Origin of the sequence: Blautia sp. AM23-13AC, from assembly GCF_003435675.1 — a bacterium.
Lineage (GTDB): Bacteria > Bacillota > Clostridia > Lachnospirales > Lachnospiraceae > Fusicatenibacter > Fusicatenibacter saccharivorans.
Genome location: NZ_QTUL01000004.1, coordinates 1 through 57,671 on the forward strand (window position 1 = coordinate 1; position 57,671 = coordinate 57,671).

The 57,671-nt window shown below is 50.4% G+C and carries 51 protein-coding genes, 1 pseudogene and 1 riboswitch (1 of these 53 running past the window's edge); of the genes and pseudogenes, 10 read left to right on the forward strand and 42 right to left on the reverse strand.

Features of this window, described 5'->3' with window-relative positions:
• From DW642_RS06095 to DW642_RS06205, 20 genes are all read right to left on the reverse strand, one after another.
• The coding region (locus DW642_RS06095) for a type IV secretory system conjugative DNA transfer family protein (protein WP_158554985.1) at positions 1 to 1,067 on the reverse strand (1,067 nt) is incomplete at its 3' end.
• Entirely contained in the window at positions 1,064 to 1,564 is a 501-nt protein-coding gene (locus tag DW642_RS06100) for a PcfB family protein (protein WP_117509618.1), read from the reverse strand. The genes DW642_RS06095 and DW642_RS06100, both read right to left, overlap by 4 nt.
• Positions 1,565 to 1,665: 101 nt before the next feature.
• The gene (locus DW642_RS06105; protein WP_117509619.1) at positions 1,666 to 1,977 is read right to left on the reverse strand and encodes a DUF5720 family protein; all 312 of its coding nucleotides are present in this window, start codon (positions 1,975 to 1,977) and stop codon (positions 1,666 to 1,668) included.
• On the reverse strand, positions 1,970 to 2,332 hold the full coding sequence (locus DW642_RS06110; protein WP_027644087.1) for a DUF7768 domain-containing protein: 363 nt from the start codon (positions 2,330 to 2,332) through the stop codon (positions 1,970 to 1,972). Before DW642_RS06110 ends, DW642_RS06105 begins: the two co-directional genes overlap by 8 nt.
• Before the next feature lie 48 nt (positions 2,333 to 2,380).
• Positions 2,381 to 3,259 carry a DUF6017 domain-containing protein gene (locus tag DW642_RS06115; protein WP_117509620.1) on the reverse strand — a complete coding sequence of 293 codons (879 nt, stop codon included), beginning with the start codon at positions 3,257 to 3,259 and terminating at the stop codon, positions 2,381 to 2,383.
• 287 nt (positions 3,260 to 3,546) lie between these two features.
• Positions 3,547 to 3,825: a DUF5720 family protein gene (locus tag DW642_RS06125; protein ID WP_097770160.1), complete on the reverse strand. Its 279-nt coding sequence runs from the start codon at positions 3,823 to 3,825 to the stop codon at positions 3,547 to 3,549.
• 12 nt (positions 3,826 to 3,837) lie between these two features.
• Entirely contained in the window at positions 3,838 to 4,767 is a 930-nt protein-coding gene (locus DW642_RS06130) for a ParB/RepB/Spo0J family partition protein (protein ID WP_117509621.1), read from the reverse strand.
• Positions 4,724 to 5,545 carry a ParA family protein gene (locus DW642_RS06135; RefSeq protein ID WP_003525135.1) on the reverse strand — a complete coding sequence of 274 codons (822 nt, stop codon included), beginning with the start codon at positions 5,543 to 5,545 and terminating at the stop codon, positions 4,724 to 4,726. Before DW642_RS06135 ends, DW642_RS06130 begins: the two co-directional genes overlap by 44 nt.
• A gap of 465 nt (positions 5,546 to 6,010) precedes the next feature.
• Positions 6,011 to 6,403, reverse strand: a complete 393-nt coding sequence (gene rpsI, locus DW642_RS06150; protein ID WP_117509622.1) for a 30S ribosomal protein S9 — start codon at positions 6,401 to 6,403, stop codon at positions 6,011 to 6,013.
• A gap of 17 nt (positions 6,404 to 6,420) precedes the next feature.
• Positions 6,421 to 6,849: a 50S ribosomal protein L13 gene (gene rplM, locus DW642_RS06155; RefSeq protein WP_055219851.1), complete on the reverse strand. Its 429-nt coding sequence runs from the start codon at positions 6,847 to 6,849 to the stop codon at positions 6,421 to 6,423.
• Positions 6,850 to 7,063: 214 nt separating this feature from the next.
• Positions 7,064 to 7,816 carry a tRNA pseudouridine(38-40) synthase TruA gene (truA, locus tag DW642_RS06160; protein WP_055265739.1) on the reverse strand — a complete coding sequence of 251 codons (753 nt, stop codon included), beginning with the start codon at positions 7,814 to 7,816 and terminating at the stop codon, positions 7,064 to 7,066.
• A gap of 24 nt (positions 7,817 to 7,840) precedes the next feature.
• On the reverse strand, positions 7,841 to 8,641 hold the full coding sequence (locus tag DW642_RS06165; protein WP_117509623.1) for an energy-coupling factor transporter transmembrane component T family protein: 801 nt from the start codon (positions 8,639 to 8,641) through the stop codon (positions 7,841 to 7,843).
• Entirely contained in the window at positions 8,635 to 9,519 is an 885-nt protein-coding gene (locus tag DW642_RS06170; RefSeq protein WP_055265743.1) for an energy-coupling factor transporter ATPase, read from the reverse strand. The genes DW642_RS06165 and DW642_RS06170 overlap by 7 nt, the downstream gene beginning before the upstream one ends.
• Positions 9,510 to 10,355, reverse strand: coding sequence for an energy-coupling factor transporter ATPase (locus tag DW642_RS06175; protein WP_117509751.1), 846 nt, complete (start codon positions 10,353 to 10,355; stop codon positions 9,510 to 9,512). The genes DW642_RS06170 and DW642_RS06175 overlap by 10 nt, the downstream gene beginning before the upstream one ends.
• A gap of 4 nt (positions 10,356 to 10,359) precedes the next feature.
• Positions 10,360 to 10,965, reverse strand: a complete 606-nt coding sequence (yihA, locus tag DW642_RS06180) for a ribosome biogenesis GTP-binding protein YihA/YsxC (RefSeq protein WP_055219842.1) — start codon at positions 10,963 to 10,965, stop codon at positions 10,360 to 10,362.
• A gap of 34 nt (positions 10,966 to 10,999) precedes the next feature.
• Positions 11,000 to 13,327 (reverse strand): endopeptidase La, encoded by a 2,328-nt coding sequence (lon, locus tag DW642_RS06185; RefSeq protein ID WP_055265745.1) that lies wholly within the window; start codon positions 13,325 to 13,327, stop codon positions 11,000 to 11,002.
• 21 nt (positions 13,328 to 13,348) lie between these two features.
• Complete coding sequence (clpX, locus tag DW642_RS06190; protein ID WP_117509624.1) at positions 13,349 to 14,644, reverse strand: ATP-dependent Clp protease ATP-binding subunit ClpX; 1,296 nt, start codon at positions 14,642 to 14,644, stop codon at positions 13,349 to 13,351.
• A 108-nt stretch (positions 14,645 to 14,752) separates the two neighbouring features.
• Positions 14,753 to 15,334: an ATP-dependent Clp endopeptidase proteolytic subunit ClpP gene (gene clpP / locus DW642_RS06195; RefSeq protein WP_022461349.1), complete on the reverse strand. Its 582-nt coding sequence runs from the start codon at positions 15,332 to 15,334 to the stop codon at positions 14,753 to 14,755.
• A gap of 24 nt (positions 15,335 to 15,358) precedes the next feature.
• Complete coding sequence (gene tig / locus DW642_RS06200; RefSeq protein WP_022461348.1) at positions 15,359 to 16,645, reverse strand: trigger factor; 1,287 nt, start codon at positions 16,643 to 16,645, stop codon at positions 15,359 to 15,361.
• A gap of 144 nt (positions 16,646 to 16,789) precedes the next feature.
• Positions 16,790 to 17,341 carry a DJ-1 family glyoxalase III gene (locus DW642_RS06205; protein WP_055219893.1) on the reverse strand — a complete coding sequence of 184 codons (552 nt, stop codon included), beginning with the start codon at positions 17,339 to 17,341 and terminating at the stop codon, positions 16,790 to 16,792.
• 235 nt (positions 17,342 to 17,576) lie between these two features.
• Between DW642_RS06205 and DW642_RS06210 the strand changes: the two genes are divergently transcribed.
• Positions 17,577 to 18,032 (forward strand): CYTH domain-containing protein, encoded by a 456-nt coding sequence (locus DW642_RS06210; protein ID WP_022461346.1) that lies wholly within the window; start codon positions 17,577 to 17,579, stop codon positions 18,030 to 18,032.
• 180 nt (positions 18,033 to 18,212) lie between these two features.
• On the opposite strand, the gene proC is transcribed toward DW642_RS06210, so the two are convergent.
• Positions 18,213 to 19,010 carry a pyrroline-5-carboxylate reductase gene (gene proC, locus DW642_RS06215; protein WP_117509625.1) on the reverse strand — a complete coding sequence of 266 codons (798 nt, stop codon included), beginning with the start codon at positions 19,008 to 19,010 and terminating at the stop codon, positions 18,213 to 18,215.
• Positions 19,011 to 19,221: 211 nt separating this feature from the next.
• Positions 19,222 to 20,229: an ABC transporter substrate-binding protein gene (locus tag DW642_RS06220; protein WP_117509626.1), complete on the reverse strand. Its 1,008-nt coding sequence runs from the start codon at positions 20,227 to 20,229 to the stop codon at positions 19,222 to 19,224.
• A gap of 322 nt (positions 20,230 to 20,551) precedes the next feature.
• On the opposite strand from DW642_RS06220, the gene DW642_RS06225 reads away from it, so the two are divergent.
• Entirely contained in the window at positions 20,552 to 21,508 is a 957-nt protein-coding gene (locus tag DW642_RS06225) for a ketopantoate reductase family protein (protein WP_117509627.1), read from the forward strand.
• Between the two features lie 21 nt (positions 21,509 to 21,529).
• Positions 21,530 to 22,507: a Gfo/Idh/MocA family protein gene (locus tag DW642_RS06230; RefSeq protein WP_055219831.1), complete on the forward strand. Its 978-nt coding sequence runs from the start codon at positions 21,530 to 21,532 to the stop codon at positions 22,505 to 22,507.
• A 61-nt stretch (positions 22,508 to 22,568) separates the two neighbouring features.
• On the opposite strand, the pseudogene DW642_RS06235 reads toward DW642_RS06230, so the two are convergent.
• Positions 22,569 to 22,724, reverse strand: a pseudogene (locus tag DW642_RS06235) (hybrid sensor histidine kinase/response regulator); the annotation flags it as partial.
• A 173-nt stretch (positions 22,725 to 22,897) separates the two neighbouring features.
• Positions 22,898 to 23,009: riboswitch (TPP riboswitch) on the forward strand.
• A 126-nt stretch (positions 23,010 to 23,135) separates the two neighbouring features.
• Here DW642_RS06235 and thiM point away from each other — a divergent pair.
• From thiM to thiC, 4 genes are all read left to right on the forward strand, one after another.
• Positions 23,136 to 23,957 (forward strand): hydroxyethylthiazole kinase, encoded by an 822-nt coding sequence (gene thiM / locus DW642_RS06240; RefSeq protein WP_022461341.1) that lies wholly within the window; start codon positions 23,136 to 23,138, stop codon positions 23,955 to 23,957.
• Positions 23,944 to 24,588 carry a thiamine phosphate synthase gene (thiE, locus tag DW642_RS06245; RefSeq protein ID WP_055226936.1) on the forward strand — a complete coding sequence of 215 codons (645 nt, stop codon included), beginning with the start codon at positions 23,944 to 23,946 and terminating at the stop codon, positions 24,586 to 24,588. Before thiM ends, thiE begins: the two co-directional genes overlap by 14 nt.
• A 115-nt stretch (positions 24,589 to 24,703) precedes the next feature.
• A complete protein-coding gene (thiD, locus tag DW642_RS06250) occupies positions 24,704 to 25,483 on the forward strand; it encodes a bifunctional hydroxymethylpyrimidine kinase/phosphomethylpyrimidine kinase (RefSeq protein ID WP_117509752.1) in 780 nt (259 codons plus the stop codon).
• A gap of 25 nt (positions 25,484 to 25,508) precedes the next feature.
• Positions 25,509 to 26,816 carry a phosphomethylpyrimidine synthase ThiC gene (gene thiC / locus DW642_RS06255; protein WP_022461338.1) on the forward strand — a complete coding sequence of 436 codons (1,308 nt, stop codon included), beginning with the start codon at positions 25,509 to 25,511 and terminating at the stop codon, positions 26,814 to 26,816.
• An 86-nt stretch (positions 26,817 to 26,902) separates the two neighbouring features.
• On the opposite strand, the gene glpK is transcribed toward thiC, so the two are convergent.
• The 4 genes from glpK to DW642_RS06275 all read right to left on the reverse strand — a co-directional run bounded on the left by glpK (position 26,903) and on the right by DW642_RS06275 (position 33,860).
• Entirely contained in the window at positions 26,903 to 28,393 is a 1,491-nt protein-coding gene (glpK, locus tag DW642_RS06260) for a glycerol kinase GlpK (RefSeq protein ID WP_117509629.1), read from the reverse strand.
• Between the two features lie 137 nt (positions 28,394 to 28,530).
• Positions 28,531 to 30,918, reverse strand: coding sequence for a glycoside hydrolase family 31 protein (locus DW642_RS06265; RefSeq protein WP_117509630.1), 2,388 nt, complete (start codon positions 30,916 to 30,918; stop codon positions 28,531 to 28,533).
• A gap of 100 nt (positions 30,919 to 31,018) precedes the next feature.
• The gene (locus DW642_RS06270; RefSeq protein ID WP_117509631.1) at positions 31,019 to 32,689 is read right to left on the reverse strand and encodes a glycoside hydrolase family 13 protein; all 1,671 of its coding nucleotides are present in this window, start codon (positions 32,687 to 32,689) and stop codon (positions 31,019 to 31,021) included.
• Between the two features lie 154 nt (positions 32,690 to 32,843).
• Positions 32,844 to 33,860, reverse strand: coding sequence for a LacI family DNA-binding transcriptional regulator (locus DW642_RS06275; protein WP_117509632.1), 1,017 nt, complete (start codon positions 33,858 to 33,860; stop codon positions 32,844 to 32,846).
• Positions 33,861 to 34,101: 241 nt separating this feature from the next.
• Here DW642_RS06275 and DW642_RS06280 point away from each other — a divergent pair, with 241 nt between their 5' ends.
• Positions 34,102 to 35,736 (forward strand): InlB B-repeat-containing protein, encoded by a 1,635-nt coding sequence (locus tag DW642_RS06280; RefSeq protein WP_117509633.1) that lies wholly within the window; start codon positions 34,102 to 34,104, stop codon positions 35,734 to 35,736.
• Between the two features lie 123 nt (positions 35,737 to 35,859).
• On the opposite strand, the gene DW642_RS06285 is transcribed toward DW642_RS06280, so the two are convergent.
• Positions 35,860 to 36,162 carry a Dabb family protein gene (locus DW642_RS06285; RefSeq protein ID WP_022462610.1) on the reverse strand — a complete coding sequence of 101 codons (303 nt, stop codon included), beginning with the start codon at positions 36,160 to 36,162 and terminating at the stop codon, positions 35,860 to 35,862.
• Positions 36,163 to 36,231: 69 nt separating this feature from the next.
• Positions 36,232 to 36,978, reverse strand: coding sequence for an RNA polymerase sigma factor region1.1 domain-containing protein (locus DW642_RS06290; RefSeq protein WP_147326102.1), 747 nt, complete (start codon positions 36,976 to 36,978; stop codon positions 36,232 to 36,234).
• A gap of 140 nt (positions 36,979 to 37,118) precedes the next feature.
• Here DW642_RS06290 and DW642_RS06295 point away from each other — a divergent pair, with 140 nt between their 5' ends.
• Complete coding sequence (locus DW642_RS06295) at positions 37,119 to 37,748, forward strand: HdeD family acid-resistance protein (RefSeq protein WP_022462612.1); 630 nt, start codon at positions 37,119 to 37,121, stop codon at positions 37,746 to 37,748.
• A 110-nt stretch (positions 37,749 to 37,858) separates the two neighbouring features.
• On the opposite strand, the gene DW642_RS06300 is transcribed toward DW642_RS06295, so the two are convergent.
• The 3 genes from DW642_RS06300 to DW642_RS06310 form a co-directional block, all read right to left on the reverse strand.
• Positions 37,859 to 40,660 carry a glycoside hydrolase family 3 protein gene (locus DW642_RS06300; RefSeq protein WP_117509635.1) on the reverse strand — a complete coding sequence of 934 codons (2,802 nt, stop codon included), beginning with the start codon at positions 40,658 to 40,660 and terminating at the stop codon, positions 37,859 to 37,861.
• Between the two features lie 175 nt (positions 40,661 to 40,835).
• A complete protein-coding gene (locus DW642_RS06305; RefSeq protein ID WP_055226948.1) occupies positions 40,836 to 42,194 on the reverse strand; it encodes a sodium-dependent transporter in 1,359 nt (452 codons plus the stop codon).
• A gap of 77 nt (positions 42,195 to 42,271) precedes the next feature.
• Entirely contained in the window at positions 42,272 to 43,129 is an 858-nt protein-coding gene (locus DW642_RS06310) for an AraC family transcriptional regulator (protein WP_117509636.1), read from the reverse strand.
• A 111-nt stretch (positions 43,130 to 43,240) separates the two neighbouring features.
• Between DW642_RS06310 and DW642_RS06315 the strand changes: the two genes are divergently transcribed.
• Positions 43,241 to 44,545: a glycoside hydrolase family 27 protein gene (locus DW642_RS06315; protein ID WP_117509637.1), complete on the forward strand. Its 1,305-nt coding sequence runs from the start codon at positions 43,241 to 43,243 to the stop codon at positions 44,543 to 44,545.
• A gap of 88 nt (positions 44,546 to 44,633) precedes the next feature.
• Here DW642_RS06315 and sigE read toward each other — a convergent pair whose 3' ends face one another.
• The 10 genes from sigE to DW642_RS06365 all read right to left on the reverse strand — a co-directional run.
• Complete coding sequence (sigE, locus tag DW642_RS06320; protein WP_330377007.1) at positions 44,634 to 45,332, reverse strand: RNA polymerase sporulation sigma factor SigE; 699 nt, start codon at positions 45,330 to 45,332, stop codon at positions 44,634 to 44,636.
• A gap of 42 nt (positions 45,333 to 45,374) precedes the next feature.
• A complete protein-coding gene (locus DW642_RS06325) occupies positions 45,375 to 46,238 on the reverse strand; it encodes a sigma-E processing peptidase SpoIIGA (RefSeq protein WP_158554986.1) in 864 nt (287 codons plus the stop codon).
• A 189-nt stretch (positions 46,239 to 46,427) separates the two neighbouring features.
• Positions 46,428 to 47,609, reverse strand: a complete 1,182-nt coding sequence (gene ftsZ, locus DW642_RS06330; RefSeq protein WP_055219889.1) for a cell division protein FtsZ — start codon at positions 47,607 to 47,609, stop codon at positions 46,428 to 46,430.
• 185 nt (positions 47,610 to 47,794) lie between these two features.
• Positions 47,795 to 48,712, reverse strand: a complete 918-nt coding sequence (locus DW642_RS06335; protein ID WP_117509639.1) for a cell division protein FtsQ/DivIB — start codon at positions 48,710 to 48,712, stop codon at positions 47,795 to 47,797.
• A complete protein-coding gene (gene murA / locus DW642_RS06340; RefSeq protein WP_117509640.1) occupies positions 48,709 to 49,974 on the reverse strand; it encodes a UDP-N-acetylglucosamine 1-carboxyvinyltransferase in 1,266 nt (421 codons plus the stop codon). Before murA ends, DW642_RS06335 begins: the two co-directional genes overlap by 4 nt.
• A gap of 84 nt (positions 49,975 to 50,058) precedes the next feature.
• Positions 50,059 to 51,141: an FtsW/RodA/SpoVE family cell cycle protein gene (locus DW642_RS06345; RefSeq protein WP_117509641.1), complete on the reverse strand. Its 1,083-nt coding sequence runs from the start codon at positions 51,139 to 51,141 to the stop codon at positions 50,059 to 50,061.
• 128 nt (positions 51,142 to 51,269) lie between these two features.
• Positions 51,270 to 52,637, reverse strand: coding sequence for a UDP-N-acetylmuramoyl-L-alanine--D-glutamate ligase (gene murD, locus DW642_RS06350; RefSeq protein ID WP_117509642.1), 1,368 nt, complete (start codon positions 52,635 to 52,637; stop codon positions 51,270 to 51,272).
• A 19-nt stretch (positions 52,638 to 52,656) separates the two neighbouring features.
• Positions 52,657 to 53,613, reverse strand: coding sequence for a phospho-N-acetylmuramoyl-pentapeptide-transferase (mraY, locus tag DW642_RS06355; RefSeq protein WP_117509643.1), 957 nt, complete (start codon positions 53,611 to 53,613; stop codon positions 52,657 to 52,659).
• 240 nt (positions 53,614 to 53,853) lie between these two features.
• Complete coding sequence (locus DW642_RS06360; RefSeq protein ID WP_117509644.1) at positions 53,854 to 55,587, reverse strand: peptidoglycan D,D-transpeptidase FtsI family protein; 1,734 nt, start codon at positions 55,585 to 55,587, stop codon at positions 53,854 to 53,856.
• Between the two features lie 82 nt (positions 55,588 to 55,669).
• Positions 55,670 to 57,671, reverse strand: partial view of a peptidoglycan D,D-transpeptidase FtsI family protein gene (locus DW642_RS06365; protein ID WP_117509645.1) — the 3' portion only. Its footprint extends 53 nt past the window's final position; only the last 2,002 of its 2,055 coding nucleotides appear in the window; the start codon falls outside the window, past its right edge; it ends in the stop codon at positions 55,670 to 55,672.

The following is a 57,671-nucleotide window of genomic DNA, read 5'->3' on the forward strand; positions in this document are numbered from 1 at the left end:
AGAGACTTCCCAACCGCTTGATTAAGAAGTCTTTTAGAGCATACAACACCGGCGGCCAGCTTATATTTCTTATACTGGCGCACCGCAAAGTGGTTTGGCTTCTCGGCTTCCAGTGCATCAAACATCAGGTCTACGGGGTTTTTGAACTCCTCGTCATCCTCACGGACTTCCATGGCGTTGATGAACTCAATGAGGGTGGAGAAGTTTTGTTCCTCCACCGGAGCCTCATAATGGATATAGCCAATAAGCGCGCAGTACAACAAGGTTTCTGCTTTTACCCAGAAATCGTCTCCGGCCTTGCCTTCGCCTTTGGTATTGGCGATCAGCGTTGTTACCAGCTTCAAGATGTCCTTTTCGCTATGGATATAGGCGAAAGGGTTATAGTGCATGGACTTCTTGAAGTTGATGGTATTTAGGACCTTGATTCGGTACGGCTCATAAATGACCTTGCCGTGCTTATCCTTCATAGGCTTTCCGTCTTTCCCCAGCTTGGGTACGCCCCTTTGGAGCATTTTTCCGCACTCCACCAAAATGGTTCCCTTCGGGTCTGTGACCACATAGGAACTGTGCATCTGCATCAGATTCGGTTTGAGCCAGAAGCGGGTCTTACCGGAACCGGAGCCGCCGATCACCAGCACATTTTTGTTTCTGGCGGTCTTTGGGTCCTTGGGGCGGCTGTTCATTGTCAGGCTCTCCGTTTTCGTCAGAATCACATTGTTCTGAAATACAGGATCAACGTAAGGTGCAATATCCTCACGGGTTCCCCATCGGGCCGAACCATATTCCAAACCATGTCGATATTTCTTGGCGTTTTTACTTTTGAGGTACACCGCCAGACGCAGACCAGCACCGCAACACAGCCCCACCAGCAGATCCAACGGGTGAAGGCTGGGCCACCAGCTGGCCAGCGCCACCGGCAGCGTGGAGAAGAACGAGAGCATTTTTGCCGAAGCGTCCGCACCCACGGCCATCCGCCACGCTTTACCGAAGTTGGTGGAGAAAAACCCCATCAGGATATACGGCAGATTCAGCAAAATGAGCTTTTTGATGTTCAGCTGCTTTTTCATCGTTCCAGCTCCTTCCGCTTGTTCCGGTCCACGACGGCGTGTTTTACCAGTTCTTTGAACTGGCTCAGCTTTGCCAGCACGGACGGGCGCTCGGATTTCTCCGCCTTTCTGACCTTTTTCCCGGTGTACTCGGTAAAAGCAGCGGTCAGGGCATCCGCGTCCCGACCCTTGAAAAAGATCAGGTACTTGGGTGGGGAGCTGCTGCGGTCCTTCTTCACCGCATAGTCCACACCGTATTTCCGGGCGATCTTCTCAAACTCCTTGATGGAGGGGTCGGTGATCTCGATGTTGGAAACGCCCTGATTCTGGCCGATCAGCTGCTTCACCGTCTGCTTGCCGTGGGGAATCACGGGGGTATCCCGGTTTTTCTGCTTTTGCAGCTTCTTTTCCTTGCGGTGGGCAAGGTACTTGGTGATGGCGGCTTTCATCAACCGCCCGGTAAACTTTGTTCCGCTGACTACCAGCGTCAAAGTCCTGTTTTCCACTTCCTCCTGCATAGGTCATCGCCTCCTTTCTACGGATTTTGCAGGGGTGGCGCTTGATACTAAGGCGGGACCACCAGCCGCCGCAGCAGGTATTTCAGCATGGCAGGCTCCTTTCAGCGCAGCTGGTCGGAGCGTTCATAGTACAGATGGCCCTGGCGCACTTTGGCATGGCTGAGAATCTTGATGTGGCCCTTTTCCTGGTTCTCCAGGCTTTTCTGGTATCCGGCCTCCGTCAGAAACAGGCGGGTTCGTTCACCTTTCCAGCCCACCGGGGAATCGTCGGTCAGCACATCGAAGATAATCATGTGCCGGGTGTCCTCGGCAAACCGCTCCAAATCCATGTACTCATGGCCGTGGTAGTTCTGCGCCCCGGCTTTGAGGCGCATTTCCTCCATCAGCTGGCCCACGGTCTTACGCTCAGGCATGGCGTGCGCCTCCTTTCCCGCGTCCCTGGCCCTTCACGGCCAGGATACCGTCCAAGGTGGTGGCGGTGATCCGCAGGCGCTCGGCGGTGGCAATGTCATTCTTCACGGTCTCGTCGATGCCGTGGCCGCAGACCACCAGCACATGGGACCGGCGCAGGTAGTCCCGCGCCATATCCAGCCCGTCCTTGTGTTCCTGGGGAATCTCGTCTTTGAGGAAGGTAGGCAGGAACAGCACCGGGCAGATGGGCGAATACCCGGCATCGTACACCTGACGGCAGTAGGCCGCAGCGTTCTCGGCGTTCTCATACTGGCTGTTGCTCCAGGGAGCCGTAATGTAGGCAAGAGGTCGTTTCATGGCAAAATCCTTTCTCCCGGTGTTTTCGGGCAGCAGAAAAGCGGCTGTTTACCAGCCGCCTGCGTACATATCGTGGTTGACTTGTGCGGTGTAGTGGTTGCTGATCGTGGTCGGCGCATTAAACAGCACCGCAAGCAGATACTGCTTCATGTTGCGGATTTCGGTGGTATTGTTCCGCAGGCATTCCATGACAAACTCGATGTGGGAGCAATCCAGCTTCAAAAAACGGGAGCGGACCACCTCATGGGGGAAGTCGCTGCCAGCGATCCGGGTGGTTTTCCGCTTGGCGCAGACGGTCTCCACCATCAGCTCCACAATCTCGTCCAGGTCCTCCCGATAGGTGGTAAACTCCCGGCACAGGTGGTCATACTCGATGTTCTCCAGAATCAAATCCCGATAACTTTCCATCTCTGAGACAGACATCGCATCCCTTCCTTTCCGTTCCGGCAGCTGTGCTGCCGCTGGCTCCCGGAAGGGAATAGAATCGGTACTTGATCCATAAGTAATTGTTTTTTCTGTATTTGATTTCTCTATATTTAATTCTGCGGGCTTTTCCGTATCCGGTTTTACCATATCCGGGTTTTCCGTATCTGGTGAAGCCGTATCCGGCTGGGGCGTATCCGGGTTCTTCGGCTGTGGTTGCTCGTAGATAACATACTCGGTATCGCTGATCCGACCCTGCCGGTCTCGCAGCTGATGGCGGACAATGTACCCGGCAGTTTCCAGCTCCCGCAGCGCGCCGCCGATAGCGTCCACGCCCTCTTTGCAGATGGCGGCAAGCCCTCTGGTGGTATAGTTCCAGTCCTCCGGTAAGGACAGCATCATGGAAAGCAGCCCCTTGGCTTTCAGGGACAGTTTCCCGTTGCGTAAATGGTGATTGCTCATCACGGTATAATCTCTGGTTCGTTCAATGCGAAATACGGCCATTGACCTCACTCCTTCCAAATTTCTCAGGGTATGAAAAAAGCCACAATCCTGTAAAAAGAATTGTGGCAGTCAGCTGTTTTGTTCACTTTTTCTGCGCCGGTAGGGGCGCTTGGGAATGGGCGGTCTGTCCAACAGGTCATTTCCCTGAGAGAATGGCAGAGTTTGCAGAACACGGTCAATCTCTATAAATTCCATACCATGCTGGGAATGGCAATCCTCCCGGATTGCTTCCCGGATTTCCTTTACAGTACACATTTCAATCCTTTCCTTTCGCAGTAATGATTTGTTTATGAGTGGCGGCGGTGTTTTCCCGGTTTGAAATCGAGGATATGTCCCTCAATCACACGAGCGTAACGCTTGATCTTGATCTCCCGACGCTGCTGGCTTTGCAGGGCGGCCTGATACCCGTCCTCGGTCAAAAACAGCCGCATTTCCTCTCCGGGACTGCCGTAAGCTGTGCTGGGACGCAGGACGGAAAACTCAATCATCCAGCGTGTGTCATCCCAAAACCTCTCTACGGCGAGAATGTTGTGTCCTTTCAGCTCACGGGCTGAAATATCCCTCATAGGCAGCTCCTTTCATCGTTCCTGATCTCTCTGGCGTTTTTTCTGCCACTGTTCCAGCAGCTTGATAATAGTTTCCTGCATCCGCTGGGGCGTATAGCTTTTAGGGAAATACCTCCGCAAGGTGTCAGAGGTAAATGTCACTCGGTCCAGATCGCTTTTCTTTTCCTCACCCATGATGACACGCATCATATCGAGGGTCAGATGCCCCTCCTGACTGTATTTCTTGAGCCGCTGGGCTTGAGAAAGAGAAGGGGTAGCTTGTTCGCTGTCCATCGCGTCCAGCAGGTCTACCTGTTCTTCCTTTTTGAGAAAGGACAGCTCATAGGCAGGGTTCAGGGCAATCTTCTTTTCATCCACCATATCCATCAATTCAGGAATCAATTCTGTCAGACGGATATAGCGCTGAATTTGATTTCGACTTTGCCCCACCTGTTCAGCAAGCAACTGGTCTGATCGCTTTTGTGTCCCAACTTGGGACACATTTTCTTTACTCGGTCTGCCAGCCTGTCTTTTCATGGCATCCAGCTTCATCTTGTAGGCAAAGGCTCTTTCACTTGGGAGCAAGCTTTCTCGCTGCAAGTTGCTGTCAACCATAATGATCGTGGCGGCATCATCATCCAAATCCCGAACAATGACCGGCATAGTCTCCTTTTCTGCCAGCTCACTGGCTCTGTGCCGCCTGTGTCCGGCTACCAGCTCATAACCGCCCTCCGGGTCCGGTCGAGCAATCGCCGGAACCAGAACGCCATACTGCTTGATACTGTCAGCGGTCTCCATCATGGCTTCGTCATCCTTGACTTTGAATGGGTGGTTCTTAAAGGGATGCAGTTCAGACAGCGGAATCTCCTGAATCTTTTCCAGCTTTGCATCCTGACGGCCTTCTTCGGTGGAGAACAGATCATCTACCGAGGCCAGCTCTATTTTTTTCGCGCTGCTTTTCAAGTTTCAACACCTCCTTCGTCAGATTTCGATACCCCTCTGCCACCTTGCCGCCAGGGTCATGGGCAAAAATACTTTTTCCCTCGGCGCTGATTTCTTTTGCCCGGACAGAATGGGGAATCTCTGTGCCGAATACTTTGATCTTGCTGCCATAGGTCTCACGCAGGAGCGCGGAGATCTCTTTGGCAAAGTTGGTTCGGCTGTCCACCATCGTCAGCAGGATACCGTCTATCTGGAGCTTGGGGTTGATCTGCCGCTTTACCTTGTTTACCGTGGAGAGCAGCTGTTCCAACCCTTTGGCGGGCAGATACTCCGCCTGAACGGGAATGATGATCCTGTTCGCAGCGGCCAGCGCATTGACCGTGAGCATCCCCAGGGAGGGCTGACAGTCGATGAGAATATGGGAGTATTGCCCCTTCAGCGTGTCCAGATATTGCCGCAAGATAGTCTCACGGCTCATGGCATTTACCAGGGATACCTCCATACCGGATAACTGGATGTCCGCAGGCATCAGGTCAATGCCTTCCGCATGATGCAAAATACCTTCTCCAGTGCGTATAGGCTGATCCATCAGAATTTTGCCCATTGCATCGGACAATGTAAATGGCAACTTGTCCGGTTGCGGATTTCCCAGGCTGATTGTCAGGCTCCCTTGTGGGTCCCCGTCGATCAGAAGGACTTTCTTTCCGGCCTGCGCCAGCCCGATTCCCAAGTTGGCACAGGTCGTTGTCTTGCCAACGCCGCCTTTCTGGTTGGCAATGGCGATGATTTGCGTGTTCATTGACTTCACCTCATTTCTAATTATTGCTGTTGCTTCTGGAAATAGAAAAAGCCGCCACTTCAAAATTAACAGTGAAGTGACGGCTCTTTCTATCGCCGGAATACGAGTTCCTGAAATGAAAAAAGCACCCAGCATTTATACTGTGTGCTACATCAAATTCATATTCAATTATTCAAATTAGCTCAAACTATGCCAAACTGCCACAGCCAAAAAACGAGAGAAAGGAGGGCTGAAAAGCACCCCAAAAATCGGCTCTCGGTTAACCACTTTGGGAACCACTTCCCCCTCTTTTCGCCCTCTTTTTGGCCAGTTAACCACTTGCGGACCACTAAAAATTGGATGAAATCGGCTCTCGTTTTGCCAAATTTGGTCAAACCATATCAGCCCGTTTAGATATAGCAAAAGCCCGGAAAACCTTGATTTTCCGGGCTTTTTGAACCATTTTGATATAGTCTGAGCAGTCGATTATCGCTTGCTGAACTGCGGTGCGCGACGAGCTGCTTTGAGACCGTACTTCTTACGCTCTTTCATTCTAGGATCACGAGTCAGGAATCCTGCTTTTTTCAGAACTGGTCTGTAGTCGTTATCTACAGTCAGAAGGGCACGTGCAACACCGTGACGGATTGCTCCTGCCTGTCCTGTGTATCCGCCGCCGTGAACGTTTACGATCACGTCGAATTTATCGGATGTCTCTGTAGCTGCCAGAGGCTGACGAACGATAACTTTCAGGGTCTCCAGACCAAAATACTCATCGATGTCTCTTTTATTGATGGTAACTTTACCAGTTCCCGGTACAAGATATACTCTTGCGATAGATTTTTTTCTTCTTCCGGTTCCGTAATATTTTGCGCTAGCCAATGTTCTTTACCTCCCTATTAAAATGTTAATACTTCTGGTTTCTGAGCTGCATGAGCGTGCTCTGCACCAGCGTATACGTGAAGTTTTGTGAACATCTGTCTTCCAAGAGGTCCTTTTGGAAGCATGCCTTTCACTGCAAGTTCAACAACCTTCTCCGGTTTCTTAGCCATCATCTCACGAAGAGTAGCTTCTTTCATTCCGCCTACATAATCGGAGTGGCTGTAATAGATCTTCTGATCCAGTTTTTTACCGGTTACTGCTACTTTATCAGCGTTGATTACGATTACGTAATCACCAGTATCTACGTGCGGAGTGTACTCCGGTTTGTTTTTTCCACGTAATACTTTTGCTACTTCAGATGCCAGACGTCCTAATGTACATCCTTCTGCATCAACAACATACCATTTTCTTTCAATCTTATCTGGATTTGCCATAAAGGTGTTCATGGATATAACCTCCTGTGAAAAATTCAATTTACTGTTTCATGTATATAGGAAACCGCCTTACCGGGGCTTATGGCATCGGCGTTTTCAAACTACGTCACACATTTAGTAATTATATTATACGGATTTTGGAATGTCAACTGTTTTTTACCCATATTTTGCATTTTTTCGTAAACTGCGAGTCCCATTTTGCGGGAAATACAGACCACTTATGTCTTTACTCGAAATCCCATTCGGGATACCGAATCTGTACCAGTGTCAGACCCTCCGGCCTTGCCGTTGCTCCCGCCATTTTTCGATCCTTCGCCGCAAGGATTTCTTTTACTTTTTCCGGCGGATAATCGCCCTTTCCCACCTCAAGCAGTGTTCCGGTGATAATCCGTACCATATTGTAGAGAAAACCGTTTCCGGTGATCCGGAAGCGGATCAGATCGTCTTCTTTTTCCAAACTCGTTTCATAGATGGTACGGACCGTGTCGGTCACCTCCGGTTTTGCTGTTGCAAAGCTTTTAAAATCATGCATGCCAACCAGATACGATGCTGCCTGCCGCATCGCATCCACATCCAGCGGGCCGTACCAGAAATAGGAATTCAGTCTCCGCGTCGGATCTGCAAAGGTGCGGTTCAAAATCCGATATTCATACGTTTTAACTGTTGCGGTAAAACGCGGGTGAAAGTCCGGCGGCACTTCGGATGATCCCTGAATACGGATATCTGCCGGAAGCCGTGTGTTGAGTGCAAATGCGATACGGTCCGCCGGCATTCTCGCATCCGTATCAAATACCGCAACATTGCCGAGAGCATGTACCCCGGCGTCGGTCCGGCTTGCGCCGATGCAGGCCGTTTTCTTCGCAAAAAGATCGGAAAGAGCCTGATTTAATACTTCCTGTACTGTAATGCCGTTTGGCTGCACCTGCCATCCACAGTAATTTGTGCCGTCATACGCTACAATCAGCTTAATTCTGCGCATTCTTCTCCTCCGTTTTCGTCAAAGTCAGAGTCCGCACACGCGAAGGCCGATACTGCACACAAGGTATGCCATAAGACCGCCATACGCTGCATAATCGCGCGTCTGATACCGAAGCGGTTTCATCTGTGTTCTTCCCTCTCCTCCGTGGTAGCAGCGTGCTTCCATCGCCAGCGCCAGATCATTTGCACGGCGGAATGCTGAAATAAACAGCGGCACCAGAAGCGGCACCATGTTCTTTACTCTCTGGATAATATTTCCGCTCTCAAAATCCGCGCCGCGCGCCATCTGCGCTTTCATAATCTTGTCTGTCTCTTCCAGAAGAATCGGGATAAAACGGAGCGCGATTGACATCATCATGGAAATCTCATGCACCGGCACATGGATTTTTTTCAATGGTCCGAGCAGGCTTTCGAGTGCATCCGTCAGCTGGTTCGGTGTTGTCGTCAGCGTCATCAGCGAAGAGCCGATCATCAGGAAAATCAGACGCACCGACATACGGCATGCCATAGCCACACCCTCACGGGTGATCGTAATTTTCCAGATACGGACGAGCACCTCACCCGGCGTAAATAAGATGTTAAACACCATCGTAATCGCAAGCAGCACAAAAATTGATTTCAGACCCTTCGTGATAAATTTGAACGGTACCTTCGACAGTTTAATCATCACCGCAAGGAATACGGTTCCAAGCAGATAGCCCCAGTTGCGGAACAAAAAGAGGGAAATGACATAAACGATCGTTCCTACAAATTTCACACGCGGGTCAAGCCGGTGCAGAATAGAATCTGCCGGGTAATACTGTCCCAGAGTAATATCTCTTAACATACTTCTGCTCCTTTTTTCCCGTTTTTCTTCTGACTTTCCAGTGCCGCAAGAATCGTATCGCGCGCCTCCTCAACCGTCGTCGCCGTTACGTCCACGTCCATGCCGTGTTCCTTTAGCGCATGCATAATATACGTCATCTGCGGCGCCGCAAGACCGATTTTCTCGAGTTCTTTATAGTGGGCAAAGACTTTCTTCGGAGTATCGTCAAACGCCACATGACCGTGGTTCATGACAATAATCCGCTCTACGTATTTTGCAATATCCTCCATGCTGTGCGATACGAGCACAACCGAAATGCCGCGCGTCTTATGCAGCAATGCAAGCTGATCGAGGATTTCATCGCGTCCCTTCGGATCAAGGCCTGCAGTCGGCTCGTCAAGCACCAGAAAATCCGGGTTCATGGCAAGCACACCGGCAATCGCAACACGACGTTTCTGACCTCCGGAGAGTTCAAACGGCGATTTTTCATACATTTCCTTTGGAAATCCGACATGATCCAGTGCCTCTTCCGCCCGTTTTCTGCATTCCTCCGGTGAAAGTCCCTGGTTTTTCGGACCGAAGCAGACATCTGTGATCACATCCGTCTCAAAAAGCTGATGCTCCGGGTACTGAAAAACCAGTCCCACATGGCTTCGAAGCTCTCTTAGCGGATATCCTTCTTTCCAGATATCCTCTCCGTTATACAGCACCCGTCCCAATGTCGGGCGGATCAGACCGTTCAAATGCTGCACAAGCGTCGATTTTCCGCTTCCCGTATGGCCGATAATCCCAACAAACTGGCCATTCGGAATTTCAAGATTGATATGCTCCAGGGCGTGCATTTCATATGCCGTTCCCGGGCTGTATGTGTACGTTACATCTTCAAGTTTCAATGACATAATGCATTCACCAGTTCTTCAATGGTCAAAATTCCCTCCGGGAGATCTACACCATTTTTTCTCAATTCATAAGCCAACAGTGTCACTTGGGGTACATCAAGACGGAGTTCTTTTAATTTCTCCACTTCGAAAAAAATCTCCCTTGGTGTCCCCTGCATTACCAGCTTACCGTTGTCCATAACGAACACACGGTCCGCAAAAACAACCTCTTCCATGTAATGCGTAATCAGAATAACCGTAACGCCCTTTTCTTCATTCAGCTTACGCACAGCGCGAAGAACCTCTTTTCGTCCGTTCGGATCCAGCATCGCGGTTGGTTCATCAAGAACAATACATTCCGGCTGCATAGCCATTACTCCTGCAATTGCAACCCTCTGTTTCTGACCTCCCGAGAGCTTATTCGGAGAGTGGGCCCGGTAGGAAATCATCCCGGTCGCCGTAAGGCTCTCCTCCACCCGTTTCCAGATTTCATCGGTCGGGACACCCAGATTTTCCGGTCCAAAGCCGACATCCTCTTCCACCACATTTCCGATGATCTGGTTATCCGGGTTCTGGAATACCATACCGGCTTTCTGGCGGATCTTCCAGACATCCTCCTCATCTGTCGTCTTCATATCATCCACCCACATGGTGCCTTCTGTAGGCACCAGCAGAGCGTTGATATGTTTCGCAAGCGTTGATTTTCCGCTTCCGTTATGCCCGAGCACCGCGATAAACTGACCTTTCTGGATTTCCAGACTGACGTCCTCGATCGCTTTTGTTACTTCCGGCTCCTGTCCTTCCTCCTCGTAACGGAGGTATTCATACCCAAGGCCTGCAGCACGTATCATACCCATGACATTATTCCCCGCTTTCTTCTGCATCCGAGCGGATTTCATCAATCAGATTCCAGATCTCCTCGCGTCCCTGTTTTGTCTCTGCAGAAAACGGAATCACAATCGTATCTTTCTCAACCTCCAGCGTCTCGCGGATCAGCTTGATCTGCTTCTGAAGCTGGCTGCGCTTGATCTTGTCCAGCTTCGTCGCAATGATGATCGGCTGATAGCCGTTTCGAAGAATCCAGTTGTACATGATGCGATCGTTGTTGGACGGTGCATGACGGATATCAATCAGAAGAAATACTGCGTGCAGCATTTTTGACTGATGCAGATAATCCTCGATCAGCTTGCCCCATTTTGCTTTAACCTCCTCGGAGGCTCTCGCAAAACCGTATCCCGGCAAATCCACCAGATACATTTCCTCATTGATGTGGTAGTAGTTGATCGTCTGTGTTTTTCCCGGCTGCGCACTGGTACGCGCCAGTGATTTCCGATTCATCAGGGCATTGATGAGAGAAGATTTTCCAACATTGGATTTTCCCGCAAATGCCACTTCCACCTGACCGGTATCCGGCAGTTTACTGGTGATTCCGCAGACATGCTGCAGCTCTACCTGTTTAATTACCATACTTTTCTTCTCCTGTTTTTTGCATCTTCTGGCCTTACTTCTTTTCCACAAGTGCCAGTTTTAATACCTGTTCCATGCTGCCGACAAATTCGATCTGCAGTCCGTCTGTGATCTCCGCATCCAGTTCTCTTACATCCGGCTCATTTTTCTCCGGAACGAGAACCATATGGATACCGGCTTTCTTTGCCGCCAGCAGCTTCTCTTTTAAGCCGCCGATCGGAAGCACACGGCCGCGGAGCGTAATCTCTCCGGTCATCGCAACGTCTGCTTTTACCGGAACCTTTGTGATCGCGGAAACCATCGCCGTCGCCATCGTAATACCGGCAGACGGGCCATCTTTTGGAACGGCTCCCTCCGGAATATGAATGTGGATGTCGTGTTTCTCGAAAAATTCTTTCGGAATCTTATACTGCTCTGCCACGGAACGAATAAAGCTGATGCCCGCCTGCGCAGACTCCTTCATCACATCGCCGAGCTGGCCGGTCAGCAGAAACTCTCCTTTTCCCGGCATCACATTGACCTCGATCTGCAGCGTATCGCCGCCGACTGCCGTCCAGGCAAGACCGCGCACAATACCAATCTCCGGTTTTTCGTTGGCCGGCTGGAACTCATACCTCTCTTTTCCGAGGAACTCTTCCAGGTTTTCTTTCGTCACAACAACCTCTTTTACCTGTTCCTCGAGAATCTTTCTCGCACTCTTTCTGCAGATTCTGCCGATCTGGCGCTCCAGGGAGCGGACACCGGCCTCTCTGGTGTAGCCGCTGATCACTTCCATCAGCGCCTCATCCTCGATCACAAGCTGTGCTTCTTTCAGACCGTTCGCCTTCTTCTGCTTCGGAACGAGATGTTCTTTTGCGATATGGAACTTCTCGTTTTCCGTATAGCTTGAAATTTCAATCACTTCCATACGGTCCAGCAACGGACGCGGAATGTTCTGAATATCATTTGCGGTTGCAATAAAGAGCACCTCCGAAAGGTCGATCGGAAGCTCTACGTAATGATCGGCAAATTTATTATTCTGCTCGGAATCGAGGACCTCAAGAAGTGCGGAAGAGGTATCTCCCTTGTAATCTGCACTTACTTTGTCGATCTCGTCGAGCAGCATCAACGGATTTTTCACCTTCGCCTGATGGAGTCCCGCCGCAATGCGTCCCGGCATCGCGCCGATGTAGGTTCTTCTGTGGCCGCGGATCTCCGCCTCATCCCGCACACCGCCGAGACAGATGCGGACGTATTTTTTATTCAGGGCTCGCGCCACGCTTCTCGCAATCGAGGTCTTACCGGTTCCCGGAGGGCCTGCCAGGCAGAGAATCGGGCTCTCGCCTTTCTTCGTCAGGGTGCGTACGGCCAGGAATTCGAGGATTCTCTCTTTTACTTTCGAAAGACCGTAGTGATCTTCCTCCAGAATCTCGCGTGCTCTTGCCAGATCTTGATTGTCACGGGATGCCTTATCCCACGGAAGCCCCAGCAGTGTCTCGATATAGCCGCGAATCACGCCTGCCTCGGACGGATTGTTGGCCGAATTTTCCAGACGGTGAATCTCCTCGGAAATCCGCTCTTTTACCTCTTTGGAGGCTTTGAGCTTCTCAAGCTGCTTCTTATAATTTTCAATCTCGGTCCGGGAATTGTCCTCGCCGAGTTCCTCGCGGATGACTTTAAGCTGCTCGCGCAGAATATAATCACGCTGGTTCTTATCGATCCGCTCTTTGATTTTTCCCTGAATCTCCGAACGGATCTCCTGAATCTGAATCTCGTTGGCGATCATGACGCAGAGCGTATCATACCGCTCGGAAAGCTCCACAGCCTCCAGCAGTTTCTGGCGGTTTACGTAGTCGAGGGGCAGATTCATGCAGATCTGGTCCACCAGCTTTCCGACTTCTTCGGTTCCGAGGATCTGGCCTGCCAGTTCCTTGCTGACTTTCTGCGTCTGCTCGCAGTAGACGGCAAACAGCTCTTTTAAGTTGCGCAGCATTGCCTCCTGCTCGATATCGGAAAACTGCATTTCGTCCGAGCCGGTAAACAGCGCCACCTCGGCGCGGAGATACTCGCTCTCCTCTTCCTCGAAGTTCAGCAGTTCTGCGCGTCTTTCTGCTTCTACGAGAATCCGAAGAACATCCTTTGGCATTCTCACAACCTGTTTGATGACCGCAATTGTTCCAATTTTATACACATCAAGCAGACCCGGTACTTCCGTATCCGGGTCTTTCTGTGTAATCAGGAAAATTTTCTGGTCTCCCAGCATCGCCTCCTCGACCGCACGAACCGATTTAGGTCTGCTGATATCAAAATGTACAATCATATCCGGCAAAATCGTTGTTCCACGCAGCGCAATCGCCGGTAATACTTTTGTCACTTCTTCCATTTAAGTTTCCTCCTGCGTTTTTCAGGCGGTTTCCGGTCTTCCGGATCTTCTTCCCATATTCCGCCGTGGAACAGGGGCCGGTTCGCCGTGAATAATCTCCGGCTCCGCCTTCTTTTCTACAGCGTCCTTGGTGATGACGCATTCTTTTGTCGTATTGTCCGACGGGATCTCATACATCAGATCCATCATCGTATCTTCCATGATTGCGCGGAGACCTCTGGCGCCTGTTTTCCGCTCCAGGGATTTCTTTGCAATCGCTTCGAGTGCATCTTCTTTAAAGTCAAGCTGTACGCCGTCCAGCTCAAACAGCTTCTTGTACTGTTTGACCAGAGAATTCTTCGGCTCAACCAGAATCTTCATCAGGGCCGTCTCATCCAGAGAATTTAACGTAACGACAATCGGCACACGTCCGACAAACTCCGGAATCAGGCCGAACTTGGTCAGATCCTGCGGCATGACCTGACGGAGCAGATCTCCGACATTCTCATCTTTTGCATGGCCGATCGGATTGTTGAATCCGATGGATTTCGTATCCTGTCTCGTCTCGATGATCTTCTCGAGTCCTTCGAATGCACCGCCGCAGATAAAGAGGATATTCGTCGTATCAATCTGAATAAACTCCTGATGCGGATGCTTTCTTCCGCCCTGCGGCGGAACGGAAGCTACAGTTCCCTCCAGGATTTTCAGCAGTGCCTGCTGTACACCCTCGCCGGAAACATCTCGTGTGATCGAAGCGTTTTCGGATTTTCTTGTGATTTTATCGATCTCATCGATGTAGATGATGCCGTGCTCAGCGCGCTCGATATCATAGTCTGCTGCCTGAATGAGGCGGAGCAGAATGTTTTCTACGTCCTCGCCGACATAACCTGCCTCGGTGAGTGCCGTTGCGTCTGCAATTGCAAACGGAACGTTGATCAGTTTGGCCAGTGTCTGTGCCAGATACGTTTTTCCGGAACCGGTCGGTCCGAGCATCAGAATGTTGCTCTTCTGCAGTTCGATGTCGGAGGATGCACCGGAAAGCACTCGTTTGTAATGATTGTAAACAGCAACGGAGAGCACTTTTTTCGCCTCATCCTGTCCGATTACGTAGTCATCCAGAAATGCTTTGATTTCCTTTGGTTTGATCAGGTTGATCTCGTCGGTATCCTGCTCGCCGTACAGATCCTCAAATTCCTCCTGAATGATCTCCGAGCAGATTGCCACGCAGTCATCACAGATGTATGCCCCGTCCGGGCCTGCGATCAGCTTGCGTACCTGGTCTTCTGTCTTTCCGCAGAAAGAGCAGCGGATCTTGGTATCATTCCCTTTTATAGCCATCGTTTTCTTCCTTTCAACATATTACAACTAAACCTTATCGCCGGATAAGGCAAAAGGTGCCACAAAAGCCTCATTGCCGGAACTACGCTTTTGGACACCTTTCCTCTCTTATCGGTTCGTAATTACATTATCAATCAGACCGTATGCTTTTGCTTCCTCTGCGGACATATAGTTGTCACGCTCGGTATCGATCTCAATCTGTTCCAGCGGTTTTCCTGTATTTGCCGCCAGAATTTCATTTAATTTCCGTTTGGTTTTCAGAATCTGTTCTGCAACGATTTTGATCTCGGTTGCCTGACCCTGTGCACCGCCGGATGGCTGATGAATCATGATTTCAGAGTTTGGCAGAGCCATTCTCTTTCCTTTGGTACCGCCGGCAAGAAGGAATGCTCCCATGCTGGCAGCCATACCGATACAGATCGTGGATACATCACATTTGATGTACTGCATCGTATCATAGATAGCAAGTCCTGCGCTTACAGAACCTCCCGGGCTGTTGATATACATGTGGATATCTTTTCCCGGATCTTCAGACTCCAGGAACAGAAGCTGTGCAACGATCAGGTTTGCCGATACGTCAGTGACTTCCTCTCCCAGAAAAATAATACGGTCGTTCAGCAGTCTTGAATAAATATCGTAACTTCTCTCTCCCCTGCTTGTCTGCTCGATGACATAAGGTACAAAACTCATTCAATTGCCTCTCTTTCCGAGGTCTTACGCCTCTTTTGCGCTGTCGGCCATGAGAGTTACTGCTTCCTGAACAGCGAGATCTTTCTTCATCTGCTCTTTCTCATATTCGCCAACGAGCTCTTTGAATTTATCCAGCTCCATTTTGTACATTTCAGCCATTTTAGCCAGCTCTTCGTCCAGCTTCTCATCGCTGATCTGGATGTTCTCTGCTTCTGCAACTTTCTCAAGTACCAGTCTGCTCTCGATTCTCTTAACAGCCTGCGGTTTCATCTGCTCTTTTAAGGAATCAACGGTAGCGCCTGTAAACTGCATGTACTGCTCCATGGACAGACCCTGGGACTGGATTCTTCTTGCGAAATCGTCAACCATGTTCTCTACCTGCGTATCGATCATAGCTTCCGGAATCTCCATTGTTGCGTTCTCTACTGCTTTATCTACGACAGCGTTCTCTTTTTCTGTCTTAGCCTGCTCTTCTTTTTTCTTGGTCAGGTTGTCTTTGATTTCTTTTTTGTACTCATCCAGAGTATCGAACTCGGAAACGTCTTTTGCGAAGTCGTCATCAAGTGCCGGAAGCTCTTTTGCTTCGATTTTGTGGATGGTGCATTTGAATACTGCTGCTTTTCCAGCAAGCTCTTCTGCCTGATAATCCTCTGGGAAAGTAACGTTTACTTCCTTCTCCTCTTCCAGAGCTGCGCCAACGAGCTGCTCTTCGAATCCCGGAATGAAGGAATGGGAGCCAAGGGTCAGCGGATAATCTTTTCCAGCGCCGCCGTCGAACGGAACGCCGTCTACAGAACCTTCGAAGTCAAGTGTAACGGTATCTCCGTCTGCTGCCGGACGATCCTCTACATTGATGGTTCTTGCATTTTTCTCCTGCTCTTTTTTCAGCTCAGCTTCTACTTCTTCATCTGTAACGGTTGTGTCAGCTTTTGCTACTTCCAGACCTTTGTACTCGCCAAGGGTAACTTCCGGTTTTACTGCTACAGTTGCGGTAAAGATGAAAGCTTTGCCTTTTTCGATCTGCTCTACGTTGATCTCCGGACGGGATACGATGTCCAGTTTGCTCTCTTCTGCTGCTTTGGAATACTCTTCCGGAACAAGGCTGTTTACAGCATCCTCATAGAATACTGCCGGGCCATACATTTTTTCTACCATAGCTCTCGGAACTTTTCCTTTACGGAAGCCCGGAACGCTGATGTTCTTTTTCTGTTTCTGGTAAGCTTTCTCCAGTGCTTTCTCTAATTCTTCAGCCGGAACCTCAATGGTAAGTTTGGCCATATTCTTTTCTAAATTTTCGACCTGTACACTCATTTTATCAATTTCCTCCTTGATTTATCTGAAAAGCGGCAGAAAACCTGCACACCTCTCCATTCTACAGTCATTTATCGAGTATAGCATACTCTTTTCAAAAACGCCAGTGATTTTTTTATATTTCTGTGGTTTTTAGGCTTTTTTTTAGCAATGAAATACGATTTTTTCCGCCATTTCTTTTGCTTTGTCCTCTCCCTGCAGAACACGGATCAGCTCCAGTGCGAAGTCAGTGGCTGCTCCCATGCCGCGGCCGGTGGTCACATTTTTGTCGGTGACTGCCGGTACATCGAGTACGTTTGCGCCTGCCAGCTTTTCTTCAAATCCCGGGAAGCAGACAGCGTTTTTATCTTTTAAGATGCCCATCACACCAAGGATGCTCGGCGCTGCGCAGATGGCTGCCAGTTTCTTTCCCTGATCGTCATAGGAACGGATCAGCGCTGCGAGCGTCTCGTTTCCGGCCAGATTTAATGTACCCGGCATTCCGCCCGGAAGTACCAGCATGTCTCCGTCATCAAACTCTCCCTCTTCGATGGTTTCATCTGCAAGAATGGTGATTTTGTGGGATCCTGTTACTTCTTTTCTTCCCATAATAGAAACGGTGCATACGTCTTCTCCGGCTCTGCGCAGCAGATCCACCGGGGTCAGTGCCTCAATCTCTTCACATCCGTCTGCCAGAAATACATAAATCTTTGCCATGGTTTTGTCCTCCTGTGTTGTATGATCAGTCTCGTGTGTTTTGTCACGTGATATTCTCTGCTTTTCTTTGTAACAAACCGCCGCTATTATACCACATTTTTCCGCAGAATGCTTGCATTTCATAAAAATTTCAGGACTTTTTTCGCAAAAAGCCGGATTTCGCTTAACATCACGGGAAAAGCATGGTAAACTCTTGAAAAAAGCAGTGATGCAATCACGAGAAGGAGTCTCTTTTATGGAAATCGAACGCAAATACCTTCTGGATCAGCTTCCGGAAAATCTTACAAGCTATCCATGTAAAAAAATCGAGCAGGGCTATCTTTCCACCGAACCGGTTGTCCGCATCCGCCGCTCTGACGACGAATATTATCTGACCTACAAGTCAAAAGGGCTGATGGTGCGTGAAGAGTATAATCTTCCGCTCACAAAGGAATCCTACCTGCATCTGCGGGAAAAGGCAGACGGCGTTCTCATCTCAAAAACACGCTATCTGCTGCCGCTTACCGGAACGGATCTGACGATCGAGCTCGATGTCTTTGATGCGCCGTATGAAGGCCTTTACCTCGCAGAGGTGGAGTTTCCGGACGAAGCATCCGCAAACGCCTTTGTTCCTCCGGTATGGTTTGGAAAGGATGTAACCTATTCTTCCGATTATCACAACAGTACGCTCAGTAAAGGAAAAAAACTATAAATTACCAGAAAAAATCCCGGTGCCTTTTCCACGGCTGCCGGGATTTTTCCGCTCGTTTGTTTTTTTACTCTTTTTTGTGCTTGCTTTTTGCTTGTTTTGGTTTGTTTTTTTGTGCATACATTCTTTATTTTGCTGCTTTCACATTAGCGTCATTCTGTCAAAGCGGCGGTGCTGCTCCTTCTAATCCACTCCCTTTGATTTCCGGATGCAGGCTCGTGTTGCATCAATAACAGCACTTCTCAGTTTCTCCCGCTCCAGTACGGCAACCGCTTCGATGGTGGTTCCGCCTGGCGAGCAGACCATGTCTTTTAATTCTCCCGGGTGCATTCCTGTCTCGAGAAGCATTTTGGCGCTTCCAAGGACAGACTGTGCAGCAAATTCATATGCCTGTTTTCTCGGCATTCCTTCAGCTACGGCCGCATCTGCAAGAGCCTCCAGGAAAAGAAATACGTACGCCGGCGAGCTTCCGCTGACACCTGTGACGGTATCCATCAGATACTCCGGAACAACTTCTGCGCGGCCAAAGCTTTTCAGGAGGGTTAAAACGAGCTGCAGCTCTTCCTCCGTCACGAGATCATTGGCACAGACGCCGGTCATTCCTTCTCCGACGAGTGCTGGTGTGTTTGGCATGGTGCGAATTAACTTTGTTGGTTTTCCGATTTCTGTACCCAGCCATTGTAAAGACTTACCGGGAAGAATCGATACGATAATCTTCTCGGGTGAGATGAAGTTTTTGACGAGGTTTATTATATTTTTTATTTGGTTTGGCTTTACTGCCAGGAATACAAGATCGGATCCGGCTACGACCGCTTCGTTATCCATAGTCGCCTGGACTCCAAACTGGTTGGTCAAGCGTTCCACACTTTTCTCCGTGCGGACCGATACCAGAATGTCATCTGCAGATACAACTCCTTTTTGGATCATTCCGCCAATCATGGCACTCGCCATGTTGCCGCCGCCGATAAAACCTACTTTCATGTCTGTTCGCCTCCGTATGCCTGTGTTGTAAAAAATATATGCGACACCCATAGTATGCAACAAAATTTACTTTTTTGCAATACTTTTTCTCTATTTTTCTGCTTTTCTTTTACAATTTTCTTTATTTTTTTCGAATAAAATGTCGCTGTTTATCGACGAATGTCGAAAAGTGTCTTTTTCTGTCTTTTTTCGCTTTTCTATTCCGCCGGAATCAGCCTTTGGCGGCGGCCTCTTCGGCGTATTTTGTTGTCACGAGTGTCTTGTACGATGCCTTTTTCTCCAGCTCTCCCGCCTGCTCCAGAATCTCCTGCAGAAGATCAAAACTTTCTTCCTCAAAGATCAGATTTTCTTTCCACGTATCCTGCTCATAGTAGCGGCGCACGATCGCGGTGATGGTTTCCAGCTCGGTTTCTGCAAACTGCGGCGCAATCACTTCTGCAATCTCCTCCGGTGTGTGCGTCTGCACGAAGTCCATTCCCTTCTGCAGCGCCTTCGTGAATTTTTCTACGGTTGCGCCGTGCGTTTTCAGATAACTCTGTTTGACACTGTACGACGTATATGGCACATACCCGGATTCCGTTCCGACCGATGCCACGACATAGCCGTCGCCCTTCTGCTCGAGCAGTGTCGCGGACGGTTCAAATTCAATCGTATAATCCCCCTGCCCGCCGGAGAACGCGGCAGCTGTGGAACCAAAATCGATGCTCTGGTTGATGTTTACGTCTTTTTTATCAATCCCTTTCTGCGCCAGAACATACTCAAAGACCATTTCCGGCATACCGCCTTTTCTTCCCCCTAATACCTCTTTGTTTTTCAATTTCTCCCAGGTAAACGAATTGTCTTTCTCTCTTCCCACAACAAAGTTTCCCGCCCGCTGCGTCAGCTGCGCGAAGTTCACAACCGGGTCTGCGGTTCCCTCGAGGTACGCGTAGACGGTTGCCTCCGCCCCCATAAACCCGATATCCGCCTCGCCAGAAATCATCGCCGTCAGCACTTTATCTGCACCAAATCCTGTCATCAGCGTCAGATCAATGCCCTCATCCGCGAAATACCCCTCCTCAATTGCCACATACTGCGGGGCGTAAAAAATGGAGTGGGCAACCTCATTTAATGTCACCTGCTCCACTTTTTCTTTTGTCTCATCTTTTGCCCCGCATCCCGCCAGCGTCACTGCCGCCATTGCCAGTACAAGCGCACCTGTCAGCCATTTTCCTTTCATCAACAGATTCTCCTGTTTTTTCATTCTAACCTTAGAATATGATTTCCCGGTAAAAATGCGTGCAAAAAACGAAGGAGAAATGTTCGAATTTCGTTTCTCCTTCGTTTCTTATTTCTTCTCTTGTTTTTCTTTTGCCTTCTGTTCTTCTTTCGTCCGGATTTTGTCTTCGTACATTTTCTTTTCATTCTACAATCTACCTTATCGCTCCATCAACACATTTAGGCTTCCTTTTCCGAAATTTTCTATTTTGAAAAACAAATTGAGGATCTCCGCAAAATTTGTTATAGTAAGGGTAATTCAAACAGTTACAAAGGAGGCTATTATGAAAATAAAATCAGTTGCTGTTCTGGGCGCCGGAGCGGTTGGGTCTTATGTGATCTGGGGGCTTTCGGAGAAAAAGGACATCCGGCTTGGCGTTATCGCGTCCGGGGAACGGGCGAAGCGTCTGAAAAACAAAGGATGCAAAATTAACGATACGGTTTATCACCCGGAGGTATGGACACCGGAAGAGGCACACGGCGTGGATTTTCTGATCGTCTCGCTCAAATACGGCGCACTGCCGGGGGCTCTTGACAATATTACTGCCGTTACCGGCGAGAATACTGTGATCATGAGTCTGATGAACGGCGTGGACAGTGAGGAGATCATCGCGCAAAAAGTCGGTGCGGAGCATCTGCTTCATGCTGTTATCAAAGTAGCTTCTCATAAAGAGAATGACGGCTACGTTTTCAACCCTGAGGCGACGCTCGGCATCATTTTCGGCGAAGTTTCGGCTCCGTACGACAGTGAGCGTGTGCAGGCTGTTCTGGATCTGTTCTCCGGCACAGGGCTGCATTACCGGGCAACCGATTGTATTTTAGAGGAAATATGGAGCAAATTCCGGCTGAATGTCTGCAATAACCTGCCGCAGGCTATTCTCGGTGCCGGGGTCGGCTGCTACCGCGACAGTGTGCATATGAAGGCGATCAGCGACGGACTCCGCGCAGAACTGATAGCGATTGCGGAGGCAAAGGGAATTGATATCAGCAAGGCGGATGTCTCCTCGGGACGCGGAAGTGCGGTTCCGCCGACGGCGCGCTACTCGACGCTCCAGGATCTCGATGCGGGACGCCATACGGAAATTGATATGTTCTCGGGTGCGCTGATCCGCATGGGAAAAGAGCTTGGAATTCCAACGCCTTACAATGAATTTACGTACCATATGATCAAAGCACTGGAAGAGAAAAACGACGGACGGTTTGACTACAGCGGAAGCGAAGAACCGCTCTGGGCGAAATAGATACGATAGGAGAATCTCACGATGAAAGAAATCAAATGGGCTGTACTCGGATGCGGTGTGATTGCAAATGAAATGGCGGTCGCACTGCAGAAAAACGGAAAGAATATTTACGCGGTCGGCAACCGGACCCATGAGAAGGCGGCTGCTTTTGCGGAGAAATATGGAATTGGAAAAGTTTACGATGATTTCCATGAGATGTTTACCGATCCGGAGGTCGATGTCATTTATATCACGACGCCGCACAACACGCATCTTGGCTTTATGAAAGAGGCGATTGCCAATGGAAAACACATTCTCGTTGAGAAATCGATTACGCTGAACAGCGACGAGCTCGACGAGGCCATAGCGCTTGCAAAAGAAAAAGGTGTCATCATCGGAGAGGCAATGACGATTTACCATATGCCGATCTACAAAGAGCTGAAAAAAATTCTCGACTCCGGCCGTCTCGGCAGAGTCAATCTGATCACGATGAACTTCGGCAGTTTCAAAGAGTACAACATGAAGAACCGCTTCTTCAACCGGAATCTCGCAGGCGGCGCGATGCTTGATATCGGCGTATACGCACTCTCCTTCCTCCGCTGGTTCTTCGACTCCAAGCCGGATCAGCTCCTTTCCCAGGTAAAGCCCGCTCCGACCGGTGTGGACGAGCAGGCCGGCCTCCTTCTCACCAATCAGGAAGGACAGATGGCAAGTGTGATGCTCTCTCTCCACTCCAAACAGCCGAAACGCGGCATGGTTTCCTGTGAGAACGGATTTATCGAGATCATGGAGTACCCGCGTGCCTGGGAAGCAAAAATCACAGACGCTTCCACCGGCGAATCCGAAATCATCAAAGCCGGTGACAACGCCGATGCACTCGCCTATGAGCTCGCCGACATGGAACGCGCCATCAATGGAGATGCATCTGCCATGCACCTCGACTACACGAAGGACGTCATGGATCTGATGACCTCCTTCCGCAGAACCTGGGGCTATACGTACCCGGAGGAAGAAAAATAAAATTCGCACATCAAAAGCCCCTGCCCGGCACACATCAGATGCCGGGCAGGGGCACTTCTTTTCACCTGCAATACTCTGCAGTTTTCTTTTTCAGTAATTCCGCATCAATCGGCTTTGCGATATGCACGTTCATGCCGGCCTCTTTTGCGGCCTGCCGGTCTTCAACAAAGGCGTTGGCGGTCATGGCGAAAATCGGAATGGAGGCGGCATCATCACGTCCATGACTTCCACGCATATTTTATCTTCATTTTACGCTGATATTATTTTCTCTGTCAACCCAAATAACATTACATTTCCAATATTTTGCATGTCTTTTTTATTTTTCTGAAATTTTTTTAAATCTTCCGTTTTTCTCTTGCACAATTGTTTTTATGCGTATATAATTGTCTGCAGAAAGCAAGGGGGAGCTCGCGTGCGAAGCGGGCTGAGAGTAGGATGCATCTCCTAGACCCTGAACCTGATTTGGGTAATGCCAACGTAGGGAGATACGATATGCACATTTTCTGCAGATATACCTCCACGTATATCTGCTTTTTTAATCTCTATGAACACATCATCAACAGGTTCTTCCAGTACCACAAGGGAATTTGCTTCTGCAAAAATACTCACACAGGAGGAACAAAAAATTATGTTAGGCACTTGTCTTGACAATGTCAGAAAAACAACCCCTCTCGTACACAACATCACAAATTACGTTACGGTAAACGATGTCGCCAATATTCTGCTGGCATGCGGCGCAAGCCCGATCATGTCCGATGAACCGGAGGATGTCGAGGATATCACCTCCATCTGCGGCGGTCTGAACATCAACATTGGAACGCTGCACAGAACGAGCATCGACGGCATGTACCGTGCCGGTGCAAAAGCAGCTTCGCTCGGCCACAAAATCCTGCTCGATCCAGTCGGCGCAGGCGCAAGCCACTTACGTACTTCGACCGCAGTCGGACTGATGGAAAAAATCCCGTTCACCGTCATCCGCGGAAATATTTCCGAAATCAAAACACTGGCACTTGGAAGCGGAACGACAAAGGGTGTTGACGCAGACGTTGCCGATAAAGTAACAGACGAAAACCTCGACAGCGCCGTTGCTTTTGCAAAAAACTTTGCGAAAGACCACAACTGTGTTGTCGCCATCACAGGAGCGATCGACCTCGTTGCCGATGCTGACACCTGCTACGTGATCCGCAACGGACGCGCCGAGATGGGAAGCATCACCGGAACAGGCTGCCAGCTCTCCGGCATGATGACCGCTTACCTCGTTGCCAACCCGGACGAGCCGTTAAAAGCCGCTGCTGCCGCTGTCTGCGCGATGGGACTTGCCGGCGAGATCGGCTGGAGCCATATGAAACCGGAAGACGGCAACTCCACCTACCGGAACCGCATCATCGACGCCATCTACCACATGGACGGCGAGACGCTGGAGAAAGGTGCAAAGTATGAAGTGCGATAAAAAAGGCCTGCTTTTATATGCTGTGACAGACCGCAGCTGGCTGAACGGCGAGACACTGTACAGCCAGGTGGAAAAGGCTCTGCAGGGCGGCGCAACGTTTATCCAGCTCCGCGAAAAAAATCTTGACCAGGATCACTTTATGGAAGAGGCACTGGAACTGAAAAAACTCTGTGCCGCATACCATGTTCCTTTCGTCATCAACGATAACGTGGAAATCGCAGCTAAGATGGATGCGGACGGCGTTCATGTCGGCCAGAGCGATATGGAGGCCGGCGATGTCCGTGCAAAGCTTGGCCCGGACAAGATCATCGGCGTTTCGGCGCAGACCGTGGAACAGGCCATTCTCGCCGAGCAGCGCGGGGCAGATTACCTCGGCGTCGGCGCGGTCTTCCACACCGGTTCCAAGGCGGATGCGGAGGATGTCAGCCACGAAACGCTGACTGCTATCTGCAATGCCGTTAAAATCCCTGTCATCGCCATCGGCGGCATCACACGCGATAACGTGACGGAGCTTTCCGGCAGCGGCATCTGCGGCATCGCCGTCATCAGTGCCATTTTTGCACAGAAAGACATTGTTTCCGCAACGAAGGATCTGAAAGAACAGACTCTGCGCATGCTGGAAAACAAATAATTTTACGTAACCATTCATCCTCACACCAGGCGGCAGACTGGGGGCACCACTTTCTTTGTCGCCTGTCCAAAAAGAAAAGTAATGCAAAGGAGTAATTCTCATGGACGCGAAAAACATGAAAACAGCATTAACAATCGCGGGAAGTGATTCCAGCGGAGGCGCCGGCATTCAGGCAGACATCAAAACCATGATCACAAACGGAGTTTACGCCATGTCGGCAATTACCGCACTCACCGCCCAGAACACCACCGGAGTTTCCGGTATTTTCGATGTAACACCGGAGTTTCTGGCCGCACAGCTTGACGCCGTCTTTACGGACATCTTCCCGGACGCCGTCAAAATCGGTATGGTATCCTCCCCGGCACTGATCGAAGTCATCTCCGAACGGCTTCGCTTCTACCAGGCCAAACACATCGTTGTGGACCCGGTCCTCGTCGCTACAAGCGGCTCCGCGCTCGCTTCGGGCGGCGTGCCTGACCTGATGAAAAAACTGCTCTTTCCTCTGGCCGAAGTCATCACACCGAATATCCCAGAGGGAGAAGTTCTCTCCGGCATCAAAATCCAGTCGGAAAGTGATATGGAACGCGCCGCAAAAGAGATCGGGGATTCCTGCGGCTGTGCCGTTCTGTTAAAGGGCGGCCACAGTATCAATGATGCCAACGATCTTTTATATCACAACGGCACATTTACCTGGTTCACCGGAAAACGCATCGACAATCCGAACACACACGGCACCGGCTGTACACTCTCCAGCGCCATCGCATCGGGGCTCGCAAAGGGGCTTTCCCTTCCGGATGCCATTTCCGCCGCAAAAGAGTATATTTCGGGCGCACTCGCGAGCATGATGGATCTCGGCCACGCCTCGGGACCGCTGAACCACGCTTACCGGATCTGATTTTGAAAATAAAGGAGAACAACAGATGGAACGCAATTACGCAACACAGATGGACGCCGCACGCCGCGGCATTGTAACACCGGAGCTGAAAAAAGTCGCAGAAAAAGAGTATATGGCCGTGGAAGACCTGATGCCGCTCGTTGCCAGCGGAAAGGTTGCCATTCCGGCCAATAAGCTGCACACCTGCATCGATCCGGAGGGCATCGGCTCGATGCTGCGCACGAAAATCAATGTAAATCTCGGTGTTTCGAAAGACTGTAAAGATTACGATGTGGAGATGCAGAAGGTACTCTCCGCGGTCAATATGGGCGCAGAAGCCATCATGGACCTGTCGAGCCACGGCAATACGCAGCCGTTCCGGCGGAAACTGACCTCCGAATGTCCGGCCATGATCGGCACCGTGCCGGTATATGACAGTGTGATCCATTACCAGAGAGACCTGGATACGCTGACCGCCAAAGATTTTATTGACGTCATCCGCCTCCATGCCGAGGACGGTGTCGATTTCGTCACCCTGCACTGCGGCATCACCAGAAAAACCATCGATCAGATCCGCAAACACAAACGGAAAATGAATATCGTTTCCCGCGGCGGCTCCCTCGTGTTCGCCTGGATGTGCATGACCGGCGAGGAGAATCCGTTCTACGAGTATTACGATGAGATTCTCGATATCTGCCGTGAATACGATGTGACCATTTCTCTCGGCGACGCCTGCCGTCCTGGCTGCCTTGCCGACGCAACGGATGTCTGCCAGATTGAGGAGCTGGTGCGCCTCGGCGAACTCACCAAACGTGCCTGGGAAAAAGACGTTCAGGTTATGGTTGAGGGACCGGGCCACGTTCCGATGGATCAGATTGCGGCCAATATGAAAGTACAGCAGACCATCTGCATGGGCGCTCCGTTCTATGTCCTCGGCCCTCTTGTGACCGATATTGCACCGGGCTACGACCACATCACCGCTGCCATCGGAGGCGCGATTGCGGCCATGAACGGCGCTGCTTTCCTGTGCTACGTAACGCCGGCAGAGCATCTGGCTCTTCCGAACCTGGATGATGTAAAACAGGGCATCATCGCAAGCAAAATCGCCGCACACGCTGCCGACATTGCCAAAGGCGTGCCGCATGCGCGTGATATTGACGACAAGATGGGAGACGCCCGCCGCGTGCTCGACTGGGAAGCACAGTGGGACTGTGCACTGGACCCGGAGACCGCAAAAGCCATCCGCGCCGACCGCTCGCCGGAACAGGAAGATACCTGCTCGATGTGCGGTAAATTCTGTGCCGTGCGAAGCATGAACAAAGCTTTAAACGGCGAACATATCGACATTCTTTAACGTCAGTAGACAAGAAGTCACAGTACGCGAAAAGGAACGGTTTTCATTACGAAACCGTTCCTTTTCTGCATTTCCAAAATCTTTTTCTATTTTGCCCATCCTTCGGCGTAACGGACTGCTTTGTGCCATCCGTTCATCTTCTCATCGCGCTCCTCTTTCGAGAGCTCCGGCTCAAACGTACGGTCAATGGCTCCGTTCTGTTTTACCGTCTCCTGATCCGGCCAGTAGCCGACGGCGAGTCCCGCAAGATAAGCTGCTCCCATCGCGGTCGTCTCGATGCAGTACGGCCGCTCCACCGGCGCCTGGCTGATGTCCGCCTGGCACTGCATCAGGAAGTTGTTGGCGCTTGCTCCGCCGTCCACACGCAGCGCAGAGAGCTTCATGCCGGAATCTGCCTCCATCGCTTTTAAGACATCATCCACCTGATACGTGATCGACTCCAGCGTTGCGCGGATCACATGGTATTTGTTGACGCCGCGGGTCAGGCCGAGAATGGTTCCTCTCGCATACTGATCCCAGTACGGTGCGCCAAGGCCGGTAAACGCCGGCACGACGTAGCAGCCGTTCGTGTCGTTCACCTTCTGCGCCATGTACTCGGAATCCGCCGAGGACTCGATCAGCTTCATCTCATCGCGCAGCCACTGGATTGCGGCTCCGCCGACGAAAATGGATCCCTCGAGCGCATACGTAATCTTGTCCCCGATGCCCCATGCAATCGTGGTAACAAGACCGTGTGTCGAAGAAACCGGCTTTTCTCCCGTGTTCATCAGCAGGAAGCAGCCTGTTCCGTATGTATTTTTCGCTTCGCCCGGCGCATAGCAGGTCTGGCCGAACAGCGCCGCCTGCTGGTCTCCCGCTGCTCCCGCAATCGGAATCGGGCCGCCGAAATATGTGGATGCCGTCTCCCCGTAGACACAGCTCGACGGGCGGACTTCCGGCAGCATACAGAGCGGAATGTTCAGCTCTTTTAAGATATCCTCATCCCATTTCAGGGTATGGATATTGAACAGCATTGTACGGGACGCGTTGGTGTAATCGGTGACATGTATCTTTCCCTTTGTCATCTTCCAGATCAGCCACGTCTCCACTGTTCCGAAATAGAGATCGCCTCGCTCCGCCCGCTCGCGCACGCCCGGAACTTCATCTAGAATCCATTTCAGCTTCGTGGCTGAAAAATACGCATCGATCACAAGACCTGTTTTCTCCCGGAAACGGTCAACCAGTCCGCGCTCCATCAGGGAATCGCAGTATTCCGATGTTCTGCGGCACTGCCATACAATTGCATTGTAGACCGGCTCTCCCGTCTTTTTGTCCCAGACGATCGTCGTCTCTCTCTGGTTTGTAATGCCGATTGCCGCGATATCCTCGTAGGACGCGCCCGCTTTCTGCATTGCCTCCACGGCTACACCGAGCATCGTGGACCAGATTTCATTGGCATCGTGCTCCACCCAGCCCGGTTTCGGGAAACGCTGGGTAAACTCCTTCTGCGCAAGGCTTACGATCTGTCCTTTCTGATCAAACAGAATACAGCGGTTGCTCGTTGTGCCGGCATCAAGTGCCATGATGTATTTTCCCACGTTTAAAAATCCTCCTGTCTCACATTTCAAGAAGAGAGCCTGACAGAATCCACTGCCACGCTCTCTTCCTTTTCTTTGTATGTATCGTATCACAGAATTCTTTTTCTGTAAATCAAATCGTGTTTTTCTGCAGCAATTTATGCCGTAATGATCTCCAGCAGCGCACCGCGCAGATCATTTGAAAGTTCCATGCTCTGCAGCTCTGCAGCCAGAATTGCTACCTTTCCGTCTGCTTTGCGAAGAAGATTTGCGATCTGCTCTTTGGTGATGTAGCTGATTTCGGCGTGCAGCAGCAGATCCATCGCACGTGTCATGACATCGTTCTTTGCAATCTCCGTATCTTCCGGCAGACAGATTGTCACGGTATCCTGCGGTTTTACATCTGTTACCGCGATCGTAAGAAGTCCGTCTTTCTCTTTGACTTCTGCATCCGCTTCCACGCCGTTTACAAAGACCTTCGCTTCTTTTGCCGTACTTCCGCCGAATTCTACGCAGTACATTCTGCTTTCCGGAACGAAGCTCTGATTGCCTTCAACCGGTGCAATCGTAAATTTCCGCGCACCCCAGTCGAGCGTCATCGATGTTTTTGCACAGTCATCCTTCTCATATGCCATGGTAGTATTGTCATCCTCGTACAGGACAAATGTATTGTCCGCGCCCGCGTAAACGCGTACCGTCAGCTCATCCGGGTTGGATTCTACATCCAGCGCACTGATCTTCTCTGTCATCGGGATAATCGCACCTGCTTTCGCAAGAACCGGGATCTCCTCGAGCGTACGGTACAGATCCATACTTCTGCCGCCCTCGTAAATCATTCCGTTGAAGAAATCAAACCACGTACCTTCCGGCAGCCACACCTTTGTTTTTGCACGCTTCAGCTCCGGAATGCATTTCGTTGTCACCGGTGTTACCATCAGCTCGCTTCCGAAGAAGTACTGATTCGGTGCCTGATTTTTGCCCCAGAAAACCGTCTCCGGGTAATCATAATACATCGGAACAACGATCGGTGTGTCCTCTTTCCATGCACGGTAGTTCATCGTATACAGATACGGCACCAGTTTATGACGCAGACGGAGGAAATCATCCATTGTGCTGCGCACTTCCATACTGAAGTTCCAAGGCTCTTTTCCACTGAAGGCACTGTTAGAGCTGTGCAGACGGTTGATCGGAGAAAAGACTCCGTACTGATACCATCTTGCTTCAAGCTCATCGTCACGGTAGCCAAGCATATGGCCGCCGATATCATGACTCCACCATCCGTAGCCGATGTTGGAGGCTGTGCTGGTAAAGTATGGCTGGAAATCCAGGGATTCCCAGGTGATGTGGGTGTCTCCGGAAAATCCGACCGGATAGCGGTGGGAGCCCGGTCCTGCATAGCGGGAGAAGGTCATCGGACGTTTTCCGTCTCTTCCACTGTCAAGAAAATGATAGTGATTCAGCATCCACAGCGGATCAAGACCCTCGATCTTGGTACTTTGTCCCTGCTGCCAGTCAATCCACCAGAAATCGACGCCCTCTTTTTCCATCGGATGATGAACTTTTTCAAAATATACATCAACAAATTTCGGATCCGCAATGTCAAAATTGACCGGCTCTTCTTTTTTTGCATCCACTCCCATAGCCTCTGCTACTTCCGGATAGCAGTCCTCATACGCACGAATTCCGTCTGCCGGATGGACATTCAGTGTTGTCTTCATGCCGCGTGCATGGAGTTTTCCAAGAAAACGCTCCGGATCCGGGAAGAGTTTTTTATTCCAGCTGTAGCCGGTCCAGCCGCTGCCGTATTTCGGATCCACATCGTCTACACGGTGCCAGTCCATATCGATAACAGCAACCGAGAAGGGAACGTTCTCTTTGTCAAAGTCTTCCATCAGTTTCATATAGGATGTTTCACTGTAACGCCAGTAACGGCTCCACCAGTTTCCAAGCGCAAACCTCGGAAGCATCGGTGTCTTGCCACAAAGGTGGTAGAAATCCTTTAATGCCAAACGGAAATTCCAGCCATAGCCGAAGAAGTACAGATCCTGCACTCCTTTCTTTCTCGGGGTCACCCAACCGTCCTCTGTCATCAGAAGCGACTTCGAATCATCCAGAACAGCGGAACCAAACCAGGACATGATACCAGGTTCCAGTTCGCATGCTCCGTTGACCTGATCAAGCGTACGGGCCGTTCCTCCAAGATCCTGTGTCGGATCTCCGTAATGCCATGCCGGTACAGAACTGATGCCGACTGCCGTTGTTTTGCAGGAAAGTCCGTTTGCAGAGAATGCCTTTTTGTTGTAATTCAGCTGCAGATACTTTGTACGCAGCTCCAGCTCATCGCCTGTGTCTTTGACGGAAAATTCCACTGCTGGAAAATCACGGTTTACAACCGTCTGGGATGCCGCATCGATAAATTCACCGTCCTCACTGTATTCCAGCCGAAGAAGATGCTCCGTCAGCACCGTGATACGATATTTATCGCCCTTTACTACATTCTTCGGATCTGCAAGCGGATGTGTCTCCATTTTCAGATATGATTTCATGTTTTATTTTCCCCTTTCTTACTCTTACCGGTTTTTGCCGTATTTTGAGAACGGGAACCTGTGGCAAAAATCCGTTCTGCCACAGGTTCCTCTGCATTTTTTATTTGGTTTCCAGAACAACTGCCTCATACGCACGCAGTTTTCGTGTCCCTGCTGCCGCGCCGTCCTGCGGATAGTTGCTGATCAGTACCTCTGCTCCTGCAAAGGTTTCCGGAACCGTGTACTCCTGCTCCTCTTTTGTAAAATTGCACATCACGAGGAGTTTCTGATCGCCTAAGGTTCTGGTATATACATACAGTGCCTCGTCTTCCGGATCGAGCAGCTCGTACGTTCCGTAAACCATGATATCCTTCTCTTTCCGGAGATGAATCAGTTTCTTGTAATAATTGTATACAGAATCCGGATCCGCCATCTCATTTTTTGCATTGACGGTCTCGTAATCCGGTCCGACTTTGATCCACGGGGTTCCTGTGGTAAATCCTGCCGAAGCGGTATCATCCCACTGCATCGGAGTTCTTGCATTGTCTCTTCCGCGCAGGTTCAGGTAGCGCATCATATCGTCCGGCGCTACTTTTCCGGCTCCGGTCAGCTCGTGAAACGCGTTGATGCTCTCAATATCGCGGAATTCGGACAGATCGTGGAACGGAACGTTCTTCATGCCGAGCTCATCGCCCTGGTATACGTACGGGGTACCCTGCATCATATGAAGGCAGGTAGCCAGCATTTTGGCGCTTACCACACGGTATTCCGGTGAATCATCGCCGAAACGGGACAGGCAGCGCGGCTGGTCGTGGTTTCCAAGGAAGAGGCTGTTCCATGCCTTGCCCTCAAGCTCCGTCTGCCATGCTGTCATGACGCGTTTGAAATCTTTGAGCGGTACGCGTTTGTCCGTCCATTTGCCGTATTTTCCGCTTGCCAGCTCAACCAGCTCGAACTGGAATACCATGCTGAGCTCTTTGCCGTCTGCGGATGCATATTTTTCTGCCTCCTCGATCGTGACACCGGCACACTCACCGACCGTCATCAGATCATATTTGGAAAGGACTTCCTTGTTCATCTCCTGCAGATACTCATGAACATGCGGTCCGTTTACGCAGCCGGAGTCACCGTAGAGTCCGCCTTCCGGAATCTTTCCATCCGGCAGTCCTTCCGGTTTGGAGATCATGCTGATGACATCCATACGGAAGCCGTCGATGCCTTTCTCGCACCACCAGTTCATCATATCGAAAACTTCTTTTCTTACGGTCGGGTTTTCCCAGTTCAGGTCAGGCTGCTTCGTGGAAAACAGATGCAGGTAATACATCTCGGTCTGCGGATCGTATTTCCATGCGGAGCCGGAGAAGCAGCTTCCCCAGTTGTTTGGCTCTTTTCCCTCTTTTGCATCACGCCAGATATAATAATCGCGGTATGGATTGTCTTTCGATTTGCGGCTCTCCACGAACCATTTGTGTTCATCTGAAGTATGATTGACAACAAGGTCCATGACCAGCTTGATGCCTCTTTTATGCATCTCCGAAAGCATGCGGTCAAAATCCTCCATTGTTCCGAATTCCTGCATGATTGCCTGGTAATCGCTGATATCGTATCCATTGTCATCGTTTGGTGACTGGTACACCGGAGACAGCCAGATAACATCCACGCCAAGATCCTTCAGATAATCCAGACGGGATGTGATACCATTTAAATCGCCGATACCGTCTCCGTTGCTGTCCATGAAGCTGCGTGGATAAATCTGATACACTACGGCTTCTTTCCACCATTTTTTGTCCATTTTTTTACCTCCTTTATTTCATCCCCAGAACGTGTCTGGTTCTTTGATTCTGTCGTTTGCAAGCACAGTTTACCATACTTCACGGTGATTTTTCAATAGTTTTGCGCAAAACCAGCAGTTTCTACAAGAGTTTTTCTGTGATTTTGGTAACTATTTACTTCGTCAGATCTCTTACCGACTCCCGTTCCACCAGTGTTGTCGGCAATGGCGGAATATCTTTTTGTACCGGTTCATCCTGGATCAGGTGCATCAGTACCTCTACGGCACGGCGTGCTTTTCCATCCACCATCTGATGTACGGTAGTCAGCTTCGGCCGCGCAAGTGTCGCATAGGTAACATCATCAAAGCCCGCAATTGAAATTTCCTCTGGAACCTTTATTCCCCTGTTCTGCAGAAAGTTGGATGCTTCAAGTGCATAGTAATCCGATGAAAAAAAGAGCGCTGTCTGTTTTTTGAAGAACGGAAGCATCTCCTCATATGCCTTCTCTCTCTGCTCCGGATTCCACGGGATCACAATATGGCGGCTCTCAATGTCCTCAATTCCCGCCTCCTCCATCGCCTGACGCACACCGAGCCACCGATAGTGGTCAACCCCGAGATCGCAGTCGGATAAAAAGAGAAATTTTTTATGTCCCTTTCCAATCAGGTACTGACTCATCTGGTACGCACCGCCGCGGTCATCCATCGTAATGGAGCGGACTCCAAGTTCCGGCGGGAGATACTGATCAATGGTTACCAGCGGTTTTCCGAGACGTTCCGAGAGTTCTGCAATCTCCTTTTCCTTCAGAGCCATTGCAATCATGCCATCAAAATTCCAGCCGAGCGCCTGCTGCATAAGATCGTCCTGCTCATGGCGCGCAACCAGCATCATATAATAGCCGTGTTCCCGGATCTGATATTCCAGGTTTCCAAGCATTGCCGACACAAAGGGATCCTCAAAGGACGATGCATTTCCTTTCTTCATGAAACCAAGCGCCACACCAATAAGACCGGAGCTGTTGTTCGCCAGCATGCGCGCGCTGATACTCGGCACGTACTCCATCTCCTTTAAAATCCGGTTGATTTTCTCGACCGTCGCCTTTGAGACGCGCCCTGTCTTTCCGTGTATTACATTCGAAACCGTCGTCGGGCTGACTCCTGCGCGGTCTGCAATATCTTTGATTCTAATCATCGGTTCTCTGCCTTTCCTTTTTCTTCACAATTTTCTGAATTCTGTTATGTTTATTTTACCAGGACGGTAAAATGTTTACAACTACTTTGCATCGGCAAACACTACAAAATTATTACATTTTCTTAAACGATATGTAAGAAAATCTCCATCCCTCCTTCATTTACTTTCCGCCGGTTCCGTGGTAAGATAGGATGACAGAAAAAGTTCACCTTTTTTCTGTAAGAAAGGACCTACACATCATATGCGGCTTGCATTTACAAATTTTTCGATAAAATCTCCCACCGGCAAGAAATCCGGCCGGTTTTTTCTTGCCCTTTTTCTGGGCATTTTTCTCTTCCTCGCTCATCCCATGCTCTGTCAGGCTGGTTTTGCCTCCAGTACGCCGTTTACCGGCGCCTCCTGGGAATTGGTCGGGGAATATCCGATTCTCGGCAGCAACGGCGCGGTGCAGTCCGTCTGTGCGACGGAAGATTATATCATCTGCATCGAAAATTTTAATGATCTGACGACAGAGCCGGACGTAGTCTCTGCCTACTATAAAAATGATACAGACGCAGACGGAAATCCCGTTACGCAGTATTCCCTCGCGCATCAGGTAAGGGACGCAGACTTTGCTCACGCAAACGGTATGGCATACAATCCCGTCACACATGAAATCCTCGTGAGCGGCTACAGCAGCCCGGATGCTTCCAATTACGGATGTATCTTCCGCCTCGACCCGGATACCCTGGAGCAAAAAGAGCGGATTCAGCTCTCGACGAGCTACAATATTCTCGGCATCGATTATCTTCCCTCTACGGGCGGCTATCTGATCCAGACCGATGCGGACGGCGGCTACGGCTTTAAACTTCTCGATGCCTCACTTCAGGTGGTGGATGACTGGGGCACGTATCCCTTCGATTTTTACATGGAAAATTTTCAGGATCTCTGTGTTTCCGGCGATCTCTTTTTTATTTTTCCACTGACGATGCATCTCGGAATCGGAAACTTTATCCAGACATACTCACTCTCGCAGAAAACACTGCTTGCGGACGACACGGTTGATTTTGGCTTTTCCGACGATATCACCATCGATGAACCAGAGGACCTCTGCGAGACAAATCCTGGGGAATTTATTGCGATTGTAAACGTAAAAAAGGCAGATGGTGGACGGTATGTGCAGTTCTACCGCACCCGGGTGCCGTATCTGTTCACGGTTTCCACTTCCGCGGCGGAGCATGGCTCGGTGTCCGAGGGCGGGGAAGTTTCCCGCGGAGAGGAAAAAACCGTTTCCTACACGGCAGACGAAGGCTTCCGGCTCGCGAAACTCTCGGTGGACGGCTTGTATCTGCCGGTGACGGAATATCCGGACAGCTACACATTTTCCGATATCCAGAAGGATCATACCCTTGCCGTAACGTTTGAACCGGTTCCGACGGCGACACCGACGCCGACTGCGACGCCGACCGAAACACCGGCCATAACCCAGACACCGGAACCGGCCGTTTCCAAAGCACCGGCATCATCCACGGTTTCCTTCTCATCTGTGGCTTCCCATTTCGCAGCGTTCTGGAAAAGCACTGTGCATGCCGCTTCCTGGTTCCGCCATCTTGCCTCGGCCGGTGCATCCCTTTTTGCCCGTATCCGGAAGGCAGATCCTGTTTTTCTGGCGATGCCGTTTGTCCTTCTCGTTCTGATTCTGCTCTTTGTCCTCCGCCTGCGGTATGTCCGCCGCATCCGGCGGGAGCGGTCGCGGAAAGCGCTGGAACGCAGAAGAAGAACGTACGAAGAACTGGTCAGAGAAATTACGGAAGATCCGAAGGACGAAGAGGTTTCCATCGATGAGCTGCTGCTTACAATTGACGAACTGCAGAAGGAAGAACAGAAAAACACTTAAATGAAACGTATTCACCAGATCAGGAATTGATCTTCTCGGCACAAAAAAAGTATCCCGTTCCTTTTGGGGAAGCGGGATACTTTTTTATTTACACGGGCAACGAGCTAAAGTCCGTATTTGTTTTTACTCTTCGTAATCGAGTGCCGCACGCTCCGTTGTGTACGGACGTACATAGGTGTCTGCTACTTTTACGTGCTCCGGATGTTTTGCATATACAGCTACATCCTCTGCTTTTTCCAGTGTTGTGACAAGTGCCATATCATGGGTGGAAGATGCAAGCGGTGCTTCTACAAAGTCAACCGTCAACAGTCCCGGCACTTTGCCGACCAGGCTTTTCAGGTTCTCTGCCATCGCTTTTTTCAGCTCCGGTTTCTTTGCATCCTCTACTTCCGGTTTGAATTTCCACATAACAATATGATGTACCATTGTATTTTTCTCCTTTGCTTTTGTTTTATTGCCAATTCACACAGTTTCTGTGCAAATACCAGCCTTTTGTTACGGCTCTTCGCCTGCAATCCGCAGAATATCCTCAATCTCTTCCACGGACATGTCAAGATACGCGGAAAGCTCTGCCACACTGAAATCCATGTCATCGCCGTCGGAGAGTTCCTCGATGGCGTCTTTTAAGCGGTTTACTTTATTGACTACAGTATTGTCCTTATGTTTCTGAACTCTGTGTTCTTCCATGAAATCGCTGATCGTCTCACGCACAGCCGCATCAATCGCCTGCTCCGCCGTCTCAGCTTTTACAACGGACTCCAGCGCTACTAAAAGTCCGACATTTCCCTCCTGCACCAGATCCATCAGGAAGAAATCGCGGGTGTGCATTTCTTTTGCGGTCTCAATAACTTTCGGAAGCCAGAGCTGCACGAGCATGCTCTTTGCAAGGGAATCGCCCTCTGCCGCTTTCCGGTAAAGCTCTGCCGTTTCTTCCTCCGACGGTGTTCCTGTCTCCGGCAGTTCGTCAAGATACTGCTGTAAGGCACGCAGCTCCTCCTCGGAAAACTCCGGTTTTTTCTTTTCTTTTTCGGTCTCCTCCGGCACGACGCCCGGCTCATAATCTGCCACATCGACCTGCTCCATCGTCAGATATTCGCAGACAAAGGTGACTTTCTGCTCATCCAGTGCAAAGTCTTCAAAAAAGTCTCTGACTTCTTTCATCGTTACTTTATTTTCATGGTCTCTGGCGTAGGACAGCAATTCGGAGAGCTTCTCCTGGAACTTTTTCTGTTCGTCCTGCATCTTTTTTACCCTCTCTTTCTTCCGTTTCACGATTCCATTTCTTCGTACATTTTTTTCAATTTGTCCATTGCTTTTTCTGCTTTGAAAAGCTACTATAAAAGCAAACGAAAAACCACATTCAAGTGGAAAGGAGAATCCTTATGAAACAATTTTTTCAGGATGTGAAAAACAGTTTCCTGCTTTCAGCCGCTGTCTCTATTATACTAGGTATCGTGCTGATCGTCTACCCCGTAAAAACGAGTTTGCTGATCTGTTATATCGCCGGAGCACTGCTCCTGTTTGGCGGCGTTGTTGCGTTGATCCGCTACATTGCAAGCCGCGGCGAGCCGTTTTTCTTCCGCTACGATCTGTTCGTTGCCCTGGTACTGATTCTGTTCGGCTGCTTCGTTATCTTTGAAAGTGACCTTGTAATCGCATTCATCCCGGTTGTCATCGGTATCATCCTTCTGGCAAACGGACTGCTCAGCATTCAGAAGGCGTTCAACCTCAAAAAAACAGGGCTGGAAAAATGGTGGCTTGAGTTCCTGCTGGCTCTTTTAACCAGCGTTCTCGGCATCATCATCTGTACCAATCCGTTTGATGCCGTTGCAACCACAAACATTTTCATCGGTATCTGCCTTGTCTACAGCGGCATTTCCGATCTTGTCACCACCTACTACATGGGCCGCGCAAAACGCCGGATCAAAAACGTCATCCAGACCGAGATCAACCAGCAGAAAATCCTGCACGATGACAATGTGATTGATGTGGATGAGGACGAGCTTCACTAAAAAACAGCTTCTTCCATAAAAATCTTCTTTCATACGAAAAACCGGAACCCGGCACCGCTTTCAAACAGCAGCTCCCGGGTTCCGGTTTTTCTCTGTATTTCTTTTTTTATTTATTCCTCGTGTTTGCTCAGTACTTCCATGCCTTCTCTTAACTTCAGGCGGATCTTTCCAAGCTCCAGACCATTTGCGCCGAAGTACAGCTTCAGGTAGTGGTTCGGGCCGAAGAAGAAGCCAAGGTCTCTCGTCTCTTTGATCCACTCACCTTTTGTTCCGCGGATGCTGATTATAGTTTTTACGATATTGTCGATGTACACGGTTACCGGCAGCTGTGCGAGGTCTTCCAGATCGGATTTCATCTCGATTTCGATATCGTACGTTCCCATCTTGTCAGCCAGAATCGTAACACCGCATACTTCACTGTTTCCTTTTTTCGTGTTCCATGCGGATGCGTCAATCACAACATCTCCCGTTGCCGGATCTGCCTCGTATGTTACAAGATCTGCTGCAACGAAATCGTTGTCGCCCATCTGCTCCTGTGCTTCTTTCTCTTCCTCGCTGATGCGGTCCAGGAACTGTAAGATGCTTGGAGTTCCAAGGATGAAATGCAGGACATTCATCGCATTTCTCTGCAGGTCGCCTCTTGTGATCTCGCCGTTTTCCAGTGCCTCTTTCACATCGTCCTGTCCCATATCGGAGCAGTCGGTGCATACCATGAAGACATCGTTTCCGGCAGATACCATCGGTGCATGGGTTGTTTTGGTTGCTTCATATCCCTCACGGTTTGACATTGCCCACCAGTCAGTCATAACGAAGCCGTCGTAGTTCCACTCGCCGCGCAGAATCGTGGTCAGAAGATCGTAATTTCCTGCAGTCCAGATGCCGTTGACCGGTCCGTAAGTGCTCATGATGGATCTTGCGCCGCCTTCTTTGACTGCGATTTCATATCCCTTCAGATAGATTTCACGCAGGGCACGCTCGGAAACAACGGCGTCCACATGATGTCGGTTGGACTCCTGGTTATTTGCACAGAAATGTTTGATGGTTCCGGTTACATCGGATTTTTCCATACCAAGAATCTGTACGGCACTGATCCATCCGGTCAGGTACGGATCCTCGGAGATATACTCAAAGTTACGGCCGTTCAGCGGGTTTCTGTGAATATTCATACCAGGTCCGAGCAAGGCATCGACACGGTTCTGTCTCATCTCGCGTCCTGCCATCTCGTACAGATCTTCTACCAGCGGAAGGTCAAACGTACAGCCAAGCAGGGTTCCGTTCGGCATGGAGAAGGCTCTCGTTCCGCAGTCAAAGCGGAGTCCGGACGGGCCGTCGGTACAGCAGGCTGCCGGAATACCGAATTCCTGCAGTTCCGGTGTCAGGCCGCCGAATGCTGCTGCGGTTCCCGGAGTAACCTTCGGGCTGCACATGCCCTCGCCGCGGAAGATGCAGATCAGATCTTCATCGGAAAGCTGTGCCACGAACTCTTCCATCGTTACTTTCTTATCCAGGACATCACCGAGCTTGTAGCCTTTGTCACCGGTATAGGTGATCGGCTCCATGCGGTTTTCTTTCATGCGCTCGATCGGATCTACGGTGCGCAGAGGAGCTGCCTCATATCCCGGTTTTAACGTTCCGTCTTCGCCCGGAACAGCTTTCATGCGCTCAAATGCTTCTACCGGAGCCATAGCCTCGGTCAGGATCTCAACCACTTTGAACGGCTGCTCGTATGCACCGGCAAAGGCTGCGCTTCTGACATCGCTTCCGACGTAGAACTCATAACTGCCCTCTTCGAGTACGTAGCAGGATTTGTGGCCGGTTGCACCGCTGTCATCGTAGGATGCAAAGCTCTCTTTGGTCACATCGATCGTCAGCGTCTCTTTTGCGCCTGGTGCAAGAACACCGGTCTTTGCAAAACCGACGAGTGCGCGGGATGGTTTTCCAAGAACACCCTGCGGAGCTTTTACATAAACCTGAACAACCTCTTTACCATCCGTTTTGCCGGTATTTTCAACGGTTGCCGTCACGGTTACATTGTCAACATCTTTCTCTTCTGCCTCTGCGGTCACGGCAAATGTCGTATAGGAAAGACCAAAACCGAACGGATACAATACTTTCTCTTTTGCAAAGGTCTCAAAGTAGCGGTATCCGACGTAGATATCCTCTTTGTACTCATTGCGGGTCAGATCGCCGAAGCAGCTTTGGGACGGATAGTCCTCGATATTCTCTGCAATCGTGTCGGTCAGCTTACCGCACGGATTGACTCTTCCCATCAGTACATCGGCAACACCGTTTCCGCCTTCCTGACCACCCTGCCATACATAGAGAACAGCTGCCGGATTGCACTCTTTCACCCATTTCATGTCGATAATGTTTCCGACGTTCAGCACAACGATTGTTCTTGCAAATGCTTTGCTGACTTTTTCTACCATCTCTTTTTCAGTATCGGTTAAGAGATAGCTGCCTGCCTCATTTTTGTTGTCCTGATCCTCACCTGCGGTACGGCCTACAACAACGATGGCTGCATCGGCGCCTTTTGCACTCTCCACGATCTCGTCGGTCAGCTCCATCTCTTTTTGGGACCACGGCACCTTGCCCCAGCCCTGTCCTTCGTCGTACGGATTTTTCTCGATCCATTTTTCGTATGTTCCAAGAAGATTCTCGTCGAGTGTAATGTCTTTTTCTTCTTTTAAGGCATCCAGAATACCGACAACGTATTTCGTATTGACAAGACCGCCGGAGCCAAGTCCGCTCTTATAATAGTGGAATGCAATTCTTCCGAAAACAGCCACTTTGTCTCCTTTTCGAAGCGGGAGTGCCTCATTTTCGTTTTTCAGAAGTACACAGCCTTCTGCCGCTGCCTGACGGGCCAGTGCTGCATATTTGTTGAAATCCAGTGGTGTAAATTTTCCCATTTTGTTCCCCTTTCTCCTGTATCCTTTCTGATCCGACAAGTGCCGGGACACCTGATACTTCCGGGTCCCGGCACCTGTTCTGGTCTCTTGTCTTTTATTATCTCGTATTCCTGGCTTTTTTTCCAGTTCTTTTCTTATCTTTTTTTCGTCTGATATTGACCTTTTTGTTCCTGTCTTATCCGATCAGTCCCTGGACAATTAATACCAGAAGCAGCAACGGCAGAATATAAGAAAGATAAACCCGTACCCAGTCCGGCACTTTCAGGCCCCCGCCCTTATTTGCCTCTGCCTGGTAGTTTTTGAAGCCCCAGCCCCATTTTGAAGTACAGAACAGAAGGTAAATCAGAGAGCCGACCGGCAGCAGAAGGTTGCTGACGATAAAGTCCTCAAGATCAAGAACGGTGCTTCCTGCGCCGAGCGGCTGGAATCCGGACCACACATTGTAGCCGAGTGCACACGGCAGGGATCCTAAGATCACCAGAATGCAGTTGATGATGGCTGACTGTTTTCTGGAAACGCCGAAAATCTCAGAAAAACAGCACATGATATTCTCAAATACAGCAATGATGGTAGACAGCGCCGCAAAGAACAGGAACAGGAAGAAGAAGCTTCCGAAAATCCGTCCGCCCTTCATCGAGGTGAAAATGTGCGGCAGCGTCATAAAGATCAGCTTCGGGCCGCTGTCCGGCTGTACGTTGTAGGAGAAGCACGCCGGGAAAATGATGAGGCCTGCGGTAATCGCTACAAACGTATCGAGCGCTGCAATGCTGACTGCCTCGCCGAGCAGGGATTTTCCGCCGTTTAAGTAGCTGCCGAAAATCAGCATCGCGCCGATACCAAGGCTCAGCGTAAAAAATGCCTGGCTCATCGCGTTTGTGATAATGTGGAACAGTCCCACCTGTTCGATCTGCTGCATATCCGGCACCAGATAGAATTTCAGTCCCTCTTTGGCACCCGGCATCGTAAAGCTGTAAACCGCAAGGAAAATCATGATGACCATCAGCACGATCATCATCACCTTTGTAACACGCTCCACGCCGTTCTGCAGACCCACCGAACAGATCAGAAAGCCTGCAATTGTAATAATCAGCATGGTAATGACAAGAATCGACGGAGATGAAAGCATCTCGTTGAATTTTCCGGTTACGGCGTCGCCTGTCAGGCCGCTGAATTTTCCGATTAAAAAGCTGTAGAAATAGTACAGCATCCAGCCTGCAACGACGGTGTAGAACATCATCAGCAGATAGTTTCCGATGAGGGCAACGTATCCGTGGATATGCCACTTCTGCCCTTTCTTTTCCAGTTCCCCATACGCGCGCACGGTACTCTTTTTGCTTCCTCTTCCGATGGCAAGCTCCATCGACAGAATCGGAACTCCCATGATGGCAAGGAACAGCAGGTAAAACAGCACGAAAATGCCGCCTCCGTTGTTTCCTACCATATACGGAAATTTCCATACATTTCCGATGCCGATGGCACATCCTGCCGAAAGCAGAAGAAAGCCAAGGCGCGATTGGAATGTTTCTCGTTCCATTTCTTTTTGTTCCTCCCTTTTTTCTTCCATACTCCCGGAATTTCTCCGCAAGTACATCTTCGTACAAAACCAAGACTTCAGACAGCACCGTTCTGCCGTTCTTTCCGGTATGCCGACGGCGAGATTCCCATATGGTGACGGAATACTTTTCCAAAATAGTTTCCACTGGAAAATCCGGTTTCTGCTGCAATCTCTTCCACACTCTTTCCGGTATTCAAGAGCAGCGTCATCGCTTTGCGAATTCTCGCTTCCTGAAGATACTGCATGGGAGAAACGCCTGTTTCCTCCCGGAAGCATCTCGTAAAATGGGCAAAGGAAACCCGGCTCTGTTCTGCCAGCTGTTCAATCCCCTGCACAGATGCGCAGTCGGTATCCATCTGCCGTATCGCTTCCCGAACAAAAAAATGTGTCTGCTTCCGCTCCGGACGCTGTACCTCCCGCAGAAGAGAACAAAAAAACTGATACAAAAACACACCGCATTCATACGGTTCCGACCGGTAACCGTTTTTCAGTTTTCGATGCATCTGCAGTGCAGTCCGAATTGGCTCGCTATCTGCATCCGCATAAAAAACATCTCCTGTTTTTTCAAACAGTCGTTCTGCCGCATAGGACACTGCACTTCCACGAAAATGAAAATACAGAAAAATCCATGGTTCTTCGGATTCCGGATGCAGATAATATCTGCTATTCTCCGGAATCTGACACAAAAATCCTCTCCCGGGACGCATTTCATACGTTTTTCCGTTTTTTTCAAACCATCCTGTTCCCGAAAGCGTATACTGCATCAGCCATCCGGAATATGTTCCGCGGTCTGTATTATGAAATGCATACGGTTCCTTCCATCTCTTTTCCACCCCGCCGTCCAGCAGCAAAAACGGAGCGTTCGGCCAGTGATCCAGATCCAGGATTCCATATACTCCGATCAGATCTTCCATCAAAAAATTACCTCTTTTATCCGGTTTGTCTTCTTGTTTTGCACTATGTCCTTTATTATACTTTTCTTATCAGAAAAAAACAAGCATTGCTTTAGAAAGGAGTTTTTTCTTATGCATCTGACAAACAAAAATACATGTGCACCAACCCCACCGATGGGCTGGAACAGCTACGATTACTATGATACAACCGTGGACGAGGCTGCGGTAAAGGCAAATGCCGACTATATGGCAAAGCACTTAAAAGCATATGGCTGGGAGTATATTGTAGTGGATATCCAGTGGTATGCAAAAAAGGCCGGTTCCATGCGCGACCGGTATCAGTATATTCCATTCTCTGAACTGGAAATGGACGAATACTCCCGTCTGCTGCCGGATCCCGAACGTTTTCCATCTTCTGCAGACGGTTCCGGCTTTAAACCACTTGCCGACTATGTACACAGTCTGGGGCTGAAATTCGGAATTCACATCATGCGCGGTATTCCGCGAATCGCTGCACATCATCACGGAAAGATCAAGAACAGTTCTCTTGGTGCTGAACACGTTGTCGATCCTACGGTCATCTGCGGCTGGAATCCGGATATGTACGGTGTACGCGATCTTCCGGAAGGACAGCTTTACTATGATTCCCTGCTGGAGCTCTACGCTTCCTGGGGTGTTGATTACATTAAATGCGATGATATCTGTAATACCAACATGCACAAAAATCCGTTTGCAGCTGCGCATGAGATCGAGATGCTCTCGAATGCCATCCAAAAATGCGGACGGCCGATCGTCCTCTCTCTGTCTCCGGGACCTGCGCTCATAGAGAAAGCATGGTTCTATGAAAAGCACGCGAATCTCTGGCGCATCACCGATGATTTCTGGGACAACTGGGCACAGTTAAAGGATATGTTCCAGCATTGCGAGCTCTGGCAGAGCCACGTCTCTGCCGGCTGTTATCCGGACTGTGATATGCTGCCGCTTGGCGAACTCGGAAAAGGTTTTGCTACAGAACATCATACGTATTTTACCCCGGATGAGCAGAAAACGATGATGACACTCTGGTGTCTCTTCGGCTCTCCACTGATGCTCGGTGCCGAAATGACGCTTCTCGATGACGATACACTGGCACTTCTTACGAACACGGATATTCTCGCGATGCTGCCTCCGTCCGTTCGTCCGCATCAGATCACGCGTACAGACAATGAAGCTGTGTGGTATGCAAAGGATGACACAACCGGAACAACCTACGTTGCACTTTTTAATCTTTCGGATGCACCGCAGACGGTTTCTTCCACACTTGCCGATGCAGACTGCCCACTGGAGTCTGTTGCGGCGAAAGAACTCTGGAGCGGTAAAGCACTTTCCTTAAACGGCGGTTTTTCTGCTTCTCTTGCTCCGCACGCCTGCAGCGTATGCCGTTTTGAAACACGATAAAACGATCATTTCTTAAGACAAGCAGCAAATCATGTCCTGCCCGGGACCAAAACAATGGTTTTTCCTCCGGGCAGGGCATTTTTATGCTCTATTCATACCGCGCAATCTCTTTCCGCAGCCGTTTCATAATCCGTTTTTCCAGCCGCGAAATATACGACTGTGAAATTCCAAGAAGATCCGCGACTTCTTTCTGCGTTTTCTCCCGCCCCTCTGGCATATTGATGCCAAACCGGAGTTTCACGATCACCTGCTCCCGCTCAGAGAGCTTGCTGATTGCGCTTCCCAGCACGCGGTGTTCCGCCTCCTGCTCGAGCCCCTGATAGATCACATCCTCCTCCGTTCCGAGGATATCCGACAAAAGAAGCTCATTTCCATCCCAGTCTACATTGAGCGGCTCATCGATCGAGACCTCCATCCGTGTCTTGTTATTTCTCCGCAGATACATCAGAATCTCGTTCTCAATGCACCGGGACGCGTACGTGGCAAGCTTGATCTTTTTTTCCGGATTGAACGTGTTAATTGCCTTGATGAGGCCGATGGTTCCAATCGAAATCAGATCCTCCACACCAACTCCTGTATTATCAAATTTCTGTGCAATGTAGACGACGAGACGCAGGTTGTGTTCGATCAGCTCGCTCCTTGCCGTCTCGTTTTCCGGATCGGAAAGCCCCGCAATCGCATCGGCCTCCTCCTGTCCTTCCAAAGGCGCCGGGAGAACATCTGTGCCCCCGATATAAAAAATTTCTCCTGTCTGACGAAATACAGCCGGCACGGACCGCGGCAGCATACGAAGCCGGAATCCGTTTGGCAGTGCAGCCTGCAGCATACTTCATTCCTCCTGTCCTTCCATGAGATCTGGATGCAAAATTATTTCATAGCCCCTGGGAGATGAACTATTTTCTCCGCCAAGCGCAATCAGCGGTCCGCTTATGTGCCTGGCTGTATGTTCTGTCACAAGAATCATTTCCGAGATCCGGATCACCGGCAGAAAGCCCCGGCCTTCCAGTCCGCGAAACGGTATGTAACGGGGCTGCAGCGCAAGAAGCCGTTCCGGCTCCGGCACCGTCTCGTGCCTTGCAAGCGCCGCAATCCCTGTCCGCATTTCGTCCGGGAACAATTCGAGTATCACAGTGTACGGTACGACCGAGACCGGCTTTTTGGTTGTGGCATCCCGCAAAGTATTGCCCGTGTCGTACAGTCCTTTTACTTTTTTCCATTTCCCATTCTGCACAAGCTGTACCGTAACCTGCCTGGCGTGTTCCAGGAGCATCTCCTTTCGGATCTTCAGCAGGAGGAGTGTTCCCGCATATGCGGCACTCCCGGAAAGAAGAAAAAGAAAAATTCCCCTTCCCGGCATCAGCTCCCGGAACAGGCGGTATGCACTGCCGATCAGAAAACCGGACAGTATATAGCCTGCCATTCCCACCACAAGATCCCGTACTGTCGTGATTCTGCAGCCAGATTTCACCATCCCTGTTGTAATTCCGATTCCGACCAGGGCGAGCAGCGCACCCGGCAGATACCGTGCAAACACGGCATACAGCACCGCATAACCGGCGCCGAGCGCGGCTGCCGCAAAACTCCTTCTTCGCGTGGCAGATCGTTTCAGAAGAAAGGAGGAAAGGCGCAGAATAGTATAATTCAGCAGAAGATTCTCTGCAAAGAGAAGATCCAGAAAGATCTCATAGTGCAAAAAAACACCCCCTGCGCCTTTTGCATGGTCTGAATTTCTAACAGACCCTATTATAGACGGAAGGGGGTGAATTTTTTGTCGTTTTCGGAAGAATGACCTTCTTTTTTGATCAACAAACTTCGACACGCCGCAACATTTTCGGTCTGCGGCGTGTCGAGGTAAATTCGTTATTTGCTTATTATTCTTTGCTTATCTGCGGTTTCTTAAGAAATCCGGGATCTGGATGTCCTTTTTCGGAACATTGCTTGTCATGGTCTGCTGAGCCTGTACCTGCGGCTGCACCTGAACCTGTGGCTGCGGCTGTACCGGAGCGGAAGCTTTCGGAGCAGTGTGTACCGGAGCGGCTGCCTGTGCAGAGAAGCTGCTGCTGGAAAATGCGCTCTTTCTTGCATCTGCCGGCTCTTTGCGGGATACGCTTGCCTGTTTCGCCGTTGCATCGTTGAGGCCTGTTGCGATAACGGTGATCTTCGCTGTATCGGTAACAGAATCATCATACATAGCACCGAAGATGATGTTTGCATCCTCTCCAGCCAGATTCTGTACGTAACTTGCAGCATCATTTGCATCCATAAGGGAGATATCTCCGGAAATGTTGATGATAACGTGGCTTGCACCCTCGATGGTGGTCTCAAGCAGCGGACTGGAAACAGCCTGCTGTACAGCCTCGAGCGCTTTGTCGTCGCCCTTTGCCTCGCCGATACCGATGTGGGCGATACCCTTGTCGGTCATAACGGTCTGAACATCTGCGAAGTCGAGGTTGATGAGTGCCGGCAGGTTGATCAGGTCTGTGATGCCCTGTACGGCCTGCTGCAGAACCTCGTCTGCTTTCTTTAATGCCTCCGGCATGGTTGTCCGGCGGTCTACGATTTCAAGAAGTTTGTCGTTCGGGATCACGATCAGGGTATCTACGTTTTCCTCGAGTTTTTCGATTCCCATCAGCGCATTGCTCATACGGGTTCTTGCCTCGAATTTGAACGGTTTTGTTACAACGCCGACAGTCAGAATGCCCATTTCTTTTGCAACGCCTGCTACAACCGGTGCTGCACCTGTTCCGGTTCCGCCGCCCATACCGCAGGTGACGAATACCATATCAGCGCCTTCCATGATCTGTTTGAGCTCTTCGATGCTCTCCTCGGCTGCTTTCTCTCCAACCTCAGGTTTTGCTCCTGCGCCCAGTCCCTTGGTCAGCTTCTCGCCGATCTGGAGAATGGTAGGTGCCTTACAGAGGGTCAGCGCCTGTTTATCGGTGTTGATTCCAACGAATTCAACGCCGCCGATGGATTCCTCCACCATTCTATTTACAGCATTATTTCCTGCACCACCTACACCGATTACGATAATCTTTGCAGATGATTCTGCCTCATTTGTCATGATCTCTAACAATTTCAACTTCCTCCTTTTGATTATGAACTGCTGTCTATCTCAAAATAGTCTGATATTCTGATGGTCATACATAAAGATATAATATAATTTCTTCGGAAAATAATCAACTGTTTTTTTCGTATTTCATAAAAAATTCAGGATTATTGCGTTTTTTTGACGGCTTTCCTTTCCTCTTATACATCTTTCGAGAAGACAAAGCTGCTGTCGCCGTCCTTGTAATCCTCCATATGGAGTTCTCCGGAAAGACCGGAAAGGCTCGGCAGGATTGCTGCTACGCGCGTCATCTTTTCTTCTAACGCCGTATCGGTTCCAAGCAGAATCCGCACGGTATCATAGTAATGCAGAATAATTTCGCTGTTCTCATTAAATTCCACACTGTCCGGCGTGATATTGTATTTCTCCGTCATTCTCGTAAGTGCGAGCATGGTGCGGAAAACTGCCGGTTTTTCAACCGGGAGCTGCTCGTTCACGGTCACATAGTCAAACGTAAGTCCTGTTACAAGCGGAACATCGGAAAGGGTAGGCTGAAAGTCTGTCGTTGTCACACGTGCACTTTTAATCGTATCCGCCGAGAGCGCACCGTCGGACGTACTGCTTTCGGATGCAAGCGGCTCACTCGTAAGGGATCCATCCGCACTCGTTCCATCGGAGGCAGTTCCGTCGGAAGACTCACCCTCCGCAGGTGTTTCCTGCTCCTCGTCCACGCACTCCAGCACGATGCCGTTCTTGTCAAAATAGACCTTCTGGCCTTCGTACTCGACATAACCGACCACTTTTTTCTCATTTACCTGGATGCAGATGGTGTCATAGCTTACAAACGTAAACTCCACGGAGTTCATAAAAGGAATATCGCTCATATCAACCTTCGAATGAAACGTCGTAAGAAGCACCGTGTTTTTCATCCACTTGTCGCCCGCGACCATCTCTTTGATTTCATCTTTTGTATACCGGGTGTTCCCCGCCACCTGGATATTGCGGATTTTGAACACATTAAAAAACAAGGCACCTGCAAGGCCGACGCCAAGCACCACCCCGGTCAGAATCCGTATTTTTCTGTTTTTCTTCTTTTTTCTGTTTTTTTTCTGTCTCATATTTCTTTTTCTACGATAATCTTGGCTCCGAGTTCCCGGAGCGTTTCTGGAAACCGTTCATACCCCCGCTCAATCAGTTCTGTCTGCCGGATTGTGGAAAATCCTTCTGCGGCAAGCGCCGCCGATACGAGTGCCGCGCCGCCCCGAAGATCCTGGGAAACAACTTCTGCACCGTGCAGACGGCTTTTTTCGGCCATCAGCCATTTTCCGTAGATCTGCAGCGTACCGCCCATTTTCTGCAGCTCCTCTGCCGTCCGGAGGCGGTCCTCAAATACATTTTCACAGATACAGCTCTTTCCTTCCAGCGTCATCGCTGCCGCCAGATACAGCGACTGCAGATCCGTCGGAAAACCGGGATATTCCTCTGTCTCCACGTACGGAACAGCATGCTGCACGTTTTTGCTGTCTGCTACCAGTGTACCACTCTTCCTTGTATATTGTCCACCTATTTTCTGATAGAGGGACAGAACCGCCCCCATTTCGTCCAGCGGCGCGCCGGAAAGCGTCAGGTGCCCCCGCGTCGCCGCGCCCATCAGAAGATACGTCCCTGCCGCGATCCGGTCACCCGGAACACGATACCGGCAGCCGGACAGCAGTCTCTTTCCCCGCCTTCCGTAAACGGTAATCTGCTCCGTCCCCTCGCCGGTAATCTCCGCTCCCATGGCCTTAAGAAACCGGCAGAGATGAACCACTTCCGGCTCCCGCGCACAGTGCTCCAGCCTTGTTGCACCTTCCGCTCCGACAGCAAAAAGAACCGCATTTTCCGTCGCCCCGACGCTCTTTTTCGGAAAGCAGAGCACGGCTCCTTTCGGATGATCTGCCTTTGCCCGAATGGTGCCGTCCTCCTCGAAGACCTCGGCTCCCAGAAGCTCCATTGCCCTCTGATGCAGGTCCGTCGGCCGCTTTCCGATCCGGCAGCCGCCGGCCCCTGCAAGGTATGCCTCCCCTGTCCTTGCAAGAAGACTTCCCAGAAACAAAAGAGAGGCGCGCAGTCTCTTCGAAAGCGCTCCCTCCACACGGCTTTTTTCGATCTTTTCACAGTTCAGGTGGAGCGCATTCCTCTCCCACCAGACTGTTCCGCCAAGGCTTCTTACAATCTCCGCCATATCCTCCACATCGGAAATCTTCGGGCAGCCTTCCAGCACGACCTCCTCTTTTGTCAGAACCGCCGCCGCGATCATGGGAAGAACGGCATTTTTGGAACCCTGGACTGTTACCGTTCCGCAAAGCCGCCTTCCGCCGAGAATCTGATATACTCCCACCTGTTCTCTCCCATCCGGCCTCTCTTTTTACGGTATGCATTACACTCCCGTTTTGTTCCCGTTCTGCAGCGCTTTTCCGCCTTTTTAATCGGTGTCCCTCGAGACCGACAGGGCAAGCCCCATCTCGCCGAGCAGAAACAGCACGGAGGTGCCGCCGTAACTGATAAAAGGCAGCGTAATGCCGGTATTCGGAATCGTATTTGTCACAACCGCGATGTTCAGGATCACCTGAAGCGCAATATGCCCCATAATTCCGCCCGCAATCAGTGCTCCGCCAAGATCCCGCGCATGGATCGAAATGACCATCAAGCGCCAGATCAGCACCGCAAACACGGCGATCACCAGGCAGGCGCCGAACAGTCCGCCCTCCTCACAGATAATCGAAAAGATCATATCATTCTGCGCTTCCGGCACAAAGCCAAGCTTCTGCAGGCCTTTTCCAAGCCCGCAGCCAAAGATTCTCCCGCTGCCGATCGCATAGAGTCCCTGAATGGTCTGGAACCCCTTCTCGTACGCCTCCGGGTTGCGCCAGATGGCAAGGCGTTCAAGGCGGTAGCTCTCCATCATTAGAAAAACGGCAATAAACCCGATGCCGGCGCCTCCGATTCCGAGAAACGGCAGGTAGCCCGGATGTGAAATAAAGATCAGAAACGCACAGATTCCGAGCAAAATAATCGCCGTACTTAAGTTATTGCTTCCGACAAGCGCTGCAATCGGCAGAGTGCACAGCACCGCCTTTGTCATAAACCAGAGACTGTCGGACCGGCCTTTCGTGTGCTCCATCACCCAGGGCAGGAAGAGAATCACCGCCATCTTGGCAAATTCCGAGGGCTGGAACGATAAGGGGCCAAGCTTTAACCACCGCTTCGAGCCATTGTACTCACTTCCGAAAAAGAGCACCGCCGTTGAGAGCGCAAGGGAAGCCGCATAAAACCACGGTGCCAGTGCAAACAGCCGCCGGTAATCTATTTTTGCAACCGCATACATACCGATCACACCGAGCGCACTTGCAAAGAGCTGCTTCTTGAAATAATAAGCCGGGTCATGGAATCTGACCCGGCCGTTATACGCGCTGGCGCTGTACAGAATCACAAGTCCAAGGCCAAGCAGAATCCATACCGTCACCAGCAGCGTCCCATCTATTTTTTTCTCTTTTTCCTTCCGCATCCGCGCCACACCCGCCGTTCGCTCTTTTTCAGCTTATGCGGGATAGTTTCCTGATATGACGTTTTTAGTTACAGTTCTTACGCAGTAAAACAGCAAGTGTTTTACTGCTGAGTGAACAGTAACCATTTTTACAGTGCTCTTACGTACTCCTTAAACAGCTCACCGCGCTGCTCATAGCTCTTAAACTGATCCCAGCTTGCGCAGGCCGGGGAAAGAAGAACCGCATCCCCTGCATTTGCCTTGTCGTGGCAGATCTGTACGGCTTCTTTTAAGTTGTCTGCCATGATAATGTCGTTGAATCCGACGCTTCTTGCCGCTTTTGCGATCTTCTCTTTCGTATCTCCGATCAAAACCAGGAAACGTACCTTTCCATCGAATGCCTGAATCCACTCTTCGTAGGTGGACTGCTTGTCGTAGCCGCCGCCGATCAGCAGAGTCGGGCGGTTCATCGCCTGGATGCCTTTGATGGCCGCATCCGGATTCGTTCCCTTGGAATCGTTGTAATATGCCACGCCGTCCTTCTCGCAGACATACTCGATGCGGTGCTCTACCCCTGCAAACTCCTGAATGACTTTGCGGACAGTTTCCATCGGCACGCCTGCATGAAGTGCCATTGCAGAAGCAACCATGACGTTTTCAAAATTATGTAAGCCAAGCAGTTTTAAGTCGTCGGTTCTGGTCAGAAGCTCCGTCTCGCCGTTCTTTGCAATGCGGATTTCGCCGTCCTGATAATAGATGCCGTCCTTTAACGCACGCAGACTCGAGAAGTACATCACCTGTACTTTCTTCTCTGCCATCAGTTTTTCGCCGAACGGGCGCAGGATTTCGTCCTCATAATTCAGCACACAGAGATCATCCATCGTCTGATTTTCGGTGATACACTCTTTCACGCGGATATACTCTTCCATCGTGTGATGGCGGTTCAGATGATCCTCGGTAATGTTTGTGATCGCACTTGCCGCCGGATGGAACTCTTTGATGGTTTCCAGCTGGAAGCTGCTGATCTCGGCAACCGTTACGGTATCATCTGTCGTGTCGAGTGCTGCGGATGTGTACGGGGTTCCGATGTTTCCGACCACTTTTACTTCCGGCTGATATGCTTTCATGATCTCGCCGAGCAGCGATGTTGTGGTGGTCTTTCCGTTAGTACCGGTAATCGCAAGCACTTTTCCGCGGCTTACCTGATACGCCAGCTCCACTTCACCGATGACCGGGATCTCTTTTTCTTTCATTTTAAGGACAACCGGCAGATCCGTCGGAACGCCCGGGCTTAAAACGACAAGATCAAGGCTGTCGAGCATCTCCTCCGGGAGCTCGCCTAAGACAACTTCCACGCTGTCACGGCTCTCTAATTTTTTTAAGATTTCTTCTTTTTCGAGTTTGTCATTTCCATCGTAAAGAACGACAGAAGCACCTTTCTTGTGCAGCAGCTCCTCCGCTGCAATTCCACTCTTTCCGGTTCCGAAAACCAGTACTTTTTTTCCTGCGAAAATCATGTTTGATTACCTCCATATTTTAAAGCCCCATCAATGCGATCAGGCATAGTATCGCTGTGATTGTAGCAAACACCGTCACAATCTGTGTCTCCGACCAGCCCATCAGCTCGAAATGGTGATGGATCGGCGTCATCTTGAAGATCCGTTTTCCCTTCGTCAGTTTGAAGAATGACACCTGCAGGATCACAGAGAGAATCTCCATCATATAAATGAATCCCACAAGCGGCAGAAATAAGGGGAGACGTAAGAAACACGCCATTCCCGAGACGAAACCGCCGAGTGCCAGACTTCCTGTATCGCCCATAAAGACGCGGGCAGGAAATACATTGAATACCAGAAACCCCAGCAGACTCCCGATAACCGCAAGCGGGGACGGGGAAACACCGTTTCCGAGGCCGATCGATGCCACGGAAAAGAAAACAGCATTTAAAATCGTCACACTCGCCGCCAGCCCGTCAAGGCCGTCGGTAAAGTTGACACCGTTGACCGTTCCAAGAATCACAAAGGCGAGAAACGGAATCGTAAAAATCCCTGCGTCCAGCTCTTTGCCTGGAAAGAACGGAATGCGCATCCGGAGGGAAATTCCGGAAAAACGCGCCAAATACCACAGAAAGACTGCTGTAATCACTGCCTGCAGTGCCATTTTCTGCTTCGGGTACAGCCCGTCGCTGCGGTGCAGCACGACTTTCAGATAGTCATCGAGAAAGCCGATCAGGCCAAAACCAAGCGTCAGAAACAGCACCGGAACCACTTCCGCTCCCTCTTTCCGGAAAAGGAGGGAAACTGCGGTAAACGCCGCCAGAAACATCACGCCGCCCATCGTCGGGGTTCCCGCTTTTTTCTGGTGGCTCGGCACACCCTCTTCCCGCTCCTTCTGCCCCGCTTTGACTTTTCGCAGAAACGGGATCAGAACCGGCCCCAGCGCCAGGCTGATGCCAAAGGAAAGAAGAACCGGCAGGATCATTTCTCTTTTCATAGACGCACCTCTTCCTTTTTGTACGGATTGTGTACGGAACAGGCATGTCAAAATATTTTCTCCAGCCTATTCAGTATATAGCTTTTTGTTCTGTTTCGCAACCTTCTTTTATAATCCAAGTTACGGTTCGCTCAGCAGTGAAACACTTGCTGTTTCGCTGCGTAAGAAAGTGATTCAGGTGTGAGCAGCCCTCCTTTTGCGAAGCAAAACTTTAAATGAGGGCTGCGAAGGACACAATTCTCAGGTTTCCTGAGAATTGTGCCCAATACCGAGATACGGAAGTACATTGGAAAAGATATCGCGGATCACCGGCGCGCAGATCGTTCCGCCGTAGTAGACGCCCTGCGGATTGCGGATAATGCAAAGCCCCAGCACCGTCGGATGCTCCGCCGGGGTGAAGCCGAGGAATGAGGAAATATAGCGGTTGGCGCTCCGCGGAAGTGTCTGCGAAGTTGCCGTCTTTCCGCCGATGGAATATCCCTCGATGTACGCATTCTTTCCAGACCCTTCTGAAACGACGCTTTCCAGAATTTCGCGCACCGTCCTGGAAGTTTCTTCCGAAAGAACCCCTTCTTTTTTCGGAAAATTCAGATGCTTTACAACATTTCTTTCTTCATCGAGCACATCCGTTGCGACATGCGGCGTCACCATTTTTCCGCCGTTGACGAGCGCAGAGACCGTCGCCGCCAGGCGGATCGGCGTGATCTGGAAGGACTGGCCGAATGCCATCGTCGCAAGCTCAACCTCTCCGATGTTTTCCTCCTTGTGCATAATCGTCGATGCCTCGCCCGGCAGATCGATCCCCGTCTTTTCCATCAGACCGAAATTCCGGAAGTAATCACAGAACTTTTCCACACCGAGCCGCAGCCCCACTTCAATGAACACCGGGTTGCACGAGTTCTGCGCGCCCTGCACGAAGTTTTCGGCTCCGTGTCCCGTCCGCTTGTGGCAGTGGATCCGGCGGTCCTCCACGATTTTGTAGCCGGGACAGAAAAACGAATCGTTCGGCGACACAACGCCCTCCGAAAGTCCCGCCGACATCGTGATGATCTTAAAGGTAGATCCCGGCTCGTACGTATCGTTGATGCAGGCATTCCGCCACATCTGGTTCAGCAGATCCTGAATTTCTTTTTCCGAAAGTCCCGTTGTATCCTGCTGCAGCGTGAACGGATCGTTGAGGTCGAACTCCGGCACATTGACACAGGCATAGATTTCTCCGTTCTGCGGATTCATAAGAAGAATCGAGACGCTGTCCGCCTGTTTTTCTGCCATCGCCTTTTCCGCCGCCTGCTGGCAGTACGCCTGGATATTGACATCCAGGCTGACCTTTAAGTCCCTTCCCGCCACCGGCTCCTGGCGGCTCTCCCCGATGCCGTTCTGCTCAATCCCGCGCGCATCCGTTGTCGTCAGGATTTTTCCGTTGATTCCTTTTAAAATTTCCTCATATTCCACCTCCAGTCCGATGATGCCCTGATTATCGCCTCCGGTGAAGCCGATAACGCGCGACGCCAGCTTCCCTTTGGGGTAATACCGCTTGAAATCCTCATCCACTTTTACCCCCGCGTATCCGTACGACCGGATGGTATCACCCGTCTTCTTGTCCACATTCGTCTTGACACGCTCGATTGAAGACCGCTTCTCCACGCGTTTCCGCGCCGTCTCCTCCGAAATTCCAAGCTCTTTTACCAGCATCGCGATCACCGCCTCCGGCTCCTCAATCTGGCTGTGGATCACGGAAATCGTACAGACCGTGCGGTTTGCCGCGAGAACTTCCCCGTTTGCATCAAGAATCCGGCCGCGCGCCGCCTTGATCCCGCGCTCCCGCTCGTGCAGATCATCCGCCTTCTCGGAATAATAGACGGACCGGAACACACACAGATACACCAGCCGCCCGGCAAGTCCGACCATCATTCCCATGCAGAGTACCCACAGAAGAACCGTCTTTTTCCGGTGATACGTTTTGTTTTTACGCATAGAATACCCCATAGCCGAATCCATTATGATAACACTATATGGAAACTGCTATGGGGTTATGTCTTTTGTTTTTTATGTTTTTTTACTCTTCATTGATGAGATCCAGCTCGGCGTTTGTCAGACCGCCGTTCTCGATATTACTGTTTTCAGCACTGTTTTCCGTATCGTCTTCCTGTACCGGTGCCGCTACGTTTGGATCATCCGTTCCGGTCTCGGAGCCTTCGCCCGTCACACCGTCCGTATCATCCGGGAATACGTTCAAATACGGCAGCAGTTCTGTGTAGATCTCTTTTACGATCTCCTGTGCCAGCACACTGTTCGCCTGATTTTCTACATCCGGCTCGTCCACAATCGCGTAAACAACAGCTTTCGGGTTTTCTACCGGTGCAAATCCGATAAAGGAAACGAGATATTTTCCATTGCCTCGCGGATACTTCTGTGCAGTACCTGTTTTTCCTCCCATCGTGTAACTGGCAACCTTTGCACTCTGGCCGCTTCCATCGGTCACGACTCCCTGGAGGAAACTTCTCATTTTATCGCTGATTTCCGCGGAAACCGTCTGACGCACCAGATTCGGCTCATTGCTCTCAACAACAGCTCCTGTGCTGTCCGTGATCGTCTTCATCACATGCGGCTGGTAATAATTGCCTCCGTTGATCAGAGAGGAAAACGCAGCTGCCTGCTGTACCATCGTCACGGTATAGCCCTGTCCGAATGTACTCGTTGCAAGCTCGGTCGGTCCCATAGTATCCTCCGTGTGAACCAGGCCGTACGCCTCACCCGGCAGGTCAATTCCTGTCAGACTGCCGAAACCGAAAATATCCTGATAGCGGAGAAATTCCGCTGCTCCCATCTTCTGTCCGATCTGCATCATACCAGCGTTGCAGGAGTTTTTCAGTACATCGGCCGGTGTCTGTACGCCATGTGTTCCCGGATAAGCTCCGCAGCGGATCATCTGCCCTGCAATCGTCTCAAACCCCTCACAGTCAAACAGGGTATCATCATCGATTACATCGAGGGAATATGCCGCCGCCACGTTCATCGGTTTTGCCGTGGAACCTGGCTCATATGCATCGGAAATACAGTAGTTTTTCCAGATGGCACTCAAAGCCTCCATTGTCTCGTTATCGTTCATCGCATCAATTTCTTCCTGCGAATAGAACGGTGTCAGATCTCTTGGATTGTTCAGGTCATACCAGTCGGAAGAATCCATACCAAGAATCTCTCCATTGTTCGGATCCATCACGACAACGCCGATATTCTTTGCCGCTTTTGTCTGACGGTTCGTCTCAGTGTCCGATTCGTCCGCGCCGTTCTGGACATGAATCCGCTCATTGTAATTCTCGATCGCCGTGCGGATGATCTTCTGAATATTTACATCAATCGTCGTAACCACGTTTTTGCCCGGCTGCGCCTCGATGATCGTCTGTTCCATATCCGCATCTTCGTTGTAATAGCCGAACTGGCGGCCATTCACGCCATTTAAGATACTGGAATAATACCCTTCGATTCCCCAGTCTGCCGTGTCTCCTGAATACGTAAAGCCGATCAGATCGCAGGCAAGTGAATTTAACGGATACGTTCTGTGGTAGGATTCCTCGAACCAGACGCCGCGGATGTTGGCACGGTATGCTTTTTCCGCCTGCTCGTTCTCATCGAGCTCCTTGTTCTTTTTGTCCGCGTACTCGTCCACATAGGCCTCAAACGCTTTTTTCGCGTCCATCGAGACCTCTCTGGCGAGAACCTGGTACTGGCTTTCTTTTGTCGTTTCGCCGGTCAGACGATCCCGGATATCCGTCTCGTCGAGTCCGAAGTATTCAACCAGTGCTGCTACGGTCGGATCGACGTACGGATGGGTATCGTTCTTTTCTTCATCTTTTACCGTCGTATTGGCAAGTTTACAGTCGAGAATAACGTTGTAAACCTTCTCACTCGTTGCCAGAATCGTTCCGTTCCGGTCGGTAATACTTCCCCGCTGGAATGGAATTGTCCTGCTGTCGTAGGACTGCTGCGTCTGGCTTAAAACCTGTCTTTCGTATTTTTCTCCCTTTGTGGCATTCACATACGTAATGTCAATCGCTAAA

Bases quoted from the DNA above. Each gene is read 5' to 3' on its own strand.
- DW642_RS06100 (WP_117509618.1), bottom strand. From the start codon at position 1,564: ATGCAGGAGGAAGTGGAAAACAGGACTTTGACGCTGGTAGTCAGCGGA.
- DW642_RS06175 (WP_117509751.1), bottom strand. From the start codon at position 10,355: ATGGGTATGATACGTGCTGCAGGCCTTGGGTATGAATACCTCCGTTAC.
- DW642_RS06225 (WP_117509627.1), top strand. From the start codon at position 20,552: ATGAAAATAAAATCAGTTGCTGTTCTGGGCGCCGGAGCGGTTGGGTCT.
- mraY (WP_117509643.1), bottom strand. From the start codon at position 53,613: ATGAAAAGAGAAATGATCCTGCCGGTTCTTCTTTCCTTTGGCATCAGC.
- DW642_RS06295 (WP_022462612.1), top strand. From the start codon at position 37,119: ATGAAACAATTTTTTCAGGATGTGAAAAACAGTTTCCTGCTTTCAGCC.
- DW642_RS06280 (WP_117509633.1), top strand. From the start codon at position 34,102: ATGCGGCTTGCATTTACAAATTTTTCGATAAAATCTCCCACCGGCAAG.
- thiD (WP_117509752.1), top strand. From the start codon at position 24,704: ATGAAAACAGCATTAACAATCGCGGGAAGTGATTCCAGCGGAGGCGCC.
- lon (WP_055265745.1), bottom strand. From the start codon at position 13,327: ATGGAAGAAGTGACAAAAGTATTACCGGCGATTGCGCTGCGTGGAACA.
- clpX (WP_117509624.1), bottom strand. From the start codon at position 14,644: ATGGCTATAAAAGGGAATGATACCAAGATCCGCTGCTCTTTCTGCGGA.
- DW642_RS06300 (WP_117509635.1), bottom strand. From the start codon at position 40,660: ATGGGAAAATTTACACCACTGGATTTCAACAAATATGCAGCACTGGCC.
- DW642_RS06335 (WP_117509639.1), bottom strand. From the start codon at position 48,712: ATGAGACAGAAAAAAAACAGAAAAAAGAAGAAAAACAGAAAAATACGG.
- DW642_RS06345 (WP_117509641.1), bottom strand. From the start codon at position 51,141: ATGCGGAAGGAAAAAGAGAAAAAAATAGATGGGACGCTGCTGGTGACG.
- DW642_RS06270 (WP_117509631.1), bottom strand. From the start codon at position 32,689: ATGGACAAAAAATGGTGGAAAGAAGCCGTAGTGTATCAGATTTATCCA.
- yihA (WP_055219842.1), bottom strand. From the start codon at position 10,965: ATGGTAATTAAACAGGTAGAGCTGCAGCATGTCTGCGGAATCACCAGT.
- DW642_RS06205 (WP_055219893.1), bottom strand. From the start codon at position 17,341: ATGGCAAAGATTTATGTATTTCTGGCAGACGGATGTGAAGAGATTGAG.
- DW642_RS06360 (WP_117509644.1), bottom strand. From the start codon at position 55,587: ATGCGTAAAAACAAAACGTATCACCGGAAAAAGACGGTTCTTCTGTGG.
- DW642_RS06105 (WP_117509619.1), bottom strand. From the start codon at position 1,977: ATGCCTGAGCGTAAGACCGTGGGCCAGCTGATGGAGGAAATGCGCCTC.
- truA (WP_055265739.1), bottom strand. From the start codon at position 7,816: ATGCGCAGAATTAAGCTGATTGTAGCGTATGACGGCACAAATTACTGT.
- thiC (WP_022461338.1), top strand. From the start codon at position 25,509: ATGGAACGCAATTACGCAACACAGATGGACGCCGCACGCCGCGGCATT.
- DW642_RS06165 (WP_117509623.1), bottom strand. From the start codon at position 8,641: ATGTTAAGAGATATTACTCTGGGACAGTATTACCCGGCAGATTCTATT.
- DW642_RS06290 (WP_147326102.1), bottom strand. From the start codon at position 36,978: ATGCAGGACGAACAGAAAAAGTTCCAGGAGAAGCTCTCCGAATTGCTG.
- DW642_RS06115 (WP_117509620.1), bottom strand. From the start codon at position 3,259: ATGGCCGTATTTCGCATTGAACGAACCAGAGATTATACCGTGATGAGC.
- ftsZ (WP_055219889.1), bottom strand. From the start codon at position 47,609: ATGACAAATGAGGCAGAATCATCTGCAAAGATTATCGTAATCGGTGTA.
- DW642_RS06315 (WP_117509637.1), top strand. From the start codon at position 43,241: ATGCATCTGACAAACAAAAATACATGTGCACCAACCCCACCGATGGGC.
- DW642_RS06275 (WP_117509632.1), bottom strand. From the start codon at position 33,860: ATGATTAGAATCAAAGATATTGCAGACCGCGCAGGAGTCAGCCCGACG.
- DW642_RS06125 (WP_097770160.1), bottom strand. From the start codon at position 3,825: ATGAGGGATATTTCAGCCCGTGAGCTGAAAGGACACAACATTCTCGCC.
- DW642_RS06135 (WP_003525135.1), bottom strand. From the start codon at position 5,545: ATGAACACGCAAATCATCGCCATTGCCAACCAGAAAGGCGGCGTTGGC.
- DW642_RS06285 (WP_022462610.1), bottom strand. From the start codon at position 36,162: ATGGTACATCATATTGTTATGTGGAAATTCAAACCGGAAGTAGAGGAT.
- DW642_RS06220 (WP_117509626.1), bottom strand. From the start codon at position 20,229: ATGAAAGGAAAATGGCTGACAGGTGCGCTTGTACTGGCAATGGCGGCA.
- thiM (WP_022461341.1), top strand. From the start codon at position 23,136: ATGTTAGGCACTTGTCTTGACAATGTCAGAAAAACAACCCCTCTCGTA.
- sigE (WP_330377007.1), bottom strand. From the start codon at position 45,332: ATGCTGCCGCGGTCCGTGCCGGCTGTATTTCGTCAGACAGGAGAAATT.
- clpP (WP_022461349.1), bottom strand. From the start codon at position 15,334: ATGAGTTTTGTACCTTATGTCATCGAGCAGACAAGCAGGGGAGAGAGA.
- rplM (WP_055219851.1), bottom strand. From the start codon at position 6,849: ATGAACACCTTTATGGCAAATCCAGATAAGATTGAAAGAAAATGGTAT.
- DW642_RS06310 (WP_117509636.1), bottom strand. From the start codon at position 43,129: ATGGAAGATCTGATCGGAGTATATGGAATCCTGGATCTGGATCACTGG.
- thiE (WP_055226936.1), top strand. From the start codon at position 23,944: ATGAAGTGCGATAAAAAAGGCCTGCTTTTATATGCTGTGACAGACCGC.
- DW642_RS06110 (WP_027644087.1), bottom strand. From the start codon at position 2,332: ATGAAACGACCTCTTGCCTACATTACGGCTCCCTGGAGCAACAGCCAG.
- tig (WP_022461348.1), bottom strand. From the start codon at position 16,645: ATGAGTGTACAGGTCGAAAATTTAGAAAAGAATATGGCCAAACTTACC.
- proC (WP_117509625.1), bottom strand. From the start codon at position 19,010: ATGAAAGTAGGTTTTATCGGCGGCGGCAACATGGCGAGTGCCATGATT.
- DW642_RS06305 (WP_055226948.1), bottom strand. From the start codon at position 42,194: ATGGAACGAGAAACATTCCAATCGCGCCTTGGCTTTCTTCTGCTTTCG.
- DW642_RS06265 (WP_117509630.1), bottom strand. From the start codon at position 30,918: ATGAAATCATATCTGAAAATGGAGACACATCCGCTTGCAGATCCGAAG.
- murD (WP_117509642.1), bottom strand. From the start codon at position 52,637: ATGATTTTCGCAGGAAAAAAAGTACTGGTTTTCGGAACCGGAAAGAGT.
- DW642_RS06170 (WP_055265743.1), bottom strand. From the start codon at position 9,519: ATGTCATTGAAACTTGAAGATGTAACGTACACATACAGCCCGGGAACG.
- DW642_RS06210 (WP_022461346.1), top strand. From the start codon at position 17,577: ATGGAAATCGAACGCAAATACCTTCTGGATCAGCTTCCGGAAAATCTT.
- DW642_RS06230 (WP_055219831.1), top strand. From the start codon at position 21,530: ATGAAAGAAATCAAATGGGCTGTACTCGGATGCGGTGTGATTGCAAAT.